52 protein-coding genes are annotated in these 57,671 nt (G+C 53.5%); 20 read left to right on the top strand and 32 right to left on the bottom strand.

Annotated features, from left to right (window positions below; translation table 11 throughout):
* Positions 1-56: 56 nt before the first annotated feature.
* Positions 57-953 (top strand): LysR family transcriptional regulator, encoded by an 897-nt coding sequence (locus ACLJNW_RS22360; protein ID WP_001054592.1) that lies wholly within the window; start codon positions 57-59, stop codon positions 951-953.
* 18 nt (positions 954-971) lie between these two features.
* Here the strand turns inward: ACLJNW_RS22360 and gyrB are convergent, their stop codons facing one another.
* The 4 genes from gyrB to dnaA form a co-directional block, all read right to left on the bottom strand.
* On the bottom strand, positions 972-3,386 hold the full coding sequence (gyrB, locus tag ACLJNW_RS22355; RefSeq protein WP_000072047.1) for a DNA topoisomerase (ATP-hydrolyzing) subunit B: 2,415 nt from the start codon (positions 3,384-3,386) through the stop codon (positions 972-974).
* A gap of 28 nt (positions 3,387-3,414) precedes the next feature.
* Positions 3,415-4,488, bottom strand: a complete 1,074-nt coding sequence (gene recF / locus ACLJNW_RS22350) for a DNA replication/repair protein RecF (RefSeq protein WP_000060081.1) — start codon at positions 4,486-4,488, stop codon at positions 3,415-3,417.
* A gap of 147 nt (positions 4,489-4,635) precedes the next feature.
* On the bottom strand, positions 4,636-5,736 hold the full coding sequence (gene dnaN, locus ACLJNW_RS22345; protein ID WP_000673474.1) for a DNA polymerase III subunit beta: 1,101 nt from the start codon (positions 5,734-5,736) through the stop codon (positions 4,636-4,638).
* Positions 5,737-5,740: 4 nt separating this feature from the next.
* Positions 5,741-7,141 (bottom strand): chromosomal replication initiator protein DnaA, encoded by a 1,401-nt coding sequence (dnaA, locus tag ACLJNW_RS22340; RefSeq protein WP_000059093.1) that lies wholly within the window; start codon positions 7,139-7,141, stop codon positions 5,741-5,743.
* 660 nt (positions 7,142-7,801) lie between these two features.
* Between dnaA and rpmH the strand changes: the two genes are divergently transcribed.
* From rpmH to ACLJNW_RS22295, 9 genes are all read left to right on the top strand, one after another.
* Complete coding sequence (rpmH, locus tag ACLJNW_RS22335) at positions 7,802-7,942, top strand: 50S ribosomal protein L34 (protein ID WP_000831330.1); 141 nt, start codon at positions 7,802-7,804, stop codon at positions 7,940-7,942.
* Between the two features lie 16 nt (positions 7,943-7,958).
* Positions 7,959-8,318, top strand: a complete 360-nt coding sequence (gene rnpA / locus ACLJNW_RS22330) for a ribonuclease P protein component (RefSeq protein WP_000239725.1) — start codon at positions 7,959-7,961, stop codon at positions 8,316-8,318.
* The gene (yidD, locus tag ACLJNW_RS22325) at positions 8,282-8,539 is read left to right on the top strand and encodes a membrane protein insertion efficiency factor YidD (protein WP_001307474.1); all 258 of its coding nucleotides are present in this window, start codon (positions 8,282-8,284) and stop codon (positions 8,537-8,539) included. The genes rnpA and yidD overlap by 37 nt, the downstream gene beginning before the upstream one ends.
* Before the next feature lie 2 nt (positions 8,540-8,541).
* A complete protein-coding gene (gene yidC / locus ACLJNW_RS22320; protein ID WP_000378278.1) occupies positions 8,542-10,188 on the top strand; it encodes a membrane protein insertase YidC in 1,647 nt (548 codons plus the stop codon).
* Positions 10,189-10,329: 141 nt separating this feature from the next.
* On the top strand, positions 10,330-11,694 hold the full coding sequence (mnmE, locus tag ACLJNW_RS22315) for a tRNA uridine-5-carboxymethylaminomethyl(34) synthesis GTPase MnmE (protein ID WP_000019081.1): 1,365 nt from the start codon (positions 10,330-10,332) through the stop codon (positions 11,692-11,694).
* A 182-nt stretch (positions 11,695-11,876) separates the two neighbouring features.
* Entirely contained in the window at positions 11,877-13,064 is a 1,188-nt protein-coding gene (locus ACLJNW_RS22310; protein ID WP_024154519.1) for an MFS transporter, read from the top strand.
* Positions 13,033-13,992, top strand: coding sequence for an HTH-type transcriptional regulator YidZ (gene yidZ, locus ACLJNW_RS22305; protein WP_024154520.1), 960 nt, complete (start codon positions 13,033-13,035; stop codon positions 13,990-13,992). The genes ACLJNW_RS22310 and yidZ overlap by 32 nt, the downstream gene beginning before the upstream one ends.
* Before the next feature lie 157 nt (positions 13,993-14,149).
* Positions 14,150-14,905 carry a 4'-phosphopantetheinyl transferase family protein gene (locus ACLJNW_RS22300; protein WP_000190678.1) on the top strand — a complete coding sequence of 252 codons (756 nt, stop codon included), beginning with the start codon at positions 14,150-14,152 and terminating at the stop codon, positions 14,903-14,905.
* Positions 14,905-15,489, top strand: a complete 585-nt coding sequence (locus ACLJNW_RS22295; protein WP_001576451.1) for an NADPH-dependent FMN reductase — start codon at positions 14,905-14,907, stop codon at positions 15,487-15,489. Before ACLJNW_RS22300 ends, ACLJNW_RS22295 begins: the two co-directional genes overlap by 1 nt.
* A 44-nt stretch (positions 15,490-15,533) precedes the next feature.
* Here ACLJNW_RS22295 and adeP read toward each other — a convergent pair whose 3' ends face one another.
* The gene (gene adeP / locus ACLJNW_RS22290) at positions 15,534-16,871 is read right to left on the bottom strand and encodes an adenine permease AdeP (RefSeq protein WP_023204426.1); all 1,338 of its coding nucleotides are present in this window, start codon (positions 16,869-16,871) and stop codon (positions 15,534-15,536) included.
* 168 nt (positions 16,872-17,039) lie between these two features.
* Here adeP and yieH point away from each other — a divergent pair, with 168 nt between their 5' ends.
* Complete coding sequence (yieH, locus tag ACLJNW_RS22285) at positions 17,040-17,705, top strand: 6-phosphogluconate phosphatase (protein WP_000078081.1); 666 nt, start codon at positions 17,040-17,042, stop codon at positions 17,703-17,705.
* Between the two features lie 94 nt (positions 17,706-17,799).
* Here the strand turns inward: yieH and phoU are convergent, their stop codons facing one another.
* From phoU to ACLJNW_RS22250, 7 genes are all read right to left on the bottom strand, one after another.
* Positions 17,800-18,525 (bottom strand): phosphate signaling complex protein PhoU, encoded by a 726-nt coding sequence (gene phoU / locus ACLJNW_RS22280; RefSeq protein ID WP_000377800.1) that lies wholly within the window; start codon positions 18,523-18,525, stop codon positions 17,800-17,802.
* 14 nt (positions 18,526-18,539) lie between these two features.
* Positions 18,540-19,313 (bottom strand): phosphate ABC transporter ATP-binding protein PstB, encoded by a 774-nt coding sequence (gene pstB / locus ACLJNW_RS22275; protein WP_000063118.1) that lies wholly within the window; start codon positions 19,311-19,313, stop codon positions 18,540-18,542.
* An 86-nt stretch (positions 19,314-19,399) separates the two neighbouring features.
* Positions 19,400-20,290 (bottom strand): phosphate ABC transporter permease PstA, encoded by an 891-nt coding sequence (gene pstA / locus ACLJNW_RS22270; RefSeq protein WP_000212197.1) that lies wholly within the window; start codon positions 20,288-20,290, stop codon positions 19,400-19,402.
* The gene (gene pstC / locus ACLJNW_RS22265; RefSeq protein ID WP_000741630.1) at positions 20,290-21,249 is read right to left on the bottom strand and encodes a phosphate ABC transporter permease PstC; all 960 of its coding nucleotides are present in this window, start codon (positions 21,247-21,249) and stop codon (positions 20,290-20,292) included. The genes pstA and pstC overlap by 1 nt, the downstream gene beginning before the upstream one ends.
* Positions 21,250-21,384: 135 nt before the next feature.
* A complete protein-coding gene (gene pstS / locus ACLJNW_RS22260; protein WP_000867131.1) occupies positions 21,385-22,425 on the bottom strand; it encodes a phosphate ABC transporter substrate-binding protein PstS in 1,041 nt (346 codons plus the stop codon).
* A gap of 166 nt (positions 22,426-22,591) precedes the next feature.
* Positions 22,592-23,965: a fructose-specific PTS transporter subunit EIIC gene (locus tag ACLJNW_RS22255; RefSeq protein WP_023204424.1), complete on the bottom strand. Its 1,374-nt coding sequence runs from the start codon at positions 23,963-23,965 to the stop codon at positions 22,592-22,594.
* 48 nt (positions 23,966-24,013) lie between these two features.
* Positions 24,014-24,832, bottom strand: a complete 819-nt coding sequence (locus ACLJNW_RS22250; RefSeq protein WP_023204423.1) for a shikimate 5-dehydrogenase — start codon at positions 24,830-24,832, stop codon at positions 24,014-24,016.
* 94 nt (positions 24,833-24,926) lie between these two features.
* Here ACLJNW_RS22250 and ACLJNW_RS22245 point away from each other — a divergent pair, with 94 nt between their 5' ends.
* Complete coding sequence (locus ACLJNW_RS22245; RefSeq protein WP_023204422.1) at positions 24,927-26,684, top strand: SgrR family transcriptional regulator; 1,758 nt, start codon at positions 24,927-24,929, stop codon at positions 26,682-26,684.
* Between the two features lie 150 nt (positions 26,685-26,834).
* Here ACLJNW_RS22245 and glmS read toward each other — a convergent pair whose 3' ends face one another.
* The 16 genes from glmS to asnC form a co-directional block, all read right to left on the bottom strand.
* Positions 26,835-28,664, bottom strand: coding sequence for a glutamine--fructose-6-phosphate transaminase (isomerizing) (gene glmS, locus ACLJNW_RS22240; protein ID WP_000334052.1), 1,830 nt, complete (start codon positions 28,662-28,664; stop codon positions 26,835-26,837).
* Between the two features lie 188 nt (positions 28,665-28,852).
* On the bottom strand, positions 28,853-30,223 hold the full coding sequence (gene glmU, locus ACLJNW_RS22235) for a bifunctional UDP-N-acetylglucosamine diphosphorylase/glucosamine-1-phosphate N-acetyltransferase GlmU (protein WP_000934854.1): 1,371 nt from the start codon (positions 30,221-30,223) through the stop codon (positions 28,853-28,855).
* Between the two features lie 319 nt (positions 30,224-30,542).
* Positions 30,543-31,241, bottom strand: a complete 699-nt coding sequence (locus ACLJNW_RS22230) for a Bax inhibitor-1 family protein (protein WP_000009908.1) — start codon at positions 31,239-31,241, stop codon at positions 30,543-30,545.
* A 229-nt stretch (positions 31,242-31,470) separates the two neighbouring features.
* Positions 31,471-31,890 (bottom strand): F0F1 ATP synthase subunit epsilon, encoded by a 420-nt coding sequence (locus tag ACLJNW_RS22225; protein WP_001251971.1) that lies wholly within the window; start codon positions 31,888-31,890, stop codon positions 31,471-31,473.
* A 20-nt stretch (positions 31,891-31,910) separates the two neighbouring features.
* Positions 31,911-33,293, bottom strand: coding sequence for a F0F1 ATP synthase subunit beta (gene atpD, locus ACLJNW_RS22220; protein WP_000190499.1), 1,383 nt, complete (start codon positions 33,291-33,293; stop codon positions 31,911-31,913).
* A 26-nt stretch (positions 33,294-33,319) separates the two neighbouring features.
* The gene (atpG, locus tag ACLJNW_RS22215) at positions 33,320-34,183 is read right to left on the bottom strand and encodes a F0F1 ATP synthase subunit gamma (protein WP_000896506.1); all 864 of its coding nucleotides are present in this window, start codon (positions 34,181-34,183) and stop codon (positions 33,320-33,322) included.
* Positions 34,184-34,233: 50 nt separating this feature from the next.
* Positions 34,234-35,775, bottom strand: coding sequence for a F0F1 ATP synthase subunit alpha (gene atpA, locus ACLJNW_RS22210; protein WP_001176751.1), 1,542 nt, complete (start codon positions 35,773-35,775; stop codon positions 34,234-34,236).
* A gap of 12 nt (positions 35,776-35,787) precedes the next feature.
* The gene (gene atpH / locus ACLJNW_RS22205; RefSeq protein ID WP_001288957.1) at positions 35,788-36,321 is read right to left on the bottom strand and encodes a F0F1 ATP synthase subunit delta; all 534 of its coding nucleotides are present in this window, start codon (positions 36,319-36,321) and stop codon (positions 35,788-35,790) included.
* A 14-nt stretch (positions 36,322-36,335) separates the two neighbouring features.
* Positions 36,336-36,806, bottom strand: a complete 471-nt coding sequence (atpF, locus tag ACLJNW_RS22200) for a F0F1 ATP synthase subunit B (protein WP_001052212.1) — start codon at positions 36,804-36,806, stop codon at positions 36,336-36,338.
* Positions 36,807-36,865: 59 nt separating this feature from the next.
* A complete protein-coding gene (gene atpE / locus ACLJNW_RS22195; RefSeq protein WP_000429386.1) occupies positions 36,866-37,105 on the bottom strand; it encodes a F0F1 ATP synthase subunit C in 240 nt (79 codons plus the stop codon).
* 46 nt (positions 37,106-37,151) lie between these two features.
* Positions 37,152-37,967, bottom strand: a complete 816-nt coding sequence (gene atpB / locus ACLJNW_RS22190) for a F0F1 ATP synthase subunit A (protein WP_000135632.1) — start codon at positions 37,965-37,967, stop codon at positions 37,152-37,154.
* An 8-nt stretch (positions 37,968-37,975) separates the two neighbouring features.
* Positions 37,976-38,356, bottom strand: coding sequence for a F0F1 ATP synthase subunit I (atpI, locus tag ACLJNW_RS22185; protein ID WP_000116685.1), 381 nt, complete (start codon positions 38,354-38,356; stop codon positions 37,976-37,978).
* Between the two features lie 615 nt (positions 38,357-38,971).
* Positions 38,972-39,595, bottom strand: coding sequence for a 16S rRNA (guanine(527)-N(7))-methyltransferase RsmG (gene rsmG / locus ACLJNW_RS22180; RefSeq protein WP_023204421.1), 624 nt, complete (start codon positions 39,593-39,595; stop codon positions 38,972-38,974).
* A gap of 102 nt (positions 39,596-39,697) precedes the next feature.
* Positions 39,698-41,587 carry a tRNA uridine-5-carboxymethylaminomethyl(34) synthesis enzyme MnmG gene (gene mnmG, locus ACLJNW_RS22175; protein ID WP_000499875.1) on the bottom strand — a complete coding sequence of 630 codons (1,890 nt, stop codon included), beginning with the start codon at positions 41,585-41,587 and terminating at the stop codon, positions 39,698-39,700.
* Between the two features lie 378 nt (positions 41,588-41,965).
* Positions 41,966-42,409: an FMN-binding protein MioC gene (gene mioC, locus ACLJNW_RS22170; RefSeq protein ID WP_023204420.1), complete on the bottom strand. Its 444-nt coding sequence runs from the start codon at positions 42,407-42,409 to the stop codon at positions 41,966-41,968.
* Positions 42,410-42,498: 89 nt separating this feature from the next.
* Complete coding sequence (gene asnC, locus ACLJNW_RS22165; RefSeq protein ID WP_000433016.1) at positions 42,499-42,957, bottom strand: transcriptional regulator AsnC; 459 nt, start codon at positions 42,955-42,957, stop codon at positions 42,499-42,501.
* A gap of 150 nt (positions 42,958-43,107) precedes the next feature.
* On the opposite strand from asnC, the gene asnA reads away from it, so the two are divergent.
* Positions 43,108-44,100, top strand: coding sequence for an aspartate--ammonia ligase (gene asnA, locus ACLJNW_RS22160; RefSeq protein WP_000845121.1), 993 nt, complete (start codon positions 43,108-43,110; stop codon positions 44,098-44,100).
* Positions 44,101-44,104: 4 nt separating this feature from the next.
* On the opposite strand, the gene viaA is transcribed toward asnA, so the two are convergent.
* Both viaA and ravA read right to left on the bottom strand, forming a co-directional pair.
* Positions 44,105-45,556 carry an ATPase RavA stimulator ViaA gene (gene viaA / locus ACLJNW_RS22155; protein WP_000956588.1) on the bottom strand — a complete coding sequence of 484 codons (1,452 nt, stop codon included), beginning with the start codon at positions 45,554-45,556 and terminating at the stop codon, positions 44,105-44,107.
* Positions 45,550-47,046 carry an ATPase RavA gene (gene ravA / locus ACLJNW_RS22150; RefSeq protein ID WP_023204670.1) on the bottom strand — a complete coding sequence of 499 codons (1,497 nt, stop codon included), beginning with the start codon at positions 47,044-47,046 and terminating at the stop codon, positions 45,550-45,552. The genes viaA and ravA overlap by 7 nt, the downstream gene beginning before the upstream one ends.
* Before the next feature lie 347 nt (positions 47,047-47,393).
* Here ravA and kup point away from each other — a divergent pair, with 347 nt between their 5' ends.
* The 7 genes from kup to rbsR all read left to right on the top strand — a co-directional run bounded on the left by kup (position 47,394) and on the right by rbsR (position 55,361).
* On the top strand, positions 47,394-49,262 hold the full coding sequence (gene kup / locus ACLJNW_RS22145; RefSeq protein ID WP_000102338.1) for a low affinity potassium transporter Kup: 1,869 nt from the start codon (positions 47,394-47,396) through the stop codon (positions 49,260-49,262).
* Positions 49,263-49,478: 216 nt separating this feature from the next.
* Positions 49,479-49,898: a D-ribose pyranase gene (gene rbsD, locus ACLJNW_RS22140; RefSeq protein ID WP_000715944.1), complete on the top strand. Its 420-nt coding sequence runs from the start codon at positions 49,479-49,481 to the stop codon at positions 49,896-49,898.
* Positions 49,899-49,905: 7 nt separating this feature from the next.
* Positions 49,906-51,411, top strand: coding sequence for a ribose ABC transporter ATP-binding protein RbsA (rbsA, locus tag ACLJNW_RS22135; RefSeq protein ID WP_000339361.1), 1,506 nt, complete (start codon positions 49,906-49,908; stop codon positions 51,409-51,411).
* A gap of 5 nt (positions 51,412-51,416) precedes the next feature.
* The gene (gene rbsC / locus ACLJNW_RS22130) at positions 51,417-52,382 is read left to right on the top strand and encodes a ribose ABC transporter permease (RefSeq protein WP_000211345.1); all 966 of its coding nucleotides are present in this window, start codon (positions 51,417-51,419) and stop codon (positions 52,380-52,382) included.
* Positions 52,383-52,406: 24 nt separating this feature from the next.
* On the top strand, positions 52,407-53,297 hold the full coding sequence (gene rbsB / locus ACLJNW_RS22125) for a ribose ABC transporter substrate-binding protein RbsB (RefSeq protein ID WP_001056260.1): 891 nt from the start codon (positions 52,407-52,409) through the stop codon (positions 53,295-53,297).
* Between the two features lie 132 nt (positions 53,298-53,429).
* Complete coding sequence (gene rbsK / locus ACLJNW_RS22120; RefSeq protein ID WP_000844728.1) at positions 53,430-54,359, top strand: ribokinase; 930 nt, start codon at positions 53,430-53,432, stop codon at positions 54,357-54,359.
* A gap of 3 nt (positions 54,360-54,362) precedes the next feature.
* Positions 54,363-55,361: a ribose operon transcriptional repressor RbsR gene (gene rbsR, locus ACLJNW_RS22115; RefSeq protein ID WP_000224487.1), complete on the top strand. Its 999-nt coding sequence runs from the start codon at positions 54,363-54,365 to the stop codon at positions 55,359-55,361.
* Here the strand turns inward: rbsR and mdtD are convergent.
* A complete protein-coding gene (gene mdtD, locus ACLJNW_RS22110; protein WP_000202071.1) occupies positions 55,327-56,754 on the bottom strand; it encodes a multidrug transporter subunit MdtD in 1,428 nt (475 codons plus the stop codon). The genes rbsR and mdtD overlap by 35 nt on opposite strands.
* Positions 56,755-56,765: 11 nt before the next feature.
* Positions 56,766-57,470 (bottom strand): FadR/GntR family transcriptional regulator, encoded by a 705-nt coding sequence (locus ACLJNW_RS22105; protein ID WP_001131144.1) that lies wholly within the window; start codon positions 57,468-57,470, stop codon positions 56,766-56,768.
* Between the last annotated feature and the right edge of the window lie 201 nt (positions 57,471-57,671).

The raw sequence follows: 57,671 nt of genomic DNA, 5'->3' as shown, positions 1-57,671 counted from the left end.
GACCTTATCCAGCCTGAGATAAAATCCTCTCAGTAAAGGGGTAACACAGGTGGCAAATGAATTTAACTATCCGGCAATTTCGCGCGTTTCTGGCCGTCGCGGATTTGCGTAGTTTTACCGCCGCCAGCAAATATCTGTGCATCACGCAGGGAGCTGTTAGCGGTTTAATCAACGAAATGGAAAGCCAGATGGAGGTTTCCCTTTTCGACCGCACTTCGCGCGTGGTGAAGCTATCGCCCGACGGCGAAAAGTTTTTACCCGCCGCCATGCGGGTTGTTGAAGAGTTTCAACGGGCCGAAAATTATGCCCGCGACCTGAAAGAGATCAAAAAATCCCTGGTGCGGGTTGTTGGCGCGCCGCTGATCGCCTGTGCTTTTCTGCCGCAAATCATCCATGCCTTTAAGCGGCAGCATCCGCATACCCACGTACAGCTTATTGATAAGCCCATGTCGCAATTACAAAAAAGCATTATGTTGGGAGAAGCCGATTTTGGTATCGGCCCGGAGCGGCCGCTGGAACCGGAAATCGACAAACAAACGCTGTTCACAACGGAAATCGCCCTGTACTGCCATCCGGACTATCGGCTGCATAAAAAAACGGTGCGCTGGGAAGAGATTCAGAGCGAAGAGCTGATCGCCGTTGGCAACGAATCCATTCCGATGATCTCCGCGACCGCTGGCGTGCGCATTAAGCCCAAAATGACGGTGGAACATATGGCGACCGCCATGTCGCTGGCGGCGCAGTGTGAAGGCGTGGTGATCGCCGGAACCTTTTCCCGCCATTACGCCAAAAGCTACCAATTAGCGACCTGTTCGCTCACGCCTCCGCTGCGGCGCAATATGAACGTGTATTACCATGCGTGGCGCGCGCAAACGCCCGCCACTCAGCGCTTTAAAGATTTTCTATTCAGCTATGTCGATGAACATCATGATGCCCCGGCCAACCAGCGGTAGGCCGGGGATTAAGGCAGGTTAAATATCGATATTCGCCGCTTTCAGGGCGTTCTCTTCGATAAATGCGCGACGCGGTTCAACGGCATCGCCCATCAGCGTAGTGAACAGCTGGTCGGCAGCAATCGCATCTTTAACGGTCACACGCAGCATACGGCGGCTTTCCGGGTCCATGGTGGTTTCCCACAGCTGATCCGGGTTCATTTCACCCAGACCTTTATAACGCTGGATAGCCAGACCGCGACGTGATTCTTTCACCAGCCACTCCAGCGCCTGCTCGAAGCTGGTTACCGGCTGGCGACGCTCGCCGCGTTCGATGAACGCGTCCTCTTCAATCAGACCACGCAGCTTCTCGCCCAGCGTGCAGATACGACGATATTCCGCGCCGGTCACAAACTCGTGATCCAACGGATAATCGGTATCCACGCCATGCGTACGCACGCGAACGATCGGCTCGAACAGATTCTGTTCCGTATTAGTATGAACATCGAACTTCCACTGACTGCCGTGCTGCTCTTTCTCGTTCAGCTCGGTAATCAGCGCATTCACCCAGCGCGTTACAGTCTGCTCATCAGAAAGATCGGCTTCGGTCAGAGTTGGCTGATACACCAGCTCTTTGAGCAGCGCTTTCGGGAAGCGACGCTCCATACGACCAATCATTTTCTGCGTGGCGTTATATTCAGAGACCAGTTTTTCTAACGCTTCGCCGGATAGCGCCGGCGCATGAGCGTTCGCGTGCAGAGTCGCACCATCAAGCGCGATGGAAATCTGGTACTGATCCATCGCTTCGTCGTCTTTAATGTACTGTTCCTGCTTGCCTTTCTTGACTTTGTACAGCGGCGGCTGGGCAATGTAGACGTGGCCGCGTTCAACGATTTCCGGCATCTGACGATAGAAGAAGGTCAACAGCAGCGTACGGATGTGCGAGCCGTCGACGTCCGCATCAGTCATGATGATGATGCTGTGATAGCGCAGCTTGTCCGGGTTGTACTCGTCGCGACCGATACCGCAGCCCAGCGCGGTAATCAGCGTCGCCACTTCCTGAGAGGAGAGCATCTTGTCGAAGCGCGCTTTCTCGACGTTGAGGATTTTACCCTTCAGCGGCAGAATCGCCTGGTTCTTGCGGTTACGCCCCTGCTTCGCAGAGCCGCCCGCGGAGTCCCCTTCCACCAGGTACAGTTCGGACAGCGCCGGGTCGCGTTCCTGACAGTCCGCCAGTTTGCCCGGCAGACCGGCTAAATCCAGCGCGCCTTTACGACGGGTCATTTCACGGGCGCGACGCGCCGCTTCACGCGCACGCGCGGCGTCGATAATTTTGCCGACGACGATTTTCGCGTCAGATGGGTTTTCCAGCAGGTATTCGCTCAGCAGTTCGTTCATCTGCTGTTCCACCGCCGATTTCACCTCGGAAGAGACCAGCTTGTCTTTGGTCTGCGAGGAGAATTTCGGGTCCGGCACCTTCACGGAAACCACCGCAATCAGGCCTTCACGGGCATCATCACCGGTGGCGCTGACTTTGGCTTTTTTGCTGTAGCCTTCTTTGTCCATGTAGGCGTTCAGCGTGCGGGTCATCGCCGCACGGAAGCCTGCCAGGTGAGTACCGCCGTCGCGCTGCGGAATGTTGTTGGTAAAGCAGTAGATATTTTCCTGGAAACCATCGTTCCACTGCAGCGCTACTTCCACGCCGATACCGTCTTTTTCGGTGGAGAAGTAGAAGATATTCGGGTGAATCGGCGTTTTATTCTTGTTGAGATATTCAACAAACGCTTTGATGCCGCCTTCGTAGTGGAAATGATCTTCTTTGCCATCGCGCTTGTCGCGCAGGCGGATGGAAACGCCAGAGTTCAGGAATGACAGTTCACGCAGGCGTTTCGCCAGGATCTCATATTCAAATTCAGTGACGTTGGTGAAGGTTTCGTGGCTCGGCCAGAAACGTACCATCGTGCCGGTTTTATCGGTATCGCCAGTGACGGCCAGGGGTGCCTGCGGCACGCCGTGCTCGTAGATCTGACGGTGAATTTTGCCATCTCGCTGGATAACCAGTTCCAGTTTTTGCGACAGAGCGTTGACTACCGAGACGCCCACGCCGTGCAGACCGCCGGAGACTTTATAGGAGTTATCGTCAAATTTACCGCCCGCGTGCAGAACGGTCATGATCACTTCCGCCGCCGAGACGCCTTCTTCCGGGTGAATACCGGTCGGAATGCCACGGCCATCATCCGTTACGGACACGGAGTTATCGGCGTGAATAGTCACGACGATATCTTTACAGTGACCCGCGAGCGCTTCGTCGATAGCGTTATCTACCACCTCGAATACCATGTGGTGCAGACCGGTGCCGTCATCCGTGTCGCCGATATACATACCCGGGCGCTTACGCACCGCATCCAGCCCTTTCAGGACTTTGATACTGGAGGAGTCATAAGAATTCGACATCAACGTTTCTCGCTCATTTAATCTTGGGTTAATCCGTTATTTTACCCTTTTCCACGGTAAACATCTTCGAATTTTCATCCGACATGTCTATAACGTGTTCAGCGCTAATTGCGCTGACAAAGACCTGCGATTGCGTGGCTTTTAAGCGGCTGGCCAGCAGTCCGCGACGCGCATCGTCAAGTTCAGAGGCAAAATCATCTATCAGGTACAGGCAGCGCCGCCCGCTTTCGCGGGTAAGGAACTCGCCCTGCGCCAGACGTAAGGCGCACATCAACAACTTTAGCTGACCGCGCGACAGGGTATCTTCCACCGGTGCGCCGTCAGCGCGAATGCGAAAGTCCGCTTTATGCGGCCCGTGCGCGGTGTAGGTCAACATACGGTCACGCTCAAAGCTTCGCTCCAGCACGTCCGCATAGTCTGTCTCTTTCTCCCAGCCGCGCTGGAAAGAGAACGTCAGGGAAAATTCAGGTAAAAACTGCTGACAGGTATCCGCCATGTCCTGTGCGATAGCGCTACTGTACTCCGCCCGCCAGGTACTAATTTGTTCCGCCAGCGGAATCAGCTCTTTATCCCACGGGCGCAATTGCTCATAACGACTCACCTGGCGCAGCGCGGCATTACGCTGTTTCAGCAATCGTTTCAGGTTGCTCCAGGCGGTGAAGAATCCGGCTTCGTTGTGAAAGCATCCCCAGTCAAGGAACGCTCTTCTGTATTTGGGGCCGCCATTGAGTAAAGTAAACCCCTCCGGCGTAATCAACTGCATCGGCATTAAATGCGCCAGCTCCGCGATCTTGTGACCGTCGGTACCGTCGATACGGACTTTGCTGTCGCCCTGCTTATCTTTGGTTAAGCCAATCGACGTCTCACGCTCTTCGCCCTGTAATCGCCCGTGAAGAACAAACGCTTCCTGCTCATGACGAATCACGCGGCCAGGCTGCAAACTGCGAAACGCCCGACCGTGGCCAAGCGTATAGATAGCTTCCAGCACGCTGGTTTTGCCGCTGCCGTTGGCGCCAACCAGGAAGTTAAAGCCGGGGGATAAAGCGAGATCCGCATTTTCTATGTTGCGGAAGTCTTTGATTAAAAGGCGCGTCAGTGACATATATTAGTACATTCGTCCAGGGGCGTGTGTGTCGCAGCCAGTTCGTCTACCGCCAGCGCGCAGAAAGCGGAGCGTACACGAAGTACGTGAGCATTTCGAGCACTGCCGGGAGGCGAAATGGCAAGTAAACCAGCCCCTTTTCAGATTCTACAGCCTCATTGGCATAACAACGTAGGCAGCACTCTGTGACGCCGCATCCTCAATCTGTACGCTGGATACGGAATCCGTCAGCATAATGCGCACGGTTTCGCACTTCAGCGCATTGAGCACGTCCAGCACATAGCTAACGTTAAAGCCGATTTCCATCTCCGTCCCGCCGTAGCTCACGTCCAGAATCTCTTCCGCTTCTTCCTGCTCCGGGTTATTGGCGGTGATTTTGAGCTGATTCTCACTGACGTACAGACGCACGCCGCGGAATTTCTCATTCGAGAGGATTGCCGCGCGGGCAAACGCCTGTTTGAGGATATCGCAGCCCGCTTCCAGATGCTTATCCGGATTCTTCGGCAGAACGCGACGGTAATCCGGGAAGCGACCATCCACCAGCTTCGAGGTAAAGATAAAGTCGCCGACGTGCGCGCGGATATTATTACTGCCGATCTGCACGCGCAGCGGGTTTTCGCCGCCGTCGAGCATACGCATCAGTTCAATCACGCCTTTACGCGGCACAATCACCGAGTGGCTGGGTAAAGACGCTTCCAGCGGCATTGAGCACACCGCCAGGCGGTGGCCGTCGGTCGCAACAGTGCGCAGTTCGCTGCCTTCCGTTTCAAACAGCATACCGTTTAAGTAGTAGCGCACATCCTGATGGGCCATCGAAAACTGGGTCGCTTCAATCAGGCGCTTCATCGTGGCCTGCGGCAGCGTAAATTCAACTTCGCTTTGCCAGTCGTCAAGATTCGGGAAATCGGCGGCAGGCAGCGTAGACAGCGAGAAGCGGCTACGGCCAGAACGCACCAACATCCGATCGCCTTCTAACTGAACGGCAATCTCCGCGCCCTCCGGCAGGCCGCGGCAGATATCAAAGAATTTCCGCGCCGGCACGGTAGTAGCACCCGGCTCATGCGGCTGAGAAAGCGTAACGCGCGCGACCATCTCCATTTCAAGATCGGTGCCGGTCAGAGAAAGCGTACCGTCCGCTACCTGGAGGAGCAGGTTACCGAGAATCGGCAGCGTAGGACGACCGCCCAGCGGGCCGCTGACCTGCTGAAGCGGTTTTAATAAATGTTCACGTTCAACGGTAAATTTCATAGGATCACGACGACAATGTTCTGATTAAATTCGAAAAATCTTCTTTGATATCGTGGCTTTCTTCACGCAGTTGCTCAATTTTACGACAGGCATGAAGTACGGTAGTGTGGTCGCGCCCGCCAAACGCATCGCCGATTTCCGGCAGACTGTGGTTGGTGAGCTCTTTTGCCAGCGCCATAGCCATCTGGCGCGGACGTGCTACCGAGCGAGATCGACGCTTAGAAAGCAGATCCGCAATTTTGATTTTGTAATACTCGGCCACCGTCTTCTGAATATTGTCGATGGTGACCAGTTTTTCCTGCAACGCCAGTAAATCGCGCAGCGCTTCGCGCACAAAGTCGATAGTAATCGCCCGGCCGGTAAAGTTGGCATTGGCGATCACCCGGTTCAGCGCGCCTTCCAGTTCACGTACGTTAGAGCGTAGACGCTTGGCGATAAAGAACGCGACCTCGCCTGGCAGACGAATATCATTTTCGTCCGCTTTTTTCATCAGGATCGCCACGCGGGTTTCCAGTTCTGGCGGTTCGATCGCCACTGTTAGCCCCCAACCAAAGCGGGACTTGAGACGATCCTCAACGCCGTTGATCTCTTTCGGATAGCGATCCGACGTCAAAATGATCTGCTGATTGCCTTCCAGCAGAGCGTTAAAGGTATGGAAAAACTCTTCCTGGGATCGTTCTTTATTGGCGAAGAATTGAATATCGTCGATCAGCAATGCGTCAACGGAGCGGTAGTAGCGTTTAAACTCTTCGATGGCGTTATTTTGCAGGGCTTTTACCATGTCCTGCACAAAGCGCTCGGAGTGCATATACACGACTTTCGCGTTGGGTTTACGCGCCATAATGCCGTTACCCACCGCGTGCAGCAGGTGAGTTTTACCCAGACCGGTGCCGCCATAGAGGAATAACGGGTTATAAGCGCCGCCAGGATTATCCGCCACCTGACGTGCCGCCGCGCGCGCCAGTTGGTTGGATTTACCTTCGACGAAGTTATCAAATGTATGTTTTACATTGACGTTGGAGCGGTAGGTCGGCTCCGCCGGCGCTGGTACGTTATCCCAGCCAGAACGGGCCGCAGGCGCTACGCGCTGCGGCTGCGCCGTCGTTGTCTGCGCAGGCGCGACAACGTTATGCACAGGCGTTTTTAGCGTTTGCGTAACGGGCTTTGTTCCCACTTCAAAACGCAGTTGTGGGGCATCCGCGCCGCAGAATGTGTTGAGTAATCCATTGATATTGTTGAGGTACTTATCTCTTACCCAATCGAGCACAAAACGGTTTGGCGCATACAAAGCCAGCGTGTTATCGCTCAGTTCCGCCTGCAACGGGCGTATCCACATACTGAATTCTGTGGCTGGTAACTCATCCTGCAATCGGGCAAGACACTGCTGCCAAAGCGAAAGTGACACGGCGGACTCCACTCGAACAAAAGTCGATAAATGACAAAGGCTGATACATTAATGATTGTTGGCGCACGTCGATAAGACCCTGCATGAAGGGTGACGCACGAACCGCTGTCTGCGGTTTTCACGGATCTTTCAAACGATCGCGATTTCACGCAGCCTGAAAGATTCCGTGTTCATGCCTGACCAGGATCGTTTGAAACGATCAGGACCGCGGATCATAGCCTAAACTGAGCAAGAGATCTTCTGTTTCTCACAGATTCTTCCCGATTTATCCACAGGGCTTTCCAAGAAAGGATAAGTGTAATCGATCCAGGGGAACTCCTGTACGCTTTCGCGCGCATATTGAAAAAATTAATATGTAAAGGTGAGCAGACGCCTAAAAGATCGCATAAAGATCCAGGGCGATCCTTGCGCTTTACCTGGCAGTCCGTATAATTCTCCACCCGTCGCGCAATGCCCGTCATATGGCGTCAACGCTGCTTATTTTCCGCACAAAAAGGCGTGGAAAATCGCGGGAAAATAAGGAAAGAGAATTGACTCCGGAGTGTACAATTATTACAATCCGGCCTCTTTAATCACCCACACTGTGGCGTAAGTCGTTCAAAGTTTGTTCGGGTATACGCAAAAGTCAGTGAATTTATTCAAGTTTAGGTAGAAATCGCCATGAAACGCACTTTTCAACCGTCTGTACTGAAGCGCAACCGTTCTCACGGCTTCCGTGCTCGTATGGCTACTAAAAATGGTCGTCAGGTTCTGGCACGTCGTCGTGCTAAAGGCCGCGCTCGTCTGACCGTTTCCAAGTAATAAAGCTAACCCCTGAGTGGTTAAGCTCGCATTTCCCAGGGAGTTACGTTTGTTAACTCCCGCTCATTTCACATTCGTCTTCCAGCAACCTCAACGGGCTGGCACGCCGCAAATCACCATCCTCGGCCGCCTGAATTCGCTGGGGCATCCCCGTATCGGTCTTACCGTCGCCAAGAAAAATGTTCGACGTGCGCATGAACGCAACCGGATTAAACGTCTGACGCGTGAAAGCTTCCGTCTGCGCCAGCATGAACTTCCTGCAATGGATTTCGTGGTGGTGGCGAAAAAAGGGGTTGCCGACCTCGATAACCGTGCTCTCTCGGAAGCGTTGGAAAAATTATGGCGCCGCCACTGTCGCCTGGCTCGCGGGTCCTGATAGCCCTCATTCGGGTCTATCAACGCCTGATCAGTCCGCTGCTTGGGCCGCATTGTCGTTTCACGCCAACGTGCTCAAGCTACGGAATTGAGGCATTGCGCAGGTTTGGAGTGATAAAAGGCAGTTGGTTGACGGTGAAACGCGTATTAAAATGCCACCCTTTACACCCTGGTGGTGACGATCCCGTCCCGCCCGGACCATTTGATACCAGAGAACACTAACGATGGATTCGCAACGCAATCTTTTAGTCATCGCTTTGCTGTTCGTGTCTTTCATGATCTGGCAAGCCTGGGAGCAGGATAAAAATCCGCAACCTCAGACTCAACAGACCACGCAGACAACGACCACCGCAGCGGGTAGCGCCGCCGACCAGGGCGTACCAGCCAGTGGCCAGGGGAAAATGATTACGGTGAAAACCGATGTGCTTGATTTGACTATCAACACCCGTGGTGGTGATGTCGAGCAGGCCTTGCTCCCGGCTTACCCGAAAGAACTGGGTTCCAACGAACCGTTCCAGCTGCTGGAAACCACCCCGCAGTTTATCTATCAGGCGCAAAGCGGCCTGACAGGCCGCGACGGCCCGGATAACCCGGCGAACGGCCCGCGTCCGCTGTACAACGTCGAGAAAGATGCGTTTGTACTGGCCGACGGTCAGAACGAACTGCAGGTTCCGATGACTTATACTGACGCCGCAGGCAACACGTTTACCAAAACGTTTGTCTTTAAGCGTGGCGATTATGCGGTTAACGTGAACTATAGCGTGCAGAACACCGGCGAAAAACCGCTGGAAGTCTCCACCTTTGGTCAGTTAAAACAATCCGTCAACCTGCCTCCTCATCGCGACACCGGCAGCAGCAACTTTGCGCTGCATACGTTCCGCGGCGCAGCGTACTCCACGCCGGATGAGAAGTATGAGAAATACAAATTCGACACTATTGCCGATAATGAAAACCTCAACGTCAGCTCCAAAGGCGGTTGGGTGGCAATGTTGCAGCAGTATTTCGCTACCGCATGGATTCCGCGTAACGACGGCACCAACAATTTCTACACCGCCAATCTGGGTAACGGCATTGTCGCTATCGGCTATAAAGCGCAGCCGGTACTGGTACAGCCAGGCCAGACTGGCGCGATGACCAGCACCCTGTGGGTCGGCCCGGAAATTCAGGATAAAATGGCGGCTGTTGCACCGCACCTGGATTTGACCGTGGACTACGGTTGGTTGTGGTTCATCTCTCAGCCGCTGTTCAAGTTGCTGAAGTGGATCCACAGCTTTGTGGGCAACTGGGGCTTCTCCATTATCATCATTACCTTTATCGTTCGCGGTATCATGTACCCGCTGACCAAAGCGCAGTACACGTCAATGGCGAAGATGCGTATGCTGCAGCCGAAAATTCAGGCGATGCGCGAACGTCTTGGCGATGATAAACAGCGCCAAAGCCAGGAGATGATGGCCCTGTACAAAGCGGAGAAGGTTAACCCGCTGGGCGGCTGCTTCCCGCTGATCATCCAGATGCCTATCTTCCTGGCGTTGTACTACATGCTGATGGGTTCCATTGAACTGCGTCATGCGCCGTTCGCGCTGTGGATTCATGACCTGTCCGCACAGGACCCGTACTACATTCTGCCGATCCTGATGGGCGTAACGATGTTCTTCATTCAGAAGATGTCGCCGACCACCGTGACCGACCCGATGCAGCAGAAGATCATGACCTTTATGCCGGTCATCTTTACGGTGTTCTTCCTGTGGTTCCCGTCAGGTCTGGTGCTGTATTATATCGTCAGCAACCTGGTCACCATCATTCAGCAGCAGCTGATTTACCGTGGTCTGGAGAAGCGTGGCCTGCATAGCCGCGAGAAGAAAAAATCCTGATTCGGTGTAGGCCGGATAAGGCGAAGCCGCCATCCGGCAAGGCGCGCCGGTCAGCCTGATGGCGCTAACGCTTATCAGGCCTACAATCAAAAGGCGGTCATATGACCGCCTTTTTTTATTGCAACAAAGTTGAGACTAACCATGAGCCATAACGACACTATCGTCGCCCAGGCAACCCCACCGGGACGCGGTGGCGTGGGTATCCTGCGTATTTCCGGTCTGAAGGCGCGCGACGTTGCGCAAGAGGTGCTGGGCAAGCTGCCGAAGCCGCGCTATGCCGACTACCTGCCGTTTAAAGATGTTGACGGCAGCGCGCTGGATCAGGGTATTGCGCTGTGGTTCCCCGGCCCGAACTCCTTCACCGGTGAAGATGTGCTGGAGCTACAAGGGCACGGCGGTCCGGTGATCCTGGACCTGCTGTTAAAACGTATCCTGACGCTTCCAGGCGTGCGCATTGCCCGACCGGGCGAGTTCTCCGAGCGAGCGTTCCTCAACGATAAGCTCGATTTAGCCCAGGCGGAAGCCATTGCCGACCTGATCGATGCCAGTTCCGAACAGGCGGCGCGTTCGGCGCTAAACTCGTTACAGGGGGCATTTTCCGCCCGCGTTAACCACCTTGTGGAAGCACTTACTCACCTGCGAATCTACGTCGAAGCGGCTATCGATTTTCCGGATGAGGAGATCGACTTTCTCTCTGACGGCAAAATTGAAGCGCAGCTCAATGGCGTCATCGCCGATCTTGACGCCGTGCGCACCGAAGCGCGCCAGGGCAGCCTGCTGCGCGAAGGGATGAAGGTAGTGATTGCCGGACGCCCGAATGCCGGGAAATCCAGCCTGCTGAATGCGCTGGCAGGCCGTGAAGCGGCCATTGTTACCGATATCGCCGGCACCACGCGCGACGTGTTGCGCGAGCATATTCACATCGACGGGATGCCGCTGCATATCATCGATACCGCCGGACTGCGCGACGCCAGCGACGAAGTTGAGCGTATCGGCATCGAACGCGCCTGGCAGGAGATTGAACAGGCCGACCGCGTGCTGTTTATGGTGGATGGCACCACAACGGACGCCGTTGACCCTGCCGACATCTGGCCGGACTTTATCGCCCGTCTGCCCAAAAATCTACCGATTACCGTGGTACGTAACAAGGCGGATATCACCGGCGAAACGCTGGGTATTAGTGAAGTAAATGGTCACTCACTGGTTCGCCTCTCGGCGCGTACCGGCGAAGGCGTCGACGTGTTGCGTAACCACCTCAAGCAAAGCATGGGGTTTGATACCAATATGGAAGGCGGCTTCCTGGCCCGTCGCCGTCACCTACAGGCGCTGGCGGAAGCCGCTGAACACCTTGAGCAGGGCAAAGCGCAGCTATTAGGCGCATGGGCAGGGGAACTGCTGGCGGAAGAGTTGCGCCTGGCGCAGCAAAGTTTAAGCGAGATTACCGGCGAGTTTACCTCCGACGACCTGCTGGGACGGATTTTCTCCAGCTTCTGTATTGGTAAATAACGTTGTGTTGCCCGGTGGCACGATGCTTACCGGGCCTACAAAACCCGTAAGCCGGATAAGGCGTTTATGCCGCCATCCGGCAGCAATAATTTCCCATGAGGAAATCACTGTTGTCCAAATGGCAACTCGTCTCGCGCAACGTCGCCCCGTATTCTTAGCGCCACACTTTTCGTGAGGCCGCTATGAAACGTTTTCTACTGTGTAGTTTTGCCCTGGTTTTACTCTATCCTGCCGGTATTGATATGTATCTGGTCGGTTTACCGCGTATAGCCGTCGATCTGAACGCCAGTGAGTCGCAGTTGCATATCGCCTTCTCCGTTTACCTGGCCGGAATGGCGACGGCCATGCTGTTTGCCGGGAAGATAGCCGATCAGTCAGGCCGCAAACCGGTCGCGATCGTCGGCGCGATCGTCTTTATGATGGCCTCACTGCTTTGTTCACGGGCGTCGGAAGGCTCGCTATTTCTGAGTGGGCGTTTTCTTCAGGGAATAGGTGCAGGCGGCTGCTATGTGGTGGCGTTCGCCATTCTGCGCGACACGCTCGACGAGCATCGCCGGGCGAAAGTGCTGTCATTATTGAATGGGATTACCTGTATTGTGCCGGTACTCGCCCCGGTGGTGGGGCATTTGATTATGCTTCGTTTCCCCTGGCAAAGTCTGTTCTATACGATGTCCGCGATGGGCATTATTGTGGGCCTGTTATCACTGTTTATCCTGCGCGAGACGCGCCCGGTAAGGCTGGCTCCACGCGATTTATCACGATCGTCGCCCGCCGCCGAGTCGCTGGTTAACCGTTTTTTCGTTAGTCGACTGGCGATCACCACCCTTAGCGTGTCGGTGATCCTGACCTTCGTCAATGCCTCTCCAGTGCTGCTGATGGAGGTGATGGGATTTAGCCGTGGCGACTATGCCATTACCATGGCGCTCACCGCAGGCGTCAGCATGGTCGTCTCTTTTTCTACCCCTTTTGCGCTTGGGTTATTTAAGCCGCGAACCTTAATGCTCGTCTCACAGGGGCTGTTTTTGACGGCTGGCATGACGTTAAGCCTTGCTTATACCAATACCGTCACGCTCTTTGGCCTGACGCTTATCTGCGCCGAATTCTCGGTTGGTTTTGGCGTCGCGATGAGCCAGGCGCTGGGGCCGTTTTCGCTGCGCGCCGGAGTGGCCAGTTCCACGCTGGGTATCGCGCAGGTTTGCGGTTCATCACTGTGGATTTGGCTGGCGGCAATACTCGGTATCAGCGCGATGAATATGCTGATCGGGATTCTGATTGGTTGTAGCATAGTGAGTATTCTGCTGATCTTCTCCGTCACGCCCAACAGGTCCGTAGCCGAGCATGAAGAAATCCCTTACCAGTCTCGATCTTAATCTGCTGTTATGCCTACAGTTACTCATGCAGGAGCGCAGCGTCACTAAAGCTGCAAAACGGATGAACGTAACGCCCTCTGCGGTCAGCAAATCGCTGGCGAAACTCCGGGCATGGTTTGACGATCCGCTGTTCGTCAATACGCCGCTGGGCATGGCGCCGACGCCGCTGATGGTCAGTATGGAGCAAAGTCTGGCGGACTGGATGCAGATGGGGAACCAACTGCTTGATAAGCCGCATCATCAAACGCCACGCGGTTTAAAATTTGAGTTGGCGGCAGAGTCGCCGCTGATGATGATTATGTTTAATTCACTGTCGCAGCAGATTTATCAGCGCTATCCGCAGGCTACCATTAAGGTTCGCAACTGGGATTATGACTCGCTGGAGGCGATTACGCGCGGGGAAGTCGATATCGGATTTACCGGACGCGAAAGCCATCCCCGCTCGCGAGAATTGCTCAGTCTGTTGCCGCTCGCGATTGATTTTGAGGTGTTATTTAGCGATTTACCGTGGGTCTGGCTGCGGGAAGATCATCCGGCGCTGCGCGAAACGTGGGATCTGGACACTTTTCTGCGCTACCCGCATATCAGTATTTGCTGGGAGCAAAGCGATACCTGGGCGCTGGATGATGTCCTGCAAGAAATGGGACGCAAACGCCATATCGCGTTGAGCCTGCCGGGGTTCGAGCAGTCGCTCTTTATGGCCGCCCAGCCGGATCACACCCTGATAGCAACCGCGCCGCGCTATTGCCAGCACTACAATCAGCTCCACCAGCTACCGCTAGTGGCGCGCCCCCTGCCTTTTGATGCGCAACAGCAGGAAAAGCTGATGGTGCCGTTTACCCTATTATGGCACAAACGTAATAGTCATAATCCCAAGATTGTGTGGCTACGACAGGCTATCAACACGCTCTGCCGTCGCCTTATCTGACCACCTGTGTTGATAAATTAACCTTACTCTTACCAGAAATGTCACCGTCTGATTAAAGAACCTTCTGAAATTGAATTTTTAGCGCGTAAAACCTGTCCATAATTTACGTTAATGTTACTCTCGTCATTATCACGGCCCATTAATCACGGAGCGAAAAATGGCGACTCACTTTGCCAGAGGGATACTTACGGAGGGACAGTTGGTTTCAATTCGTCTCTCTTCGTCTTGCCATATTGAAGCCAGAAACCTGCCTGCTCACCGACGAACGCGTTTTCTTGCCTCCAGAGGCCTTCTTGCCGAACTGATGTTTATGCTGTACGGAATTAGCGAGCTGCCGGAAATCATTATTCAGGCGAAAGGTAAACCCGCGTTTCGTGACAAAAATCTGCCAGGCTTTTCTATCTCCTACGCCGGAAATATGGTTGGCGTGGCGTTGACCACCGAAGGAGAGTGCGGGCTGGATATGGAATTACAGCGCACCTCCCGCGGCTTTCACCATCCGCATTCGCTCGAACGCCACCCTTTCTCCCGTAATGAAAACTTATGGGTAGCCAATCAAAACGATCCCAACGAAGCGCGAGCGCAACTCATTACATTGCGCCAGAGCGTGTTAAAACTCACCGGCGATGTCATGAATGACGATCCGCGGGAGCTGCAACTTTTACCCGTTGCCGGACGCCTGAAGTGCGCGCATGTCACGCAGCTTGAAGCCGTATGCGATGCGGAAGATGTACTGGTATGGTCCGTAACCGTTACGCCAGCGATAGAAAAATTAAAAGTGTGGGAGTTCGATGGCAAACTGGGCTGGAAAAGCCTGCCCGATATCCAGACGCGCGCCAATGAGCCAACCGGTCGTCTGATGCGATTCGCCCAACTCCCCGCCGCCAAATCGTATACGCTTAATCGTTCATAATGAAAAAAGGGGCACGTATGTCTGAAACGCTGAATGTGGTTACACTGCTGGGAAGTTTACGCAAAGGTTCCTTTAACGGGATGGTGGCGCGTACGCTGCCTAAAGTCGCGCCGGCAGGAATGACGGTATCGCCGCTGCCTTCGATCGGGGATATTCCGCTGTATGACGCCGATATCCAGCAGGACGAGGGATTTCCAGCCAGCGTAGAGGCGCTGGCGGAGCAGATTCGCAACGCCGACGGCGTCGTCATTGTGACGCCGGAATATAACTATTCCGTTCCCGGCGGCCTGAAGAATGCCATCGACTGGCTATCCCGTCTGCCTGAGCAGCCGCTGGCGGGTAAGCCCGTTCTTATCCAGACCAGCTCAATGGGGGCGATTGGCGGCGCGCGCTGCCAGTATCATCTGCGTCAGATTCTGGTGTTCCTTGATGCGATGGTGATGAATAAACCGGAGTTTATGGGCGGCGTGATTCAGAATAAAGTCGATCCGCAGACTGGAGAAGTGGTGGATCAGGGAACGTTAGATCATTTGACTGGTCAGTTGACCGCATTTGGCGAGTATATTCAGCGCGTTAAAGCGTAAGTTCGTTAAAAACCCTCCCCCCGATGGGGCGAGGGTTCATTTCATCAGTGTGCGTCAATAAACACAATCTTCAGCACGAATAACAGCGCGACAATCACTACGCACGGGCTAAGGTCGCGCAGGCGACCGGTACCAATTTTCATCACGCAGTAAGAGATAAAGCCCAGCGCGATACCTTCGGTGATCGAGAAGCTAAACGGCATCATTACCGCCGTAATAAACGCCGGGACCGATTCGGTTAAATCCTGCCAGTTTACCCGCGCCAGGCTGGAGGTCATCAGCACGCCGACGTAAATCAGCGCGCCCGCCGCCGCGTAAGGCGGCACCATGCCCGCCAGCGGCGACAGGAAGATAACCAGCAGGAACAAAATACCGACCACCACCGCCGTTAAACCGGTGCGACCGCCCACCGAAACGCCGGAAGAGGACTCAATATAAGCGGTCACAGAAGACGTTCCGACAAATGCGCCAGTGACAGAAGAGATACTATCAACAAACAGCGCCTGCTTCATGCGCGGGAATTTGCCTTTCTCATCCGCCAGGCCGGCTTTATCAGTCACGCCAATCAGCGTACCGGAGGAGTCAAACAGGTTTACCAGCATGAAGGAGAAAATAACCCCCGCCAGGCCAAGATTGAACGAGCCTGCCAAATCGACATGCCCTACCACGCTGGTGACGCTTGGTGGCGCGGAGACAATGCCGTTGTAGTGTACATCACCCATCATCCAGCCAAGCAGCGTCGTGACGATGATGGACACCAGCACCGCCGCATGAATGTTGCGCGAAGCGAGAATCGCAATAATAAAGAATCCGAGAACCCCCAGCAGCACGCTGTGCGAGGTCAGGTTGCCGATGCTGACCAGCGTTTCCGGGTTAGCGACGATCACGCCGGCGTTTTTCAGCCCCATCATGCCGATAAACAGGCCGATGCCGCTGGTGATGCCCACGCGCAGGCTGACCGGAATGTTGGCGATCATCCAGTAACGCACGCGGAAGATAGTCAGCAATAAAAGACCAACAGCGCCCCAGAAAATGGCGCCCATGCCTACCTGCCACGGCAGTCCCATTGCCTGCACAACCACGAAGGCAAAGAACGCATTCAGCCCCATCGCGGGCGCCAGCGCCACCGGCAAGTTAGCGAACAGGCCCATCAGAATACTGCCAAAGGCCGCAATCAGACAGGTGGTCACAAAGACGGCGCTGGTGTCCATGCCAGCTACGCCCAGAATTTGCGGGTTAACAAAAACGATATAAACCATCGTCAGGAAAGTGGTAAAACCGGCGATCACTTCGGTTCGTGCCGTCGTGCCATGTTCGCGCAGTTTAAACACGCGTTCCAGCATACCCTGACCAGAAGTCTGGGTGGTGTGTTGTTGACTCATTATCAATTTCCGGAGAAAGGAGGGAAAATTCGCCGTTATCCTATACCAAAATGCGACACCTGGCGCAGTTGTGTGGTAATTTTTTTCACTCAATTTGTTAGTACGGCAACGATTGCGTCCCCTCATTCAGCATTACGTAAACGTTAAACTTGTTAAAATGGAAATGACATGTCCCAAATCGAAGCGGTGTTTTTTGACTGTGACGGCACGCTGGTCGACAGTGAAGTAATTTGCTCGCGCGCCTATGTCACTATGTTCCGGCAGTTCGGCATTACGCTTGAGCTCACGGAAGTATTCAGACGCTTTAAAGGCGTAAAGCTCTACGAAATTATCGATACCATCAGTAAAGAGCATGGCGTTGCGCTGGCAAAGGCGGAGCTGGAGCCGGTGTACCGCGCGGAAGTGGCGCGCCTGTTCGATACCGAACTGGAAGCGATCGCGGGCGCAAATACCCTGCTGGAGAGCATTAAGACGCCCATGTGCGTGGTATCCAACGGGCCGGTCAGTAAGATGCAGCATTCGCTGGGTAAACTGGGCATGTTGCATCATTTTCCCGATTTGCTGTTTAGCGGTTACGATATTCAACGCTGGAAGCCCGATCCGGCGCTGATGCTCCATGCGGCGAACGCCATGAAGGTCAATGTTGAGAAGTGTATTCTGGTGGATGATTCCAGCGCAGGCGCGCAGTCAGGAATTGCGGCGGGAATGGAAGTATTTTATTTCTGCGCCGATCCGCATAACAAACCGATCGATCACCCTAACGTGACGACGTTTACCGATTTGGCGCAGTTGCCGGGATTGTGGAAAGCGCGCGGGTGGGAGATTACGCGTTAACTGAAATGCCGGATGGCGCTAACGCTTATCCGGCCTACAGTATCTGTACCTGTAGGCCCGGTAAGCGCAGCGCCACCGGGCAAAAGAATGAGATTTACTCTTTCGGATCTTTCCCCGCCAGCAGCTTATCCAGCTCATCGCCGCCGACGTGACGGAAGTCTTGCCCCTTCACGAAGTAGAAGATGTATTCACAGATATTCTGGCAACGGTCACCGATACGCTCGATAGAACGAGCGCAGAATAACGCGGTCAGCACGCTGGGAATGGTGCGCGAGTCTTCCATCATGTAGGTCATCAGCTGACGCACGATACCTTCGTACTCCTGGTCAACTTTCTTGTCTTCACGGTAGATACGCACCGCTTCGTCGAGATCCATGCGCGCGAACGCATCCAGCACGTCGTGTAGCATCTGCACGGTGTGGCGGCCCAGTGACTCCAGACTCACCAGCAGCGGCTGATGCTGCTGGGAGAATTTCTCCAGCGCGGTACGGCAGATTTTATCCGCCACGTCGCCAATGCGCTCCAGTTCGGCGATGGTTTTGATAATCGCCATCACCAGACGCAGATCGCTCGCCGTCGGCTGGCGCTTGGCGATAATACGCACGCAGGCTTCATCGATGGCGACTTCCATCATATTAACCTGATGATCGCCTTCTACCACGCGCTTCGCCAGCTCGCTGTCCTGGTTGTGCATGGCGGTGATAGCGTCAGAAAGCTGCTGCTCCACCATGCCGCCCATGGTCATTACCTGAGTGCGGATGCTTTCCAGTTCGGCGTTGAACTGGCCGGAAATATGTTTATTAAGGTTCAGACTGTCCATTACGCACTCCTGAATTAACCGTAACGACCGGTGATATAGTCTTCTGTTTGTTTCTTCGCGGGCTTGGTGAACAGATCGTCCGTGTTGCTGAACTCAATCAACTCGCCCAGGTACATAAACGCCGTATGATCGGAGCAACGTGCCGCCTGCTGCATGTTGTGGGTCACGATCACCACGGTGTAATCCTGTTTCAGCTCGGTGATCAGCTCTTCAATACGCCCGGTAGAGATCGGGTCCAGAGCTGAACATGGCTCATCCAGCAGCAGCACTTCCGGGCGAATGGCGATACCGCGCGCAATGCACAGACGCTGCTGCTGACCACCGGAGAGAGAGTACCCGCTCTGGTGCAATTTATCTTTGGTTTCGTTCCATAATGCGGCTTTGGTCAACGCCCACTGCACGCGCTCGTCCATATCGGCGCGAGACAGCTTCTCAAACAGACGCACGCCAAAGGCGATATTGTCATAGATGGACATCGGGAACGGCGTCGGCTTCTGGAATACCATCCCCACTTTTGCGCGCAGCAGCGCGATATCCTGGGTGTTGGTGAGAATATTGTCGCCATCCAGCAGAATTTCACCTTCCGCGCGCTGCTCCGGATAAAGCGAATACATTTTATTGAAGGTACGCAGTAGCGTTGATTTACCGCAGCCGGATGGCCCGATAAATGCCGTTACCTGATTCTTCGCGATATCCAGATTAATGTTCTTCAGGGCATGGAATTTGCCGTAGTAGAAGTTCAAATCACGAACCTGAATCTTACTCGGGGCAGTTTCAACCATACTCATTTCACTCTTTTCCTCATCCAGCGCCGCATCCGCCACGCCGTAAAATAATGCCTGATGGCGCTACGCTTATCAGGCCTACAATGTCTTTAACCGTGTTTTTTCTTCGCGAAAACAACACGCGCCAGAATATTCAGCAGCAGTACGCACAGGGTAATAATCAGCACGCCCGCCCAGGCTAATTGTTGCCATTCGGCAAACGGGCTCATCGCGAATTTAAAAATGGTCACCGGCAGGTTGGCGATCGGCTGCATCATGTCGGTGCTCCAGAACTGGTTGGAGAGCGCGGTAAACAACAATGGCGCCGTTTCGCCGGCAATACGCGCAATAGCCAGCAGGATACCGGTCATAATGCCGGAGATAGAGGCTTTCAGCGTAATCGCGGAAATCATCTTCCACTTCGGCGTACCCAGCGCATAAGCGGCTTCACGCAGGCTATCCGGCACCAATTTGAGCATGTTTTCAGTGGTACGGATAACGATCGGTACCTGCAACAGCGCCAGCGCAATCACCCCTGCCCAGCCGGAGAAGTGCTGCATCTGCGCCACCACGATGGTGTAAACAAACAGCCCCACAACAATTGACGGCGCGGAAAGCAGAATGTCGTTAATAAAGCGAATGATTTCCGCCAGCCAGGATTTACGGCCATATTCCGCCAGATAGATCCCGGCCATAATCCCCAGCGGCGTACCCAATACGGTAGCCCAGAGAATCAATAATCCACTCCCCGCCAGGGCGTTCGCCAGCCCGCCGCCCGCCGTGTTCGGCGGCGGCGTCATTTCGGTAAACAGCGCCAGCGACATCCCGTCGATACCACGCGTGATGGTGGACATCAAAATCCAGATCAGCCAGAACAGGCCAAATGCCATCGTCGCCATTGAGAGCGTTAGTGCGATACGGTTCTTCATGCGGCGACGCGCCTGCATCTTGCGACGGGATTCCGCGAGCTGCGCGGTGTTCTGCATATCAAGCGTAGCCATTAACGTGCTCCCTCGTTCTTCGCCAGACGCATAATCATGAACTTAGACGCCGCCAGGACGATAAAGGTGATCACAAACAGGATCAGCCCCAGTTCCATCAACGCTGCCACGTGCAGACCCGATTCCGCCTCAGCGAATTCGTTCGCCAGCGCGGAAGTGATGCTGTTGCCCGGCATATACAGCGACGCGCTGTCGAGCTGGTAAGTGTTGCCGATGATAAAAGTGACCGCCATCGTTTCACCCAGAGCACGGCCCAGCCCCAGCATAATGCCGCCGATCACGCCATTTTTGGTGAACGGTAGCACGATACGCCAGATAACTTCCCAGGTAGTACAGCCGATACCGTAAGCGGACTCTTTCATCATTACCGGCGTTTGCTCGAAGACGTCGCGCATAACCGCCGCAATGTAGGGGATGATCATGATGGCGAGGATGACGCCCGCCGCCAGAATGCCGATACCAAAGGCCGGGCCGGAGAACAGCGCGCCGACAAACGGAATGTTGGAAAGAATATTGCCGACCGGCTCCTGGAAGTACGTCGCAAACAGCGGCGCGAAGATAAACAGCCCCCACATGCCGTACACGATACTGGGAATTGCCGCCAGCAGTTCAATGGCGATGCCGAGCGGACGCTTTAGCCAGCCTGGCGCCAGCTCGGTTAAAAACAGGGCAATGCCGAAACTGACCGGAACGGCGATCAGCAGTGCGATAAAGGAGGTCACCAGCGTGCCATAAATGGGCACCAGAGCGCCGTAGATATCGTTTGGCGCGTCCCATTCCTTAGTCCAAAGAAATGAGAAACCAAATTTCTGAATACTTGGCCAGGAGGAGATGATCAATGAGACGATAATACCGCCCAACATCAATAGCACAATCAGCGCAGCCAGTTTTACCAGCGCGCTGAAAATCATGTCGCCTTTTTTACCCGGCGGGTTAAAAGCAGGCTTGGTTGCAGCCATAAATTACTCTTTCCATTAAACGCGTTTTACGACGTTGCCCCTGCCGGATGGCGCTACGCTTATCCGGCCTACAACGTGGGCCTGCGGTCGAAACCGTAGGGCGGATAAGCGTAGCGCCATCCGCCAATTCGTTAATTAATACAGCGCCTTACCGTTGCTGTCTTTTATGCTGGTCTTCCAGGCGGTACGAACCTGCTCAACAACGTTATCCGGCAGGCTGGCGTAGTCCAGATCATTCGCCTGCTTAGCGCCATTTTTGTAGGCCCAGTCGAAGAACTTCAACACTTCAGCACCCTGCTCAGGTTTCTTCTGCGCTTTGTGGACCAGGATAAAGGTGGTGGAGGTGATTGGCCACACATCGTCACCTTTCTGGTTGGTCAGATCCTGCGCGAAGGTTTTGCTCCAGTCTGCGCCTTTCGCCGCATTAGAGAAGCTCTCTTCCGTCGGGCTTACCGGCTTGCCGTCGGCAGAAACCAGTTTGGTGTAGGCCAGGTTGTTCTGCTTGGCATAAGCGTATTCAACGTAGCCAATAGCGCCTGGCAGACGCTGTACAAATGCCGCGATGCCGTCGTTACCTTTACCGCCTAGGCCGGTTGGCCAGTTCACGGTAGAACCCGCGCCCACTTTCGATTTCCACTCGTCGTTGACTTTCGCCAGGTAACTGGTGAACACGAAGGAGGTACCGGAACCGTCAGCGCGACGCACCACAGCGATGTTCTGAGAAGGCAGCTTCACGCCTGGGTTCAATTTGGTGATGGCTTCATCATCCCACTTTTTGATTTTACCGAGGTAGATGTCACCCAGCGTTTTACCATCCAGCACCAGTTCGCCGGATTTGAGGCCTGGAATATTCACCGCCAGCACCACGCCGCCGATCACCGTCGGGAACTGGAACAGGCCTTCCTGATTCAGTTTTTCGTCAGACAGCGGCGCATCGGAAGCGCCAAAATCAACGGTATTCGCGGTGATTTGTTTCACGCCGCCGGAAGAGCCTATCCCCTGGTAATTGACTTTGTTACCGGTTTCTTTCTGGTAGGTATCCGCCCATTTGGCATACACCGGCGCAGGAAACGTTGCACCGGCACCTGTCAGGCTTGCTGCTGCAAAGGCAGAGAACGCGCTCATCGATAAGGTCGCGGCGACAACAGTTGCGACAGTGGTACGCATAACTTTCATAATGTCTCCTGCACGGTTTCGGTAAATCGTTGTTTGAGTTGCTACGATGAGCAAAATAGGACAAATTGATGACAGTTATATGTCTTGATTATGACGGTTTGATGACAATGGAAATAAAAAAAGCTGGCCCGGGGAGACACCAGACCAGCCTGCAGGGGGAGATGAATTAGACTGTTTGCGCAACCTCAGACGGTTTCAACAGCGCGTACATCAGGCCGCAGGCAATAGTGCCCAGGGCAATCGAGAGCAGGTACTGCATCACATGTTCTACCGCATGCGGGATCGCCAGGACAAAGAGACCACCGTGTGGCGCCATCAGTGTACAACCGAAATACATGGACAGTCCCCCGGCGATTGCGCCACCGACCATGGTGGAAGGGATCACGCGCATCGGGTCACGCGCGGCGAAGGGAATCGCCCCTTCAGAGATAAAGCATAGCCCCAGGATAAAAGATGCATTACCCGCTTCATGCTCAGAGGCAGTGAATTTCGCTCTGGCCGCCCAAGTCGCGACGCCCATTCCTAATGCCGGTACCATCCCTGCCGCCATAATGGCCGCCATCGGCATATACGAATGAGAAGCCAGTAAACCGACGCCGAAGGTATACGCAGCTTTATTCACCGGCCCACCAAGGTCAAAACCTTGCATTGCGCCCAGCAACATTCCCAGCAAGATAGCATTCGTAGAGGTCATATTCCCCAGGAACGTCGTCAGCCCTTCCATCACCGCAGACACCGGGCCACCCACCACGTAAATCATGATTAGGCCGGTAATCAGCGTAGACAGTAGCGGCAGAACCAGTACCGGCTTAAGCGCTTCCATTGACGCTGGCAGCTTAATATTTTGCGCCAGAAACCGTACGCTGTAACCGGCCAGAAAACCGGCCACAATCCCTCCCAGGAAACCAGCGCCGCACAGGCTGGCCAACATCCCGCCGATAAGCCCCGGGGCCAGGCCCGGACGATCGGCAATTGAGAAGGCAATAAACCCAGCCAGTACCGGCACCATCAGCGCAAAGGCCGCCTTACCACCAATTTGAAATAACGCAGCCGCCAGCGTGCCCGGCTCGTTGAAGGCCTGGATACCGAAGACAAAAGAGAGTGCGATACACAACCCTCCCGCCACCACCAAAGGAAGCATATGGGATACGCCGGTCATTAAATGCTTATAAACGCCAGGTAGCTCTGTTTTACCAGCTGAAGAAGATCGCCCGGCACTCCCCTGATAGACCTCGGCGCTATTGAAAGCATTATCCATTTCCTGCGCACTCTTTTTTAGCGCCGCGCCGGTACTGGTGCGATAGAGTCTTTTGCCAACAAAGCCTGACAGATCCAGCTCAATATCCGCCGCGATAATCACCACATCCGCTTGCGCTATCTCTTCCGCGGTCAGCGTGTTCTTCGCCCCGACGGAACCGCGAGTTTCAACCTTGATCCAGTCACCACGCTTGCGGGCTTCAATTTCCAACGCTTCTGCCGCCATAAAGGTATGGGCGACGCCCGTCGGACAGGCCGTCACAGCAACAATTTTTTTAGTCATAGTAGGGTACCCTGTTCTTTTAATTTAAAGAAAAAGCGGGAAAAAATGTTACAGACGTGACCAGGCCGCGGCTTTCTGGAACAGCGCGTCATCCGGGCGAATCCCGGTATAAAGGACAAATTGCTCCACGGCCTGAATAGCAAACACTTCGGAACCGGTAATCACGGTTTTACCGCGTTCACGGGCGTAGCGGATCAGCGGTGTGACGGGCGGTAGCGCCACCACATCAAAGATAACGCTCGCCTTATCCACTTCCTGTTCGGAATAAGAGAGTTTGTCGGCATCATTACCGCCAGCCATTCCGATAGGCGTGGCGTTAATTAACAAATCGGCTTCAATACCGTCGGTATCCGGGCGCCATTCATAGCCATAGAGTTCGGCCAGTTGTTTACCTGACACTTCATCAATCGCGACAATATAACCACGGGTAAACCCCGCATCCTTCAGCGCGCAGGCCACCGCCTTTGCCATACCACCGCTGCCACGCAAAGCAAACACCAGGTCGGGAGAGACCTTGTAATTCGCCAGCAAGCGAGCTATTGCAATGTAATCGGTGTTGTACGCCTTCAGATGGCCATTGGTATTCACAATGGTATTAACTGAGTGAATGGCCTGAGCAGAAGCATCCAGTTCATCCACCAGCGGAATGCAGGCTTCTTTAAACGGCATAGAGATCGCGCACCCACGGATCCCCAGACCGCGCACGCCGCTAATGGCCTGCGTAAGATCGGTCGGCGAGAAAGCTTTGTAGAGATAATTGAGATCCAGCGCTTCGTACAGATAGTTGTGAAAGCGTGTACCGAAGTTACTTGGGCGTGCAGCCAGGGACATGCAGACCTGAGTGTCTTTATTAATGCGCTTTGTCATGATGAATCCTCATAGAAGTTGCGATAGAGAAAATCATCGGCTAAAAAGGGGATATTAAAAATTGCTCATTCCCGTTCGGGAAATTTCATCTTTTATGGCAACCCGGCACACTGAACAAAAATACTTAAAGCTACTCCAGCACTATGGCGATAAGCCCGTTAGCGTGACGCTACAGGAGCTGGCGGATGTGTTGTTCTGCACCCGGCGGCATATGCGTAATCTGTTGCTTCAGATGCAGGAGGCAAAGTGGCTCATCTGGCAATCACAGGCCGGACGTGGGCATCGCGCCCGGCTTCACCTGCGCTATAAACCAGAACAGCTGTTAAGCGAAAAGGCGGAGCAGTTACTGGAGTCTGGTCATGTTGATCAGGCCATTCAACTGCTGGGTAAAAATAAGCACCAGGTAGCGCAACTGTTGCGTTCAAAGCTGGGCTATAGCGTGCGGGCAGACTATCAGCGGCTGTGCATCCCCTATTACCGGACAATGCCGTCGCTGTGCCCCGGCATACCGTTGCGTCGCTCTGAGCAGCATCTGGTCAGGCAGATTTTTAGCGGCCTGACGCGCATAAATGAGGAAAAAGGTGAAGTCGAAGCCGATCTTGCCCACCACTGGCGGCAGATTGATCCACTGCGCTGGCGTTTTTATCTGCGCCCCGCCGTCCTCTGGCATGATGGTCAGGAGCTGACGATCGACGCGGTTATCGCTTCACTGACCCGCAGCGCTAAGCTGCCGTTGTTCTCGCACTTGCAGACCATTCAGGCCACCGGGCCGCTGAGCCTTGAAATTACGCTGGCGCACCCGGATAACCGACTGCCGCTGCTGCTCAGTCATATTGATGCCATGATCCTACCGCCTGACCATACACAACGCGCTGATTTCCCGGCACATCCCGTGGGAACTGGCCCTTATGAGGTGGTGGAAAACAATGGCTTTCATCTGCAAATGAAGGCCTTTGACCACTATTTCGGTCTGCGCGGGCTGCTGGATGAAGTGGAGGTCTTTATCTGGCCGAATTTAACGGAGACAGATAACCTGGCGGAATCGCTGTCGGATAACGACACGGCAGCCTGGCTCAGTTCCAGCCTGAGCGATGAGGATTACGTTTCCGGACGGCTTAGCCAGGTATCAGGCAAACCTTCTGACAACCTGCGCGAGATGTTTCTTGAGCGTGGAGGCTATTTTTTATTATGCGACAGTCGCTCTCCGCACTGGCATACCGCCGAACATCGCCGCTGGCTGCGGGAAACACTCAGCCCTTACGCCTTACTCCAGCATCTGAGTGAGGCAATTCGCCCCTTCTGGGTACCGGGCGGCAGCCTACTGTCCTCCTGGTTTCATACTATTGAGGCGGGCCCAGCCTGTTCACCTTTTATCTCGTCGTCGCCCTACGCAAAACTGCGTCTGGCCTATCACGATCAGCACCCTGAATTTCCGATGCTCCTGGATATCATGCAAGAGATCATGCGCCAGCAGGGCATTTTACTTGAGGGCGTGGAGCTGAATTATGATGACTGGGCGAATGGCAAAGCCAATGTGGATCTCTGGCTGGGGACGGTCAATTTCCCCATTCCCGAAGAGTGGAACGTCGGTACATGGCTGCTGGGCTCCCCTTTACTGCGCCACGCCATCAGCGGTGGGGATGATGCGCTGCTGGCCCAATGGGAAACCCAGTGGCATGCCGAAACCATCAGCGCGGAACAACTGGTCAGGGAAACCACCCGTTCAGGCTGGCTACAGCCGCTTTTTCACCACTGGATGCGACTCAAAGGCCCCGACCGGGCCAGGGGGATCCACCTGAATAACCTGGGATGGTTTGATTTCCGATCCACCTGGATTGAGCCAGGGCCTTAAAGAAGAGAATGTGACCGGGTGCCCGTAGCGCAGGCAGGCGTAGCACCTCTTAGTCGCTCTTCAGCCACCATAGAGAAAGAACAGCGCCTGTCACAGCGCACAAAAAAAGGCCGTCTGTCGACGGCCTTCTGCCTGGTGCAACATTTGTACTTACTCTACCGTCACCGATTTCGCCAGGTTACGCGGCTGGTCAACGTCGGTGCCTTTAATCAGCGCCACGTGATACGCCAGCAGTTGCAGCGGAACGGTGTAGAAGATAGGCGCAATGACCTCTTCCACATGCGGCATCTCGATGATGTGCATGTTGTCGTTGCTGACGAAACCCGCATCCTGATCGGCGAAGACGTACAACTGACCGCCACGTGCGCGAACTTCTTCGATGTTGGATTTCAGTTTCTCCAGCAGTTCGTTGTTCGGCGCCACCACAATCACCGGCATATCGGCGTCAATCAGCGCCAACGGCCCGTGTTTCAGCTCGCCTGCAGCATAGGCTTCCGCGTGAATGTAAGAGATCTCTTTCAGCTTCAGCGCGCCTTCGAGTGCAATCGGATATTGATCGCCACGCCCCAGGAACAGCGCATGGTGTTTGTCAGAGAAATCTTCCGCCAGGGCTTCGATACGTTTGTCCTGCGACAGCATCTGCTCAATACGGCTCGGCAGCGCCTGTAGGCCATGCACGATATCATGCTCAATGGACGTATCCAGACCTTTCAGACGCGCCAGTTTCGCCACCAGCATCAACAGCACGGTTAACTGGGTGGTGAAGGCTTTGGTAGATGCTACGCCAATTTCCGTACCCGCGTTGGTCATCAGCGCCAGATCGGATTCACGCACCAGCGAAGATCCCGGCACGTTACAAATGGCCAGAGAGCCCAAATATCCCAGCTCTTTCGACAGACGCAGGCCAGCCAGGGTATCTGCCGTTTCGCCAGACTGGGAGAGCGTGATCATCAGGCTGTTACGGCGCACGGCAGATTTGCGATAGCGGAATTCAGAGGCGATTTCAACGTCGCACGGAATACCTGCCAGCGATTCAAACCAGTAACGGGAAACCATACCGGAGTTGTAAGACGTACCGCAGGCGAGGATCTGAATATGCTCAACCTTCGACAACAGATCATCGGCGTTCGGTCCCAGCTCGCTTAAATCCACCTCACCGTGGCTGATGCGCCCGGTAAGGGTGTTTTTGATCGCGTTCGGCTGTTCGTAGATCTCTTTCTGCATGTAGTGGCGGTAAATACCTTTATCGCCCGCGTCATATTGCAGATTAGATTCGATATCCTGACGTTTTACTTCCGCGCCGGTGTTATCGAAGATATTTACCGAACGGCGAGTGATTTCAGCGATATCGCCCTCTTCAAGGAAGATAAAGCGACGAGTCACTGGCAACAGCGCCAGCTGGTCAGAAGCGATAAAGTTTTCGCCCATACCCAGGCCAATCACCAGCGGGCTACCAGAACGTGCCGCCAGTAGGGTATCCGGGTGACGGGTATCCATGATCACTGTACCGTACGCACCACGCAGTTGCGGGATAGCACGCAGAACAGCCTCACGCAGAGTACCGCCCTGTTTCAGTTCCCAGTTTACCAGGTGTGCAATCACTTCGGTGTCGGTTTCAGAAACGAAGGTATAGCCACGCGCTTTTAACGCTTCACGCAGCGGTTCATGGTTTTCGATGATGCCGTTATGCACCACCACAATGTGTTCAGAAACATGCGGATGCGCGTTAGCTTCTGAAGGTTCACCGTGCGTCGCCCAGCGAGTGTGAGCAATACCAGTGCCGCCATGCAGAGGATGTTCTTCCGCTGCCTGAGCCAGCATCTGGACTTTACCGAGGCGACGCAGGCGGGTCATATGACCTTCTGCATCCACCACGGCCAGACCGGCAGAGTCATATCCGCGGTATTCCAGACGACGTAAACCTTCGAGAAGGATTTCAGCTACATCACGCTGCGCGATAGCGCCAACAATTCCACACATAGTTTTATTTCCTGATTATGGCATTACGCCATGCGTTGTCGCTGACCTGTATGCCCGTCGTTGCGGGCGCCCCGAGCCTTGTAGAGAGTGGGGTTATTTTTATAAGTACTGCTCATGGAGCGGAGGATTATTTTATCCTCTCATCTCCGGTCTGCCGGATGGCGCTGACGCTTATCCGACCTACAAAATCACTTTTTCTTCACCGGACGCTGCCAGCCTTGCTTATGCACCTGCGGCACGCGGCTTAATACCAGTTCATTGTCGGCTACATTACGGGTGACGGTAGTCCCTGCGGCGATGGTGGCCCCTTTACCAACAGTAACCGGCGCCACCAGTTGGGTATCGGAGCCGACAAACACATCGTCGCCAATAACCGTTTTGAATTTGTTCGCGCCATCATAGTTACAGGTGATGGTCCCCGCGCCGATATTCACGTTGTCGCCAATTTCCGCATCGCCCAGGTAGGTCAGATGGCCGGCTTTAGAACCTTTACCGAGACGCGCTTTTTTCATTTCAACGAAATTGCCGACGTGAGCGCCCGCTAACAGCTCCGCGCCGGGACGCAGGCGAGCAAACGGACCGATGGTGCAGGCCGCTTCCAGATGCGCATCTTCCACCACGCTGTATGGGCTAATTTCGCAGTCATCGCCAATAACGCTGTTTTTAATAATGCAGCCCGCGCCGATCTTCACGCGGTGACCGAGCGTTACATAACCTTCGATGATAACGTTAGCGTCAATTTCCACATCCATTCCACAATGAAGGGTGCCGCGAAGATCAAAACGTGCCGGATCGCGCAACATAACACCGGATAACAGCAGTTTCTCCGCCTGTTCGGCCTGGTAAATACGCTCCAGACGAGAAAGCTGTAGACGGTTATTCACGCCGTCCGTTTCGCTGATGCGAGCCGGATGCACCGCGGCGATTTCTCGTCCTTCCTGATAAGCCAGCGCAATGATATCAGTGATGTAATATTCACCCTGCGCATTATTGTTAGTCAGCTTAGACAACCAACGTTTCATGTCCGCGCCGTTGGCGATCAGAATACCGGTGTTAATTTCCTGGATCTGACGCTGTTCATCAGTGGCGTCTTTATGTTCAACGATGCCGGTCACTTTACCGTTTTCACGCGTAATACGGCCATAGCCGCTCGGATCGTCCAGCTTCACGGTTAATAACCCAATACCACCCTGCGGTTTGGCATCGCGCAGGCGCTGTAAGGTTTCAACCGAAATCAGCGGCACGTCGCCGTAAAGCATTAAAATATCTTCATCGTCGCTAAAGAAGGGCGCGGCCTGCTGCATTGCGTGACCTGTTCCCAACTGTTCCGCCTGAAGCACCCAGTTTAGCTTGTCATCTTTCAGGGTCTGTTTTAACAACTCGCCACCGTGGCCATAGACCAGATGAACCTGTGCGGCCCCTAATTTAGTAGCTGCATCAATGACATGCTGCACCATGGGTTTACCCGCCAGCGTGTGCAGCACTTTAGGAATATCGGAATACATGCGCGTGCCTTTACCTGCGGCAAGGATCACTACGCTCATAGCACTATTTAACATACGCGTCCTGACTGTAATTTGAGAACGAATTTATACTGTTTCACGTTGAAAATACTACATTTTTTTCATCGTAAAATGGAAGAAGGATAAAACGCTCACCGGGATAAAAACCCCGCCTGCTAATGAATCATTTTCGTTCATTACCGCGCCTCTTGTCTCCTGAAAAGTAAAAACACCCGCGTATTGGCAACGTAGTCCGATGTTTTTGCTGTTTTTTTACTCCATAAATAAAGAAGATAACGTAATAAAGCGCAGGGGAGTCAGAAAAGCAAAAACCAGCGACAGAGGCCGCTGGTTTTCCGTTGCGCGTATTTTTTACTTAATTACGCGACATAAAAATCCGCAAAATATACCAGAACATGGTCGCGATAGAAGCAAACAGATGTAATGCCGCGCCAGCAGGGCGATCGGTAGGGTAATGGTGAATAATGTTAGAAGTATCGTAAAGTATAAACCCGGCACACAGCAGTACCATTAGCGCAGAAAACCAGACACCCAGCGAGAAGCCGCAGATGACGCTGGCAATAATCGCGCCAAAAGCAATGAACCCAGCCATAGTCAGAAACGAGCGCAGAAAAGAAAAGTCTTTTTTTATGGAAAAAGCGGTAAACGTCAGGCCGCCGACCAGCAACAGGGTCGTTATTGCCGCCGCGCCAATACTCGACGGGTTAATATACGCCGCCACCGTTAACAGGGGGGCAAAAATCAGGGATTCTGCCAACACATAAATCCCCAGCCCGATAAGTTGCGTTTGATTAGTCCCCGCATTATCCGCCAGACGGGTTGCCAGCATTCCCACCAGCATAAAAGCGCCGAGAACAACCAACCAGCTATATCTTCCACCAGCCAGCAGCACATCAAGCGCATACTCCCCGACCCCTATAAAACTCCACGCCGCGCTCAATACGATAAAACCGACGATGGCGACGGCGAGATGAAGATAAGCGCGACGAATAAAGGTAGTACGATCAATCCTTGAGTCGGGTTGTGGACCCGCAAAGGATGGCTGAAATGACATAGTAATAATCCCTCATTTTATGCAATAAAAACGCATCCATTCCTTCCTTCTTCGCACAATGTGCAGATGCCAATAACAGAAAGAAAGATTTAATGAAAACAGCGCTGTCGCTGAAAACGCGTCGCCTTCAGCCGCTTGTTTTTGTCGTTGCTAGTTTATCGAATAAAAATTGAGAGGATAAAAAAAAACCAGTCCGCAATCAGACTGGTTTTATGCTTTCAAGCCGGTGTTACATCGCTTTTTTGGTCAACTCGATAACGCGCAGTTTAGCGATCGCTTTGGCCAGTTCCGCAGACGCCTGAGCGTAATCCACGTCACCGTGCGAGCTCTTAATGTGCTCTTCGGCTTTACGCTTCGCTTCCAGGGCTCGCGCTTCGTCGAGATCCTGACCGCGAATCGCGGTATCCGCCAGAACGGTCACACTGCCAGGCTGCACTTCCAGAATGCCGCCGGACAGATAGATAAACTCTTCGTGACCGTGCTGTTTAACGATGCGAATCATACCAGGCTTAATGGCGGTGAGCAGCGGCGCGTGCCCCGGGTAAATCCCCAGTTCGCCTTCGCTACCCGTAACCTGGATTTTCTCGACCAGACCGGAGAACATTTGTTGCTCCGCGCTGACGACATCCAGGTGGTAAGTCATTGCCATATCACCCTCCGATTAAGGCGTTAAAGTTTTTTGGCTTTTTCCACGGCTTCGTCGATGGAACCGACCATGTAGAACGCCTGCTCCGGCAGGTGATCGTATTCGCCTTCCATGATGCCTTTAAAGCCACGGATGGTGTCTTTCAGGGAGACGTATTTGCCCGGAGAACCGGTAAATACTTCCGCCACGAAGAACGGCTGGGACAGGAAGCGCTGAATTTTACGCGCGCGAGCTACCACCAGTTTATCTTCTTCAGACAGTTCATCCATACCGAGGATGGCGATGATGTCTTTCAGTTCCTGATAACGCTGCAGGATGGACTGAACGCCACGCGCGGTGTCGTAGTGTTCCTGACCAACAACCAGCGGATCCAGCTGACGGCTGGTGGAGTCCAGCGGGTCAACGGCCGGGTAGATACCCAGGGATGCGATCTGACGGCTCAGTACCACGGTTGCATCTAAGTGCGCAAAGGTGGTGGCTGGAGACGGGTCAGTCAAGTCATCCGCCGGTACGTATACCGCCTGTACGGAAGTGATAGAACCGGTCTTGGTGGAGGTGATACGTTCCTGCAGAACGCCCATCTCTTCCGCCAGAGTCGGCTGGTAACCTACCGCGGAAGGCATACGACCCAGCAGTGCGGATACTTCCGTACCGGCCAGAGTGTAACGATAGATGTTATCGACGAACAGCAGTACGTCACGACCTTCGTCACGGAATTTCTCCGCCATGGTCAGACCGGTCAATGCAACGCGCAGACGGTTTCCCGGCGGCTCGTTCATCTGGCCATACACCAGGGATACTTTATCGATAACGTTGGAGTCGGTCATTTCATGGTAGAAGTCGTTACCCTCACGAGTACGTTCACCTACGCCCGCAAACACAGAGTAACCGGAGTGCTCGATCGCGATGTTACGGATAAGCTCCATCATGTTTACGGTTTTACCTACACCCGCACCACCGAACAGACCGACTTTACCGCCCTTCGCGAACGGACACATCAGGTCGATAACTTTGATACCGGTTTCCAGCAGTTCCTGAGAGTTTGACAACTCTTCGTAGGAAGGCGCTGCGCGGTGAATCGCCCAACGCTCTTCTTCGCCGATCTCGCCTTTCATGTCGACCGGTTCGCCCAGGACGTTCATGATACGACCCAGCGTAGCTTTACCTACCGGGACTTCGATCGGGTGTTCGAGATCTTTTACATCCAGACCGCGACGCAGACCGTCAGAAGACCCCATCGCGATGGTACGCACAATACCGCCGCCAAGCTGCTGCTGAACTTCCAGCACCAGCTTCTCATTACCATTCTGCACCTCAAGGGCATCGTACACGCGTGGTACGGCATCCTGAGGGAACTCGACGTCGACCACGGCGCCGATTACCTGGACAATCTTTCCAGTAGCCATCTTAAATCCTCTACGAAATAACCTGGTTAAACCGCGGCGGCCCCCGAGACGATCTCGGTGAGTTCCTGAGTAATGCTGGCCTGACGAGCTTTGTTGTATACCAACTGCAGCTCTTTAATCAGGCTGCCGCCATTATCGGTTGCGGCTTTCATCGCCACCATTCGTGCGGCCTGCTCGCTGGCCAGGTTTTCTACCACGCCCTGATAAACCTGAGACTCCACATAACGACGCAGGAGAGTATCCAGCAGCGCTTTCGGGTCTGGTTCATACAGGTAATCCCAGGCTTTACGCTTCAGATCATCATCTTCTGACGCCGGCAGCGGCAGCAGTTGAGTGATCGTCGGCACCTGAGACATGGTGTTAATAAATTTGTTGCTGACAATGTAAAGCTTGTCCAGACGGCCTTCGTCGTAGGCCTGCAACATCACTTTAACCGGACCGATCAGTTCGGACAGAGAAGGGTTATCCCCCATACCTGTCACCTGAGCGACAACGTTGCCGCCTACGGAATTAAAGAATGACACGCCCTTAGAGCCGATCATTGCGAGTTCGCACTGAACGCCTTTATCGGACCATGCCTTCATATCCGCCAGCAGCTTTTTGAACAGGTTAATGTTCAAGCCACCGCACAAACCACGGTCGGTCGACACTACCAGGTAGCCCACGCGTTTAACGTCGCGCTCTTCCAGGTAGGGGTGCTTATATTCCAGATTACCGTTCGCAAGGTGACCAATCACTTTGCGCATGGTCTCTGCATAAGGACGGCTGGCCGCCATGCGATCCTGCGATTTACGCATTTTGGAAGCGGCGACCATCTCCATCGCTTTAGTGATCTTTTGCGTGTTCTGGACGCTTGCGATCTTACTACGTATCTCTTTTGCGCCGGCCATGAGCTTCTCCTCAATGCCTTACGGCCTGCCCTAAGGCAAGCCGCCAGACGTTACCAGGACTGGGTTGCTTTGAAGGAATCGAGGATGCCTTTCAGCTTGCCTTCGATTTCGTCGTTATAGCCACCGGACTGGTTGATCTCTTGCATCAGCGGAGCGTGATCACGGTCGACGTAAGCCAGCAGTGCGGCTTCGAAGCTACCGATTTTCGCCAGTTCAACATCCGCCAGATAACCACGTTCTGCTGCGAACAGAACCAGAGACTGCTGCGCGACGGACATCGGCGCATACTGTTTCTGTTTCAGCAGTTCGGTCACTTTCTGACCGTGGTCAAGCTGTTTACGGGTGGCATCGTCAAGGTCGGATGCAAACTGAGAGAACGCCGCCAGTTCACGATACTGCGCCAGCGCGGTACGAATACCACCGGACAGTTTTTTCATGATCTTGGTCTGGGCTGCGCCACCTACACGGGATACCGAGATACCCGGGTTAACCGCAGGACGGATACCGGCGTTAAACAGGTTAGATTCCAGGAAGATCTGACCATCGGTAATGGAAATTACGTTAGTCGGAACGAACGCGGAAACGTCACCTGCCTGCGTTTCGATAATCGGCAGCGCAGTCAGTGAACCGGTTTTCCCTTTCACTTCACCTTTAGTGAAGGCTTCGACGTAGTCAGCGTTAACACGCGCAGCACGCTCCAGCAGACGAGAGTGGAGGTAGAATACGTCGCCCGGGAATGCTTCACGTCCTGGCGGACGACGGAGCAGCAGGGAGATCTGACGGTAAGCAACAGCCTGTTTAGACAGGTCATCGTAAATGATCAGCGCATCTTCGCCGCGGTCACGGAAGTATTCGCCCATTGCGCAACCGGCATACGGCGCCAGATATTGCAGCGCAGCGGATTCGGACGCGGTCGCCACCACAACAATGGTGTTAGCCAGCGCGCCGTGCTCTTCCAGTTTACGCACCACGTTAGAGATGGTGGACGCTTTCTGGCCGATAGCGACATAGATACATTTGATGCCGGAGTCGCGCTGGTTGATGATGGCGTCGATAGCCAGCGCGGTTTTACCGGTCTGACGGTCACCGATGATCAGTTCACGCTGACCACGACCGATTGGGATCATGGAGTCAACGGCTTTATAGCCGGTCTGCACCGGCTGATCGACAGACTGACGATCGATAACGCCCGGCGCAATCGCTTCAACGGCAGAGAAGCCGTCATTATCAACCGGACCTTTACCGTCGATTGGCGCACCCAGGGTGTTTACCACACGTCCCAGCAGGCCGCGGCCAACCGGAACTTCCAGGATACGACCCGTACATTTAACCTTCATGCCTTCGGCAAGGTCAGCGTATGGACCCATGACTACCGCACCCACGGAGTCGCGCTCCAGGTTCAGTGCGATAGCGTAACGGTTACCCGGCAGGGAGATCATTTCACCCTGCATACAATCGGCCAGGCCGTGAATGCGGATAACACCGTCACTGACAGAAACAATAGTACCTTCGTTGTGAGCTTCGCTCACCACATTGAACTGAGCAATGCGCTGCTTGATCAGTTCGCTGATTTCGGTGGAATTCAGTTGCATGCTCCAGTCCCCTTAAGACTGCAAGACGTCTGCAAGGCGCTCAAGACGGCCGCGTACGCTGCCATCAATGACCATATCACCCGCCCGGATGATAACGCCTGCCATTACAGACTTATCGATTTTGCAATTCAGCTTCACTTTGCGTGACAGACGTTTTTCCATCGCGGCGCTGATTTTCGAAAGCTGCTCTTCACTCAATGCGGTTGCCGACGTAACTTCTACCTCGGAGGTAGCTTCACTGGCGGCACGCAGATGAATAAACTGCTCCAGAACATCCGGGAGCGCGTTCAGACGATTATTTTCAGCCATCACCCGAATCAGGTTCTGACCGTTTTCGTCTAACTGCTCACCGCAGACTGCGATAAACGACTCAGCGAGCGTTTCCGGCGCCAGCGCGCCAGAGAGAAGCTCTGCCATTTGTTCGTTCTTGGTTACCTCGGCGGCAAACGCCAGCATATCCTGCCAGCGCTCTACACTTTGGTGTTCAACGGCAAAGTCAAAAGCTGCTTTGGCGTAGGGGCGAGCTACCGTAACAAATTCAGACATCAGCCCCTCCCTCCTTACAGTTCAGCGACAAGTTTATCCACGATGTCGCTGTTAGCAGCTTCATCCACGGAACGTTCGATGATCTTCTCGGCGCCAGCAACAGCCAGGATAGCAACTTGCTTACGCAGCTCTTCACGGGCGCGTTTACGCTCGGCTTCAATTTCCGCCTGCGCCTGCGCCACGATTTTAGTACGTTCCTGCTCTGCTTCAGTTTTGGCTTCGTCCAGGATCTGAGCGCGGCGTTTGTTTGCCTGCTCGATGATTACCTGAGCTTCCGCTTTCGCTTTTTTCAGCTGGTCGGTCGCGCTGGCCTTTGCAAGGTCAAGATCCTTATGTGCTCGTTCAGCAGAAGCGAGACCGTCAGCAATTTCTTTCTGACGTTTCTCGATGGCTGCCATTAACGGCGGCCATACGTACTTCATGCAAAACCAGACAAAGAGAATAAACGCGATGGCCTGGCCGAGGATTGTTGCGTTAAGATTCACAGCACAATGCCTCTATCTAGTTAACCTTCTGATATTGCTCTTAATTCAAGCAACGCTTACTACGCGACAGCGAACATCACGTACAGACCCAGACCTACAGCGATCATCGGGATAGCATCCACCAGACCCATAACGATAAAGAACTGAGTACGCAGCAGAGGAATCAGATCAGGTTGACGCGCCGCGCCTTCCAGGAATTTACCCCCGAGGATGCCGATACCGATCGCAGCACCGATTGCCGCCAGACCCATCATCACAGCGGCAGCCATGTACAGCAGATCCATATTCAGGTTTTCCATGACAGTCTCCAGTTTGTTTCAGTTAAAACGTAGTAGTGTTGGTAAATTAATGCTCTTCGGACGCCATCGACAGATAGACAATCGTCAGAACCATGAAAATGAAGGCTTGCAGCGTAATAATCAGGATGTGGAAAATGGCCCACGGCACATTCAGAATCCACTGTGACCACCACGGCAACAGACCAGCAATCAGAATGAAAATCAGCTCACCGGCATACATGTTGCCGAACAGTCGCAGACCGAGAGAAACCGGTTTGGACAGCAGACTTACCCCTTCAAGGATTAAGTTGACAGGAATGAACGCCCAGTGATTGAACGGCTGCAGCGTCAACTCTTTTGCGAAGCCGCCGATGCCTTTCATTTTGATGCTGTAGAACAGAATAAGGATGAATACGCCCAGCGCCATCGACAGGGTGATGTTGACGTCAGCAGACGGCACCACGCGCGTTGCCGGCAGACCCAGCCAATGCTCAGCGATATACGGCAGCAGGTCGATAGGCAGTAAGTCCATCAGGTTCATAAGGAATACCCAGACGAAAATCGTCAGGGCCAGCGGCGCAATCAGCTTGCTTTTGCCATGGTACATGTCTTTGACGCTGCCATGCACAAAGCCGACTATCAGCTCAATCGCGGTCTGAAACTTGCCTGGCACGCCGCTGGTCGCTTTTTTAGCAACGCTACGGAACATCACCAGAAACAACAGACCCAGCACCACCGAGAAGAACATGGAGTCAATATTGAGCGTCCAGAAGGTGGCTGGGGGGTTCTGCGGATCCACCAGCGAGAAAGTACGCAGGTCCAGCTGAAGGTTATTCAGATGGTGTCCTATGTATTCCTGCGGCGTCATATTTTCTGAAGCCATGATGCCTTTTACCCTTTGTTGTTAATTACAGCCGGCGCCAGTATCTGAACCACCAGCACCAAAACCCACGTAACGATCAGCGGCAAAAACACCGCCTTTAAAACCGCCAACGCCACCACCAGTAAAACCAGCATCGCTAACACCTTGAAGGCTTCACCGAAGGCGAAAGTCCAGGACACGCGGCCCTTAGCAGGTGTATGCGCCTGGTGACGCCAGGCAAATATCATAAACAACATATTAGGCAGTGCCACTGCCAATCCCCCACATACTGCGGAGATGCCCCAGAAGGGGTCTTTGAGGCAAAACAGCAATCCACTTGCTATTACCGCCAGAAACTGAATGAACAGAAGCTTACGAGCAACGTTTCGACTCACGAGCGACACAGACATCACGTTTTTACTCCTGCTCACTTCGAGGTATGCCGCGTGTCGTATAAAACGTTCTTTAAGACTTAGAGTCAAGCATCAAAAAGCGGTCAAATTATACGGTGCGCCCCCGTGATTTCAAACAATAAGTAGCCAAAAGGTGAATAAATGTTTAAATATTTTTCTCTGGCCCGCATTTTTAACTTTTAGCCAAAGTGTGAACGATCGTACAAAACTGCAAATAGCGCGAAAACACTGGCGATAAAGCGTGCACCAGATCACACATTAAACATATTCATGCTTACGCAATTCATTTACGTGTCAATTCATGCCTTTTCATCTTTTTGATATTTAAGCGTAAAACCAGGTACTGTTTTAAAAATACCAGCTTACACCTTAAAAACGCCCCATTGACATTTATAATAAAAATTTAACAAGCAAAAGTGATTTTTCGATTCGATTTTTAGCAGACTGATATTTACAAAGTTGATTACTCTCTGTTTTAACAAAAGAAGCGACGTTGTCATGTTGAAACGAAACCGTAAATCCAGAGTTAAATGTAACAACGCTGAAATGCGTTATACCTGTCGATTTTTAACACAAGCCGCGTCGTTTTTTTTCTATTTTTTTTGATAAAAATTAAACTTTGTTTGACTTAATAATCACCAGATGCCGCTCGCCTTCCAGTTGCGGAACGCGTAATTTTTCAACAGATTCGACGCTAAAATTGTCAGGTAGTGAGGCAATTTCATCCCCTGGCAATTGCCCTTTTAAGGCATAAAAACGCCCTTTCTCTCCCGGCAGATGGTGACACCAGCTCACCATATCATTCAACGATGCGAAAGCGCGGCTGATAACGCCATCAAACGGCGGTTCGGAGGGATAGGCTTCAACGCGGCTTTGAACCGGCGTGATGTTTTCCAGTTTCAGTTCGTGCTGGACCTGACGCAGAAAACGTACCCGCTTGCCCAGGCTGTCGAGTAAGGTGAAATACGCGTCAGGGAGAACAATAGCCAGCGGGATGCCCGGCAGCCCCGGTCCTGTTCCTACGTCGATAAAACGCTGTCCCTGAAGATACGGCGCAACGACTATGCTGTCGAGAATATGGCGTACCAACATTTCGTTGGGATCCCGCACTGACGTCAGGTTGTATGCTTTGTTCCATTTGTGCAGCATATCAACGTAGGCGACCAGCAGCGTTTTCTGGTGATCGGTAAGAGAAATACCGGCATCAGCCAGCAGACGAGAGAGTTTGTTGAGCACGGTCATTACCTGTTAATAATCAAATGCCCGATGCGCTTTCGCTTATCGGGCCTACAAATTTGTAGGGCGGGCAAGCGAAGCGCCCCCGCCAAATTAGTGTTATCAAGCGCTACGACGCAGCATACCTTGTTTTTTCAGCCATACCAGCAGAATGGAGATTGCCGCTGGCGTAACGCCGGAGATACGCGATGCCTGGCCGATAGACGCCGGTTTATGATCGTTCAGCTTGGCGATAACTTCGTTCGACAGACCGGAAACCTGACGATAATCCAGCGTGGCAGGTAGCAACGTATTCTCGTTACGTAGTTGTTTTTCAATCTCATCCTGCTGGCGAGCGATATAGCCTTCGTATTTGACCTGGATTTCCACCTGCTCAGCGGCTTGCTCATCTTCAAGCGCAGGCGCGAATGCGGCAAGCGAAGTGAGCTGCGCGTAGGTCATTTCCGGACGACGCAACAGATCTTCGCCGCTGGCCTCACGGGAGAGAGGCGTGGTCAAATGCGCATTCACTTCATCGGCGGATTCCGCAGACGGCGTTACCCATGTCGATTTCAGCCGCTGACGTTCGCGTTCGATACTTTCCAGCTTCTCGTTGAAGCGCGCCCAGCGTTCATCATCCACCAGACCCAGCTCGCGGCCCATTTCGGTCAAACGCAGATCGGCGTTGTCCTCACGCAGCATCAGGCGATATTCGGCGCGGGAGGTAAACATGCGATACGGCTCTTTGGTGCCCAGCGTACAGAGATCGTCCACCAGCACGCCGAGATAAGCCTGAGAACGCGCAGGCGCCCAGCCCTCTTTGTCGGCGGAAAGACGCGCGGCATTCAGACCAGCGAGCAAGCCCTGCGCCGCAGCCTCTTCATAGCCGGTAGTACCGTTGATTTGACCAGCAAAGAACAGGCCGTGAATAAATTTACTTTCCAGAGTCGGTTTCAGATCGCGCGGGTCGAAGAAATCGTACTCAATCGCGTAACCAGGACGAACGATCTTCGCGTTCTCCATGCCCTGCATGGAACGGACAATCTGCATCTGCACGTCAAACGGCAGGCTGGTGGAGATACCGTTAGGGTAAATCTCGTTAGAGGTCAGTCCTTCCGGCTCAAGGAAGATCTGATGCTGGTTACGATCGGCAAAACGCATCACCTTGTCTTCGATCGAAGGACAGTAGCGTGGGCCGATCCCTTCGATCACGCCAGCGTACATTGGGCTACGATCGAGGTTATTACGAATCACGTCATGGGTTTTCTCATTGGTATGCGTGATGTAACACGGCACCTGTTGCGGATGCTGAGAAGCATTCCCCATAAACGAGAAAACCGGCATCGGGTTATCGCCATGCTGTTGAGCCAACACGCTGAAATCGATAGTACGCGCATCAATACGCGGCGGTGTGCCGGTTTTCAGGCGGCTGACGCGTAGCGGAAGCTCACGCAGACGGCGAGACAGCGGGATGGATGGCGGATCGCCAGCACGACCGCCGCTGTAGTTATCCAGACCAATATGAATTTTGCCATCCAGGAAGGTTCCGACGGTCAGTACCACCGCTTTCGCGCGGAATTTGAGCCCCATTTGGGTCACGGCGCCGACAACGCGATCGTTTTCGACAATCAGATCTTCAACAGCTTGCTGGAAGATCATCAGATTCGGCTGATTCTCCAGCGCGGTACGCACCGCCTGGCGGTATAAGACTCGATCCGCCTGAGCCCGGGTAGCGCGAACGGCCGGACCTTTGCTGGCGTTTAGTATCCTAAACTGAATACCTGCCTGATCGATCGCTTTCGCCATCAGACCACCGAGCGCATCCACCTCTTTTACCAGATGTCCCTTGCCAATACCGCCGATCGCCGGGTTGCAGCTCATCTGTCCCAACGTGTCAATATTGTGTGTCAAAAGCAGAGTCTGTTGACCCATACGCGCTGCGGCCATCGCGGCCTCAGTGCCTGCATGACCCCCGCCAATAATAATGACGTCAAAAGGATCCTGATAAAACATGGTAATTGCCTCGCATAACGCGGTGTGAAAATGGATTGAAGCCCGGGCGGTGGATTCTACTCAACTTTAGCCGATGGAGAAAGCCCCGGGATCCGGGCTATTAAAAAGAAGATCTTTTTATTTAGAGATCTGTTCTATTGTGATCTCTTATTAGGATCGCTCTAGGCTGTGGATAACCCGGATCCTGTAATAAAGATCAATGCGTTGGAAAGGATCACTAGCTGTGAATGATCGGTGATCGTGGCCCGTATAAGCTGGGATCAAAACGGGTACTTATACACAACTCAAAAAGTGAACAACGGTTATTCTTTGGATAACTACCGGTTGATCCAAGCTTTCCACCAGATTTATCCACAATAGATCGCACGATCTTTACACTTATTTGAGTAAATTAATCCAGGATCCGAGCCAAATCTCCGCTGGATCTTCCGGAATCTCATGTTCAAGGATGTTGATCTTCAGTGTTTCCCCAACCTGTTTTGCGCCAGCGTCTTTCAGTTCCGCTTCTATTTTCTCAATCGCGCCGCAAAACGTGTCGTATTCTCGACTGCCAATGCCAATTGCGCCGAAACGTACCGCGGAAAGATCGGGTTTCTGCGTCTGAAGGTCTTCATAGAAAGGGGTCAGGTTGTCCGGAATGTCTCCGGCGCCGTGCGTTGAGCTGATTATCAGCCAGATCCCGGAAGTTGACAGATCCTTTAATAACGGACCGTGCACCGTTTCGGTTGAAAAACCGGCAGCTTCCAGCTTTTCCGCCAGATGTTCCGCGACGTATTCGGCGCCGCCCAGGGTGCTGCCGCTGATAAGAGTAATGTCTGCCATTGATCGCTCGCTCAGGTAAAGAGGCTGCATTGTACTCTGTGAACGAGCTGGGATCTACCTGTGGAAAAATGTGGGATTAAAAAAGCCGATCATGGCTTGATGGTGCGCATGATCGGGTTCTGCAAGACGATCAGTGTCTCAGTGGACTGAATTTCATCAATTGTTTGGATCTTGTTGATAAGTACGTGCTGAAGCGCGTCGATTGATTTGCACATCACTTTTATAAAGATGCTGTAGTGACCGGTGGTGTAATACGCTTCCGTCACTTCATCCAGGCTTTCCAGCCGGGCCAGTGCGGAGGGATAGTCTTTGGCGCTTTTGAGAATGATGCCAATAAAGCAGCCCACATCGTAGCCCAGCTGTTTAGGGCTGACGTCAATCCGTGCGCCCGTAATGATCCCGGCCTGCTTCATTTTCTCGACGCGAACGTGAATGGTTCCAGGGCTAACGCCAAATTGTTTGGCCAGTTCGGCGTAGGCGGTGCGGGCATTTTCCATTAAGGCGTCAAGTATGCCGCGGTCCAGATTGTCGATCTGATAATTTTCCATCGCTTTTTCTTATGCAGATTAATGATTATCTCTATTTTAGCCATTATTTTTAACGAATCAAAATCGAAGTTAGCTTTTTATCTGTTGATTATTGAATAGTGCTCTCGTTTTGTTGCTTAATCATAGGCAACAGGACGCAGGAGTAAAAAAATGAAAACCGCTTACATTGCCAAACAACGTCAAATTAGCTTCGTGAAATCACATTTCTCTCGCCAGCTGGAGGAGCGTCTGGGTCTGATTGAGGTCCAGGCGCCGATCCTGAGTCGCGTAGGGGATGGTACGCAGGATAATTTGTCCGGCTGTGAAAAAGCGGTGCAGGTAAAAGTGAAAGCATTGCCTGATGCCCAGTTCGAAGTGGTGCATTCACTGGCGAAGTGGAAACGTCAAACCCTGGGGCAACATGACTTCAGCGCGGGCGAAGGGCTGTACACGCACATGAAAGCCCTTCGCCCCGATGAAGACCGACTCTCTCCGCTCCACTCGGTCTATGTGGATCAGTGGGACTGGGAGCGTGTCATGGGCGATGGCGAGCGCCAATTTTCCACCCTGAAAAGCACAGTAGAGGCTATATGGGCAGGAATTAAGGCGACGGAAGCAGAAGTGCATAAACAGTTTGGTCTGGCGCCGTTCCTGCCAGAGCAAATTCAGTTTGTTCACAGTCAGGAACTGCTGGCGCGTTTCCCGGATCTGGATGCGAAAGGGCGCGAACGCGCGATCGCCAAAGAACTTGGCGCCGTTTTCCTGGTGGGGATCGGCGGTAAACTGAGCGATGGCCACCGCCATGATGTACGCGCGCCGGATTATGATGACTGGAGCTCCGCATCTGAGCTGGGCTACGCCGGTCTGAACGGCGATATCCTGGTGTGGAACCCGGTGCTGGAAGATGCGTTTGAGCTTTCCTCTATGGGTATTCGCGTAGATGCCGATACGCTGATGCGCCAGCTGGCGTTGACCGGTGATGAAGATCGTCTGCAACTGGAGTGGCATCAGGCGCTGCTGCGCGGCGAAATGCCGCAGACCATCGGCGGCGGGATTGGGCAGTCGCGTCTGACGATGTTGCTGCTGCAATTGCCGCATATTGGTCAGGTACAGTGCGGCGTATGGCCCGCGCAGGTTCGCGAAAGCATTCCTGCTATTTTATAAGCCGTTAGCGCCGCCAGCGTCTCAGCAGGCGGCTTCGCATCCCGGTGTCAAAGCGCCAGATATGATCGAAAATGCGCATGATGCCGGGTTTGCCGTGCGCCGACATCGCCACCGCATGGAATCGATGCTGGTGAAGACGCTGCAACTCTCCCACTTTGCTCACCACGTCATCCGGCAAGCGCTGGGCGATAAAATCCGAAATGACCACCGCATCGGCATCAAACCATTCCCGTCCCTGCATTCTTTCAATAATGGCGCGAAAACAGCTGGCGATATCCGTGCCGCCGCGAAAACGTTGACTTAAAAAGCGGATGGCCTGCTCAATACCTTCCGGGCCGGAGAGTTCATAACGCACAACGTCAGTGGAAAACAGCATAATAAAGCAGCGGCGGTTATCCGCCAGCGCAACGCGCATCAACGCCAGGCAGAACGCTTTTGCGCACTGCTCGTTAAATCCTCCCATCGAGCCTGAAGTATCGACGCAGACAATAAACGGTCCGCGCGGCTGCTCGTCGACATCCTGGTGTACTACCGGCCGTTCGGTCACTTTCTCACGCCACGCTTCGCCATGCAGGCGATAGGTGAGGAGCTGTTTTTCCACTAACCGGCGGTAAAATTCATATTCCAGCTCGGTGATGCCGAGCGTCGCCAGCTCTGGCGGCAACAGGCGCAGAATATCATCGCCTTGCTGAATACCGTCAACCTGCTCCGGCACCGTTGCGGGTTCGCGTACCAGTGTACGAAAGGTTTCCATCGGCGCGTCTTTTTTCGGTACCGATTTGGCTTCCCGCGAACGTCCCAGTTGTTCCGCCAGTTGCATTAGCTCCGGCTGGGCGGCGAGAAATTCGCCGTATTTTACGATCAGTTGATAATCACCACGTTTAAGCTGGCCCGCGCTCATATCCCAGAGGCGGCCTGCGGCATTATCATTTTCCGCCAGCGTCGGTTCCAGTTGCCCGCTCAGCGTCATCCGTTCCTGAACGTCACTCAGCAACTGCTCGCGCTCTTCTTCCAGTAGTTGCTGATTTAACGTGGTGGCCTGCACGACCAGACTTAACCGCCAGCGTTGCAAAAAAAGCGTGTGTAGCGCAGGGGTAAAGGTACTGTTGCTCTCCGTCAACTGCTTCGCCTGCGCGGCATACGGTGAATGCAGGCGGTGAAGCAACGCCAGTATTTGCGGCAGTTGCACGATGAACTGTGGGGTAGAGAGAAGTTGGCTTTGCTGATAACACATGACCTCTTCCGTGAGTTCCGGCGGAACGCGTGCGTCTTTAAGACGGCTGCGTAGCGCTTCCCGCCAGCGCGGGAGATCGGCGGTCACGGCGTTTTTTAAACGCGGAAACTTTTCAAAGAAAATGACCAGCTGTGGGGAAGCCAGTAGCGCGAGGATCATCTCTTCGACCATTCCCTCTTCGCTGACGGCCAGCATGGTATTTAGCGTATCCAGCGTCAGCATTGTTGCGCCTGGCGGATCTGTTCTCCTACATCCTGCAGGCTGGCCTCAATGCGCCCTAACCAGTCGCTGTGAATAAACAGGCAATGTTGCTGCTCGCTGAAGCGGGTATGCTGTTGGCGCCAGTCGTTTTCTAACGTTTCCAGCTGCTGTTTGATCTCCGCAGGCATACTGTCTTCAGCCGCTCCCGGTAACGCCAGACGGGTACCTTGTAGACTGATGTCGCGCACCACCAGATGTTGAGCGTTATCGACTTCCATATTCAGCGTTTGGGCAAAGCCGATCCCGTTCAGTTTGCCGCGGATCTCGCCGCCTTTGGTCAGCCAAAGTTCCAGCGCGCTGTGGTCAAAAGTAATATGGATCACTTCCATATCATGCAGTTTTAGCGGTTTTTGTAGCAATAACGTCAACGTTGATGCACTGGCTTCCGGCGGTAAAGTGTAATGCGGGCGGCGGCTGAACATACCGCCTTCTTTAATGACGGTGAAGGCGGTTTTATCGCTTTGCTGTTGCTGCAACTGGAGGCGACGCTGGACGATACCGCCGAGGCGAGTCAGCATGGCCTGCTGCTGCCAGGCGTGTCCGGTCATCAATATTTCCAGTTGCTGTTGCATGAGATTCAGACTCTGCGCGTCATACCACAAGCAATCTTTTAGCAGGATAAGGTCAATCGGCGCAACCGCGTCGCGTCCGCTAAAGAAGGCGCTGGCCTGTAACAGGCGGATGGCTTTCTTCCAGCGACGGTCGGAGACATAAGGCGCATTCGGCAAATTATCCAGCTGTTGGCGCAGAGTAAATATCAGCTCAAAGACCGGATCAGGGAGTGAAATCGCGCCGATATCCTTTTGCCACTGTTGATATTCTTCGTCGCTAACCTGTAACGAGGCAGGTACCGGGTTATCACTTTCATCCTGCTGACTGACCAGCATGGAGCGGAAATTGGCTTTATCCTGAACTTTATCCAGCCACAGGCGAATCAACATTCGGTCGTACAACGCTTCCAGGCTGCTGTCCGCTTCGGGCAGTTCGTTAGAGGCCGCCACCAGCAGCCGCATCGGAATTTTTTCCTCAAATGCGCCGTTGCGGAAATGGCGTTCGTTAATGGCGGTCAGCAATGTGTTCAGGATAGCTGGCCCGGCTTTCCAGATTTCATCCAGAAAAACGATTTCGGCTTCGGGAAGGTAGCCGGTCGTTAAGCGTTCATAGCGACCTTCATCTTTCAGCGCCTGAATAGAGAGCGGGCCAAAAACCTCTTCCGGCGTGGAAAAGCGTGTCATCAGATATTCAAAAGCGCGGGCGCGCTGGAAAGCAAACTTCAGGCGGCGGGCAATCAGACTCTTGGCGATACCGGGCGGGCCCAACAAAAAGACGCTCTCACCGCTTAACGCCGCCAGTAGGCAAAGGCGTATGGCATGACTACGTTCATACAGCCCCTTCTCAAGGGCGCTGCTCAGACGGGAAATTCTTTCCGCTAATAAATGTGGGTGAGCCATAATAAAGAGGCGTCCTTTCGACAAATGGATCATGCTAATTGCGAGTATAGACGTTTCACCACCGGGGCTGTAATCGTCTGACGCGCTGTTTATTTTTCTTTGAGCCAGGTTAATCTGGCTTCATTTAGGGGTACGATTTTATGATTAATCGTGCATACTGTGCGCTTTTTTGTGGGCCAAGGGACTAAGCACACATTTCATATCTATACACTCATTCATTCAAACTACATCAAGGCGGCAAAGGAGTGAATCCCCTGGCACTGACTTAAACGTGTGACTGGGGTAAGCGAATGCAGCCGACAAGGAGGTAGGGTGAAGGGTGACGTGTATAAACGAAAGATGAGTCTATGAGCACTGATAATAAGCAATCGTTGCCTGCGATTACCCTCGCAGCTATTGGGGTTGTCTACGGTGATATTGGTACCAGCCCGCTTTATACGCTTCGTGAATGTTTGTCCGGTCAGTTTGGTTTTGGCGTTGAACGAGATGCCGTGTTTGGTTTTCTGTCGCTGATCTTCTGGCTACTCATCTTTGTGGTTTCCATCAAATATCTCACCTTCGTGATGCGCGCCGATAACGCGGGTGAAGGTGGAATTTTGACGCTGATGTCGCTTGCCGGGCGTAATACCTCGGCGCGCACCACATCCATGTTAGTTATCATGGGACTGATAGGCGGCAGCTTTTTCTATGGCGAAGTGGTGATTACGCCGGCGATTTCGGTGATGTCGGCGATTGAAGGCCTGGAGATTGTCGCGCCGCAGCTGGATACCTGGATTGTCCCGCTCTCCATTATTGTGCTGACTCTGTTGTTTATGATTCAGAAGCACGGTACGGGAATGGTAGGAAAACTCTTTGCGCCGATTATGCTGACCTGGTTTTTAATCCTGGCGGTACTTGGCCTGCGCAGTATTATCGCCAATCCCGAAGTGTTACATGCGCTGAATCCTGTCTGGGCGGTACGTTTTTTCCTTGAATATAAAACCGTATCATTTATTGCATTGGGCGCGGTGGTGCTGTCGATTACCGGCGTAGAGGCGTTGTACGCCGATATGGGACACTTCGGTAAGTTCCCGATTCGCCTGGCGTGGTTTACCGTGGTATTGCCGTCGTTAGTACTGAACTACTTTGGTCAGGGCGCATTGCTACTTAAACATCCGGAAGCGATTAAAAACCCCTTTTTCCTGTTGGCGCCGGACTGGGCGTTAATTCCGCTGCTGATTCTGGCCGCGCTGGCGACGGTGATCGCCTCCCAGGCGGTTATTTCTGGTGTCTTTTCGCTGACGCGTCAGGCTGTGCGTCTTGGCTATTTGTCGCCAATGCGCATTATCCATACCTCCGAGATGGAGTCCGGTCAGATCTACATCCCTTTCGTTAACTGGCTGCTTTATTTCGCGGTCGTGGTTGTTATTGTTAGCTTTGAGCACTCCAGCAACCTGGCGGCGGCCTATGGTATCGCCGTGACCGGCACGATGGTGCTGACGTCTATTCTTTCTACGACCGTGGCGCGTAAGAACTGGCACTGGAACAAATATTTTGTCGCGCTGATCCTCATCGCATTCCTGTGCGTGGATATCCCGCTGTTCTCGGCTAACCTCGATAAATTGTTGTCCGGTGGTTGGCTGCCGCTGAGCCTGGGCCTGATCATGTTCACGATCATGACCACCTGGAAGAGCGAGCGTTTCCGTCTGTTGCGTCGTATGCATGAACACGGTAATTCGTTGGAAGCGATGATTGCCTCACTGGAGAAGTCACCGCCGGTTCGGGTGCCGGGTACTGCCGTATACATGTCGCGCGCGCTCAGTGTGATCCCTTTTGCTTTATTGCATAACCTGAAGCACAACAAAGTGTTGCATGAGCGCGTAATCTTACTGACGTTGCGTACGGAAGATGCGCCTTATGTGCATAACGTTCGCCGGGTGCAGATTGAGCAGTTGTCTCCGACATTCTGGCGCGTGGTGGCCAGCTACGGCTGGCGCGAAACGCCAAACGTTGAAGAGGTGTTCCACCGCTGCGGTCTGGAAGGGCTTAGCTGTCGGATGATGGAAACGTCGTTCTTTATGTCGCACGAGTCGTTGATTGTCGGCAAACGCCCGTGGTATTTGCGTCTGCGTGGCAAGCTGTATTTGTTGTTGCAACGCAACGCCCTGCGCGCGCCGGATCAGTTCGAGATCCCGCCTAACCGCGTGATTGAGTTAGGTACGCAGGTCGAGATTTAACCTCCCATCAACATGCCGGGGGCCGCGTTGGCTTACCCGGCCTGACCAATCCGTAGATTCCCACAAGATAATCGCCATCAGGCGATTATCTTCACCTGATTTCCGCTAGCGAAACGTTTCGACGGCGATCACAATTCTGTTACGTCATGATGGTTTTATGAACACATCCAGGGTTACACTGCGGCCAGCGAAACGTTTCGCTAGTGGAGCAGAAAAATGAAGAAAGGCACCGTACTCAACTCTGAAATCTCGTCGGTCATTTCCCGTCTGGGGCATACTGATACTCTGGTGGTCTGTGATGCGGGTTTACCCATCCCGAATAGCACTGCGCGTATCGATATGGCACTAACCCAGGGCGTACCTTCTTTTATGCAGGTGGTGGATGTCGTGACCCGGGAAATGCAGGTTGAGGCGGCGATTCTTGCAACGGAAATCAAACAACAGAATCCGCAGCTCCACGAAACGTTGCTCACTCACCTTGAGCAACTGCAGCAACACCAGGGAAACACCATAAAAATTAGTTATACGACACACGAACAATTCAAAAAATTGACTGCAGACAGTCAGGCGGTGATTCGCAGCGGGGAGTGTTCCCCGTATGCGAACGTCATTCTTTGCGCTGGCGTCACGTTCTGAGGCCGCTATGGACGCATTACTGCAACTCAAAGGGATCGATAAAGCGTTCCCCGGCGTGAAGGCTCTCTCCGGCGCCGCGTTAAACGTTTATCCTGGCCGCGTTATGGCGCTGGTGGGGGAAAACGGCGCCGGAAAATCCACCATGATGAAAGTATTAACCGGCATCTATACGCGAGATGCGGGATCGTTGTTATGGCTGGGTAAAGAGACCACCTTTAATGGGCCTAAATCGTCTCAGGAAGCCGGGATCGGCATTATTCATCAGGAACTGAACCTGATTCCGCAGTTGACCATTGCGGAAAATATCTTCCTGGGCCGTGAATTTGTGAATCGCTTTGGCAAAATCGACTGGAAAAAGATGTATGCCGAAGCCGACCATCTCTTAGCCAAACTCAATCTGCGCTTTAAGAGCGATAAGCTGGTGGGCGAACTCTCTATCGGCGATCAGCAAATGGTGGAAATCGCCAAAGTGCTGAGCTTCGAATCCAAAGTCATCATTATGGATGAACCGACCGATGCGCTGACCGACACTGAAACCGAATCTCTGTTCCGCGTTATCCGCGAATTAAAATCGCAGGGGCGCGGCATTGTCTATATCTCCCACCGTATGAAAGAGATTTTCGAAATTTGCGATGACGTGACGGTCTTCCGCGATGGGCAATTTATCGCCGAGCGTGAAGTGGCCACGTTGACCGAAGATTCTCTTATCGAAATGATGGTGGGACGTAAGCTGGAAGATCAGTACCCGCATCTGGATAACGCGCCGGGTGAGATTCGCCTGAAGGTCGATAATCTGTGCGGACCGGGCGTGAATGATGTCTCTTTTGTGCTGCGAAAAGGCGAGATTCTTGGCATCTCCGGCCTGATGGGCGCCGGTCGCACCGAGCTGATGAAAGTATTGTACGGCGCGATGCCGCGAACCAGCGGTTATGTGACGCTCGATGGACACGAAGTGGTGACGCGTTCTCCGCAGGACGGGCTGGCCAATGGCATCGTTTATATCTCTGAAGACCGTAAGCGCGATGGACTGGTGCTCGGCATGTCAGTTAAAGAGAATATGTCGCTGACTGCGCTGGATTATTTCAGCCGCGCTGGCGGAAGCCTGAAACACAAAGATGAGCAGCAGGCGGTGGGGGATTTTATCCGTCTGTTCAACGTCAAGACGCCGTCAATGGAACAGGCGATAGGCCTGCTTTCTGGCGGTAATCAGCAAAAAGTGGCGATTGCCCGCGGGTTGATGACGCGCCCGAAAGTGCTCATTCTCGACGAGCCGACCCGCGGCGTGGACGTCGGCGCTAAGAAAGAGATTTACCAGCTTATCAACCAGTTTAAGGCCGACGGCCTGAGCATCATTCTGGTCTCATCTGAGATGCCAGAAGTATTAGGCATGAGCGATCGCATCATCGTCATGCATGAAGGGCATCTCAGCGGTGAATTTACTCGCGAGCAGGCCACCCAGGAAGTGTTAATGGCTGCCGCAGTGGGCAAGCTTAATCGCGTGAATCAGGAGTAAAAAAGATGACAACCCAGGCTGTTTCTGGTCGCCGTTATTTCACTAAAGCGTGGCTTCTTGAGCAGAAGTCGCTCATTGCCCTGCTGGTGCTGATCGCGATTGTGTCGACGTTAAGCCCCAACTTTTTTACCGTTAATAATCTGTTCAATATTCTTCAACAGACCTCCGTTAACGCCATTATGGCGGTGGGGATGACGTTGGTGATTCTGACATCGGGGATCGATCTGTCCGTCGGTTCCCTGCTGGCGCTCACCGGTGCGGTTGCCGCTTCAATCGTCGGCGTTGAAGTGAATGCGCTGGTCGCGGTTGCCGCCGCGCTGGCGCTGGGCGCCGCGATTGGCGCTGTTACTGGCGTTATCGTCGCGAAAGGCCGCGTACAGGCGTTTATCGCTACGCTGGTGATGATGCTGCTACTGCGCGGCGTGACGATGGTTTACACCGACGGTAGCCCGGTCAACACTGGCTTTACCGATAACGCCGATCTGTTTGGCTGGTTCGGTATCGGCCGTCCGCTGGGCGTTCCTACGCCGGTCTGGATCATGGCTATCGTCTTTATCGCCGCCTGGTATATGCTGCATCACACCCGTCTGGGACGCTATATCTACGCGCTGGGCGGTAACGAAGCGGCGACGCGCCTGTCTGGCATTAGCGTGAGCAAAGTGAAAATTATCGTCTATTCACTTTGCGGCCTGACAGCGTCGCTGGCGGGCATCATTGAAGTGGCGCGCCTCTCTTCCGCGCAGCCGACGGCGGGTACCGGCTATGAGCTGGATGCTATTGCCGCCGTGGTGCTGGGCGGCACCAGCCTTGCAGGCGGTAAAGGACGCATTGTTGGGACATTGATCGGCGCATTGATTCTCGGCTTCCTTAATAATGGTTTGAATTTGTTAGGTGTTTCCTCCTATTACCAGATGATCGTCAAAGCGGTGGTGATTTTGCTGGCGGTACTGGTAGACAACAAAAAGCAGTAACAACGACTACAGGACATCTGAAATATGAACATGAAAAAACTAGCTACCCTGGTATCTGCTGTTGCGCTGAGCGCCACCGTGAGCGCGAATGCAATGGCGAAAGACACCATTGCGCTGGTGATCTCTACCCTCAATAATCCCTTCTTCGTGTCGTTAAAAGACGGGGCGCAAAAAGAGGCGGATAAACTGGGTTATAACCTGGTGGTGCTGGACTCCCAGAACAACCCTGCCAAAGAGCTGGCGAACGTGCAGGATTTAACCGTTCGCGGGACCAAAATTCTGCTGATCAACCCGACTGACTCCGATGCGGTGGGTAACGCGGTGAAGATGGCTAACCAGGCGAAGATTCCGGTTATCACGCTTGACCGCCAGGCAACCAAAGGTGATGTCGTCAGCCATATCGCGTCTGATAACGTGCTGGGCGGTAAGATCGCTGGCGACTATATCGCGAAAAAAGCTGGCGAAGGCGCCAAAGTGATTGAGTTGCAAGGCATTGCCGGAACATCTGCGGCGCGTGAGCGTGGCGAAGGTTTCCAGCAGGCGGTAGCCGCTCACAAATTTAATGTCCTGGCCAGCCAGCCTGCCGATTTCGACCGTACTAAGGGTCTGAACGTCATGCAGAACCTGCTGACCGCGCATCCGGATGTTCAGGCTGTCTTCGCCCAGAACGATGAAATGGCGCTGGGCGCACTGCGCGCGCTGCAAACTGCCGGTAAAGCAGATGTGATGGTGGTTGGATTTGACGGTACGCCGGATGGCGAAAAGGCCGTAAAAGATGGCAAACTGGCAGCGACTATCGCTCAGTTACCGGATCAAATCGGCGCCAAAGGCGTTGAAGTGGCGGATAAGGTGCTGAAAGGCGAAAAAGTTCAGGCCAAATATCCGGTTGACCTGAAACTGGTCATCAAGCAGTAATAAACGACACGGGTCAACTATGGCCTGATGGCGACAGAAATACGCGAGCCTCCGCTGAGGTGAACGTAAAAAAAGAAAAGCAGGGCACGCGCCACCCTAACCGGTGGCGCACTTTGACGTGGAACCCCGAATATGAAAACCGCAGGTAATCTCATCGTCCTTGGCAGCATTAATGCCGATCATATCCTTAATCTTGAGTCCTTCCCTACCCCGGGTGAAACGGTAACCGGTAGCCATTATCAGGTCGCGTTTGGCGGGAAAGGCGCGAATCAGGCGGTTGCTGCGGGACGTAGCGGGGCAAATATTGCGTTTATCGCCTGCACGGGCGATGACGATATTGGCGACAGTATTCGTAAACAATTAGTCAGCGATCGTATTGATATCGCGCCAGTTAGCGTTATTAAAGGCGAGTCTACCGGGGTGGCGCTGATTTTCGTTAACGGCGAAGGCGAGAACGTCATCGGTATTCATGCCGGAGCGAATGCCGCGTTATCGCCGGCGTTGGTTGATGCGCAACGTGAACGTATCGCGCAGGCGGATGCGTTACTGATGCAGCTGGAATCGCCGCTGGAAAGCGTACTGGCGGCGGCGAAAATCGCCCATCAACATCATACTACTGTTGCGCTTAACCCGGCGCCTGCCCGTGAGTTACCGGATGAACTGCTGGCGCTGGTGGACATCATCACGCCAAATGAAACGGAAGCTGAAAAGCTGACGGGCGTGCGTGTGGAAAATGACGACGATGCCGCGAAAGCTGCGCAGGTTTTGCATGATAAAGGCATTCGAACCGTATTAATTACCTTAGGAAGCCGTGGCGTCTGGGCCAGCGTAGACGGCGAGGGCCGCCGCGTTCCTGGATTTAGCGTTGAGGCTGTCGATACCATTGCCGCCGGAGATACGTTTAACGGCGCCTTTATCACCGCGATACTGGAGGAGACGCCGTTGCCGGAAGCGATTCGCTTTGCCCATGCCGCCGCCGCGATTGCCGTAACGCGTAAAGGCGCGCAACCTTCCGTTCCGTGGCGCGAAGAGATAGAAGCGTTTTTACATCAGCAGGGGTAACGCTTGGCTACTATGAAAGATGTTGCCCGCCTGGCGGGAGTCTCTACATCGACGGTCTCTCACGTTATTAACAAAGATCGCTTTGTGAGTGAGACGATAACCGAAAAAGTTGAAGCGGCGATTAAATCACTTAACTATGCGCCTTCTGCGCTGGCGCGAAGCCTCAAGTTAAACCAGACCCGCACGATTGGTATGCTAATTACCGCCAGTACCAACCCTTTTTATTCCGAACTGGTGCGCGGCGTTGAGCGAAGCTGTTTTGAGCGCGGTTATAGTCTGGTGCTGTGCAATACCGAAGGCGACGAGCAACGGATGAACCGCAACCTGGAGACCCTGATGCAAAAACGGGTAGACGGTTTACTGCTGCTGTGTACCGAAACGCATCAGCCTTCTCGTGAAATCATGGAGCGTTATCCGTCTATTCCTACCGTCATGATGGACTGGTCGCCGTTTGATGGTGAGGGCGATAGCGATCTCATTCAGGATAATTCGTTGTTAGGCGGTGATCTTGCCACCCAACACCTTATCGATAAAGGATTTACCCGAATAGCCTGTATTACCGGCCCGCTGGACAAAACGCCAGCGCGTTTGCGGCTGGAAGGGTATCGGGCGGCGATGAAACGCGCAGGGCTGGCTATTCCGCAAGGCTATGAGATCACCGGCGATTTTGAATTTGGCGGCGGCTTTGACGCCATGCAGGCGTTACTCGCCCATCAACAGCGACCGCAAGCGGTTTTTACCGGAAACGATGCGATGGCTGTCGGCGCCTATCAGGCGCTATATCAGGCGGGGCTTCGTATCCCGCAGGATATGGCAGTCATTGGCTATGATGATATTGAGCTGGCGCGCTATATGACGCCGCCGCTGACGACTATCCATCAGCCGAAAGATGAATTGGGCGAGCTGGCTATTGATGTGTTGATTCATCGGATGGCGCAGCCCGCCTTGCAACAACAGCGACTTCAGCTTACTCCGGTTTTGACGGTGCGTGGGTCGGTTTAGATTTATGCCGTTCTTTAATCAGATTGTTGCCGTCTTTGGCTCTTAGCAGCATAAACATCAGCGCGGACACGATAGTGATCGCCCCCATCGTGATAAAGGTATAGTGGAACTGTTCCACGGTACTGGTGCCCGCAAAACCTTCATAAATACGTAACACCGCCGCGCTGATCGCCACGCCTAAACTGATAGACAATTGCTGCGTAACCGCCAGAACGCTGTTGCCGCTGCTGGCGTTATCGTCTGTCAGATCCGCAAGAGTAATCGTATTCATTGCCGTAAATTGAGTGGACATCGCCATTCCAAGAATGAATAGCGGCAGTACGAGCATCCAGATCGGCATGGCGGGAGATTGAAACGAAAACTGGGCAATCATCAGACCGATAAATACCGTAATGCCGACCAGAGTCTTCCGGTATCCCAAACGTCGTAAAACCTGCGTTACGGTCGATTTCGCGATAATAGAACCCAAAGCCGTCGGCGCCATCATGCAGCCGGCGATCAGAGCCGGGTAGCCAAAACCAACCTGTAGCATTAACGGCATCAAAAAAGGTACGCAGCCTGTCCCCAGACGCGTGGCGAGGTTGCCGGCAATGCCAACGGAAAATGTGCGTGTCTTAAACAGCGATAGTGATATTAACGGTGTCGGATGACGGCGGGCGTGGCGGATATAGGCCAATAGTAGAACGATACTGCAAAAAATAATGGCGGATGCGATCCATGTCGCCACAATCTTTTCGCCAAACAGTTCCATTCCGCTGGAAAATAAAACCAGACTTAACCCAAAAAGAAAGAAGCCGGTCATGTCAAACTTGCGACGCGGCGTGGTGAAGTTGGGCATATATTTGCGGGCATACAGAATGCCTGCAACACCAATGGGAATATTAATCAGGAAGATCCAGTGCCAGCTTGCCCAGGTCACCAGTACGCCGCCTAATACCGGCCCCAGAATCGGACCTACCAGCCCCGGCATAGTGACAAAGTTAAGAACGGGCAGCAGCTCACTACGCGGATAGGCTCGCAATAACGCCAGCCGCGCCACTGGCATCATCATCGCTCCGCCGACGCCTTGTACGACGCGAAAAATAACCAATTCAGATAGTGAACTGGAGAGCGCGCAGGCCAGCGAGCCTAACGTAAACAGACTTACGGCAACCATAAAGACGCGACGCGTACCGAAGCGGTCAGCCAACCAGCCGCTTACCGGAATTAACATAGCTACTGTCAGGGTATAACTGATAATAGCGGACTGCATGGCGAGTGGTGAACGGTTAAGACTATGCGCAATAGCCGGTAAAGCGGTATTCAAAATGGTGGCGTCTAGCGCCTGCATAAAGAAGGCCATCGCCGCGATCCACGGCAGGCCAGCCATACTGCGCGCTTTTTTGCTGGTCATTCAATATCCTGTTAATTATCTGGTCTCTCATTGGGCGCTATTAACAACGCCTGGCAGGCCTGGAAAGCGCGTTCGCCGTCGCCATCAGCGATGGCATCAACAATGGCCTGGTGCAAATCCAGCTTTACCACCTCGTTATAGGTGATTGAGGTAAAGTAAGTGTGATAAACCGAATGAAATAGCGTCGCAAAAGAGATTAGAAAGGGATTGGCGCTCATTTCGTAGATATGCTCGTGCCACGCCATATCCACTTCAATCCAGCGTTCACGCTTAAAATGCTTTTTCAGCGCGACCATCTCTTCCATTAAGGCATTAAGCCGCGCTTTCTGCTCCGGTGTGCCAAGAGTCGCCGCCAGCAGGCAGGCTTGCGGCTCCAGGCTAATACGCATCACCAGAAAATGATCTACCACCTGATGAAAATTTTCTTCCGTCATCCACCAGGTCAGTAGCTCTTGATCCAGAAAGTTCCAGTTTCCCTGCGGCATCACCCGCGTACCAATGCGCGGACGGGGTAGCACCATGCCTTTAGCCGTCAACGTTTTCACCGCTTCGCGAACTGCCGTTCGACTTACGCCGTACTGCTCGCCCAGTTCTATTTCGCCGGGAAGAATCGTACCGGGGGCGTAGTCACCCTTTAATATCCGCTGCGCCAGCTTTTCAGCCAGAACATAGGATAGATTTTTCTGTGCGGCTAATTGTTGTGCGCTTAAAGGCATGAATGTTCTTCCTTTCTCTTTCGTTTGGTTATTAGTATGCCACCTGGAAGTGTGATTGCAGTTGCAATAACGGCAATTTGCTTATTTTATGGCACGTTAAGCACGCCATTGATGAAAAAAGAGACACTCAGAAAATTATTTTAAATTTCCTCTTGTCAGGCAGAAATAACTCCCTATAATGCGCCACCACTGACACGGAAC

Origin of the sequence: Salmonella sp. SAL4457 (assembly GCF_046548235.1) — a bacterium.
Lineage (GTDB): Bacteria > Pseudomonadota > Gammaproteobacteria > Enterobacterales > Enterobacteriaceae > Salmonella > Salmonella enterica.
This window is presented reverse-complemented; position numbering and strand designations above follow the sequence as displayed.

Bases quoted from the DNA above. Each gene is read 5' to 3' on its own strand.
- ACLJNW_RS22360 (WP_001054592.1), top strand. From the start codon at position 57: ATGAATTTAACTATCCGGCAATTTCGCGCGTTTCTGGCCGTCGCGGAT.
- gyrB (WP_000072047.1), bottom strand. From the start codon at position 3,386: ATGTCGAATTCTTATGACTCCTCCAGTATCAAAGTCCTGAAAGGGCTG.
- recF (WP_000060081.1), bottom strand. From the start codon at position 4,488: ATGTCACTGACGCGCCTTTTAATCAAAGACTTCCGCAACATAGAAAAT.
- dnaN (WP_000673474.1), bottom strand. From the start codon at position 5,736: ATGAAATTTACCGTTGAACGTGAACATTTATTAAAACCGCTTCAGCAG.
- rpmH (WP_000831330.1), top strand. From the start codon at position 7,802: ATGAAACGCACTTTTCAACCGTCTGTACTGAAGCGCAACCGTTCTCAC.
- yidD (WP_001307474.1), top strand. From the start codon at position 8,282: ATGGCGCCGCCACTGTCGCCTGGCTCGCGGGTCCTGATAGCCCTCATT.
- yidC (WP_000378278.1), top strand. From the start codon at position 8,542: ATGGATTCGCAACGCAATCTTTTAGTCATCGCTTTGCTGTTCGTGTCT.
- mnmE (WP_000019081.1), top strand. From the start codon at position 10,330: ATGAGCCATAACGACACTATCGTCGCCCAGGCAACCCCACCGGGACGC.
- ACLJNW_RS22310 (WP_024154519.1), top strand. From the start codon at position 11,877: ATGAAACGTTTTCTACTGTGTAGTTTTGCCCTGGTTTTACTCTATCCT.
- yidZ (WP_024154520.1), top strand. From the start codon at position 13,033: ATGAAGAAATCCCTTACCAGTCTCGATCTTAATCTGCTGTTATGCCTA.
- ACLJNW_RS22300 (WP_000190678.1), top strand. From the start codon at position 14,150: ATGGCGACTCACTTTGCCAGAGGGATACTTACGGAGGGACAGTTGGTT.
- ACLJNW_RS22295 (WP_001576451.1), top strand. From the start codon at position 14,905: ATGAAAAAAGGGGCACGTATGTCTGAAACGCTGAATGTGGTTACACTG.
- adeP (WP_023204426.1), bottom strand. From the start codon at position 16,871: ATGAGTCAACAACACACCACCCAGACTTCTGGTCAGGGTATGCTGGAA.
- yieH (WP_000078081.1), top strand. From the start codon at position 17,040: ATGTCCCAAATCGAAGCGGTGTTTTTTGACTGTGACGGCACGCTGGTC.
- phoU (WP_000377800.1), bottom strand. From the start codon at position 18,525: ATGGACAGTCTGAACCTTAATAAACATATTTCCGGCCAGTTCAACGCC.
- pstB (WP_000063118.1), bottom strand. From the start codon at position 19,313: ATGAGTATGGTTGAAACTGCCCCGAGTAAGATTCAGGTTCGTGATTTG.
- pstA (WP_000212197.1), bottom strand. From the start codon at position 20,290: ATGGCTACGCTTGATATGCAGAACACCGCGCAGCTCGCGGAATCCCGT.
- pstC (WP_000741630.1), bottom strand. From the start codon at position 21,249: ATGGCTGCAACCAAGCCTGCTTTTAACCCGCCGGGTAAAAAAGGCGAC.
- pstS (WP_000867131.1), bottom strand. From the start codon at position 22,425: ATGAAAGTTATGCGTACCACTGTCGCAACTGTTGTCGCCGCGACCTTA.
- ACLJNW_RS22255 (WP_023204424.1), bottom strand. From the start codon at position 23,965: ATGACTAAAAAAATTGTTGCTGTGACGGCCTGTCCGACGGGCGTCGCC.
- ACLJNW_RS22250 (WP_023204423.1), bottom strand. From the start codon at position 24,832: ATGACAAAGCGCATTAATAAAGACACTCAGGTCTGCATGTCCCTGGCT.
- ACLJNW_RS22245 (WP_023204422.1), top strand. From the start codon at position 24,927: ATGGCAACCCGGCACACTGAACAAAAATACTTAAAGCTACTCCAGCAC.
- glmS (WP_000334052.1), bottom strand. From the start codon at position 28,664: ATGTGTGGAATTGTTGGCGCTATCGCGCAGCGTGATGTAGCTGAAATC.
- glmU (WP_000934854.1), bottom strand. From the start codon at position 30,223: ATGTTAAATAGTGCTATGAGCGTAGTGATCCTTGCCGCAGGTAAAGGC.
- ACLJNW_RS22230 (WP_000009908.1), bottom strand. From the start codon at position 31,241: ATGTCATTTCAGCCATCCTTTGCGGGTCCACAACCCGACTCAAGGATT.
- ACLJNW_RS22225 (WP_001251971.1), bottom strand. From the start codon at position 31,890: ATGGCAATGACTTACCACCTGGATGTCGTCAGCGCGGAGCAACAAATG.
- atpD (WP_000190499.1), bottom strand. From the start codon at position 33,293: ATGGCTACTGGAAAGATTGTCCAGGTAATCGGCGCCGTGGTCGACGTC.
- atpG (WP_000896506.1), bottom strand. From the start codon at position 34,183: ATGGCCGGCGCAAAAGAGATACGTAGTAAGATCGCAAGCGTCCAGAAC.
- atpA (WP_001176751.1), bottom strand. From the start codon at position 35,775: ATGCAACTGAATTCCACCGAAATCAGCGAACTGATCAAGCAGCGCATT.
- atpH (WP_001288957.1), bottom strand. From the start codon at position 36,321: ATGTCTGAATTTGTTACGGTAGCTCGCCCCTACGCCAAAGCAGCTTTT.
- atpE (WP_000429386.1), bottom strand. From the start codon at position 37,105: ATGGAAAACCTGAATATGGATCTGCTGTACATGGCTGCCGCTGTGATG.
- atpB (WP_000135632.1), bottom strand. From the start codon at position 37,967: ATGGCTTCAGAAAATATGACGCCGCAGGAATACATAGGACACCATCTG.
- atpI (WP_000116685.1), bottom strand. From the start codon at position 38,356: ATGTCTGTGTCGCTCGTGAGTCGAAACGTTGCTCGTAAGCTTCTGTTC.
- mnmG (WP_000499875.1), bottom strand. From the start codon at position 41,587: ATGTTTTATCAGGATCCTTTTGACGTCATTATTATTGGCGGGGGTCAT.
- mioC (WP_023204420.1), bottom strand. From the start codon at position 42,409: ATGGCAGACATTACTCTTATCAGCGGCAGCACCCTGGGCGGCGCCGAA.
- asnC (WP_000433016.1), bottom strand. From the start codon at position 42,957: ATGGAAAATTATCAGATCGACAATCTGGACCGCGGCATACTTGACGCC.
- asnA (WP_000845121.1), top strand. From the start codon at position 43,108: ATGAAAACCGCTTACATTGCCAAACAACGTCAAATTAGCTTCGTGAAA.
- viaA (WP_000956588.1), bottom strand. From the start codon at position 45,556: ATGCTGACGCTGGATACGCTAAATACCATGCTGGCCGTCAGCGAAGAG.
- ravA (WP_023204670.1), bottom strand. From the start codon at position 47,046: ATGGCTCACCCACATTTATTAGCGGAAAGAATTTCCCGTCTGAGCAGC.
- kup (WP_000102338.1), top strand. From the start codon at position 47,394: ATGAGCACTGATAATAAGCAATCGTTGCCTGCGATTACCCTCGCAGCT.
- rbsD (WP_000715944.1), top strand. From the start codon at position 49,479: ATGAAGAAAGGCACCGTACTCAACTCTGAAATCTCGTCGGTCATTTCC.
- rbsA (WP_000339361.1), top strand. From the start codon at position 49,906: ATGGACGCATTACTGCAACTCAAAGGGATCGATAAAGCGTTCCCCGGC.
- rbsC (WP_000211345.1), top strand. From the start codon at position 51,417: ATGACAACCCAGGCTGTTTCTGGTCGCCGTTATTTCACTAAAGCGTGG.
- rbsB (WP_001056260.1), top strand. From the start codon at position 52,407: ATGAACATGAAAAAACTAGCTACCCTGGTATCTGCTGTTGCGCTGAGC.
- rbsK (WP_000844728.1), top strand. From the start codon at position 53,430: ATGAAAACCGCAGGTAATCTCATCGTCCTTGGCAGCATTAATGCCGAT.
- mdtD (WP_000202071.1), bottom strand. From the start codon at position 56,754: ATGACCAGCAAAAAAGCGCGCAGTATGGCTGGCCTGCCGTGGATCGCG.
- ACLJNW_RS22105 (WP_001131144.1), bottom strand. From the start codon at position 57,470: ATGCCTTTAAGCGCACAACAATTAGCCGCACAGAAAAATCTATCCTAT.